Annotated in this window: 56 protein-coding genes (2 of these 56 cut by a window edge); 33 read left to right on the top strand and 23 right to left on the bottom strand. The window is 59.5% G+C overall.

The annotated features are described in order from the left end of the window. From HU743_RS10555 to HU743_RS10540, 4 genes are all read left to right on the top strand, one after another. Positions 1-736 carry the end of a methyltransferase regulatory domain-containing protein gene (locus tag HU743_RS10555; protein ID WP_186648534.1) on the top strand. 806 nt of this gene lie to the left of the window's left edge, so the window shows 736 of its 1,542 coding nt (coding positions 807-1,542); its start codon lies beyond the left edge, outside the window; it ends in the stop codon at positions 734-736. Positions 737-1,005: 269 nt separating this feature from the next. Beyond that, complete coding sequence (locus HU743_RS10550) at positions 1,006-5,094, top strand: autotransporter outer membrane beta-barrel domain-containing protein (RefSeq protein ID WP_186648532.1); 4,089 nt, start codon at positions 1,006-1,008, stop codon at positions 5,092-5,094. 304 nt (positions 5,095-5,398) lie between these two features. Then, positions 5,399-6,280 carry a manganese catalase family protein gene (locus HU743_RS10545; RefSeq protein WP_186648530.1) on the top strand — a complete coding sequence of 294 codons (882 nt, stop codon included), beginning with the start codon at positions 5,399-5,401 and terminating at the stop codon, positions 6,278-6,280. A 53-nt stretch (positions 6,281-6,333) separates the two neighbouring features. Beyond that, the gene (locus HU743_RS10540) at positions 6,334-6,549 is read left to right on the top strand and encodes a hypothetical protein (RefSeq protein ID WP_186648528.1); all 216 of its coding nucleotides are present in this window, start codon (positions 6,334-6,336) and stop codon (positions 6,547-6,549) included. Between the two features lie 43 nt (positions 6,550-6,592). On the opposite strand, the gene HU743_RS10535 is transcribed toward HU743_RS10540, so the two are convergent. After that, positions 6,593-7,024 (bottom strand): DNA methylase, encoded by a 432-nt coding sequence (locus tag HU743_RS10535; protein WP_186648526.1) that lies wholly within the window; start codon positions 7,022-7,024, stop codon positions 6,593-6,595. Positions 7,025-7,185: 161 nt separating this feature from the next. Here HU743_RS10535 and HU743_RS10530 point away from each other — a divergent pair, with 161 nt between their 5' ends. Next, on the top strand, positions 7,186-8,781 hold the full coding sequence (locus tag HU743_RS10530) for a sensor domain-containing diguanylate cyclase (RefSeq protein WP_186648524.1): 1,596 nt from the start codon (positions 7,186-7,188) through the stop codon (positions 8,779-8,781). A 9-nt stretch (positions 8,782-8,790) separates the two neighbouring features. Here the strand turns inward: HU743_RS10530 and HU743_RS10525 are convergent, their stop codons facing one another. Beyond that, on the bottom strand, positions 8,791-9,027 hold the full coding sequence (locus HU743_RS10525) for a hypothetical protein (protein ID WP_186648522.1): 237 nt from the start codon (positions 9,025-9,027) through the stop codon (positions 8,791-8,793). A gap of 164 nt (positions 9,028-9,191) precedes the next feature. Here HU743_RS10525 and HU743_RS10520 point away from each other — a divergent pair, with 164 nt between their 5' ends. The 3 genes from HU743_RS10520 (at position 9,192) to HU743_RS10510 (ending at position 12,149) form a co-directional block, all read left to right on the top strand. Continuing rightward, a complete protein-coding gene (locus tag HU743_RS10520) occupies positions 9,192-9,635 on the top strand; it encodes a TspO/MBR family protein (protein WP_186648520.1) in 444 nt (147 codons plus the stop codon). Beyond that, complete coding sequence (locus tag HU743_RS10515) at positions 9,632-10,624, top strand: alpha/beta hydrolase fold domain-containing protein (RefSeq protein WP_186648518.1); 993 nt, start codon at positions 9,632-9,634, stop codon at positions 10,622-10,624. The genes HU743_RS10520 and HU743_RS10515 overlap by 4 nt, the downstream gene beginning before the upstream one ends. A gap of 91 nt (positions 10,625-10,715) precedes the next feature. After that, positions 10,716-12,149, top strand: coding sequence for a catalase (locus HU743_RS10510; protein ID WP_186648516.1), 1,434 nt, complete (start codon positions 10,716-10,718; stop codon positions 12,147-12,149). Positions 12,150-12,251: 102 nt separating this feature from the next. Here HU743_RS10510 and HU743_RS10505 read toward each other — a convergent pair whose 3' ends face one another. After that, positions 12,252-12,827, bottom strand: coding sequence for a TetR/AcrR family transcriptional regulator (locus HU743_RS10505; RefSeq protein WP_186619113.1), 576 nt, complete (start codon positions 12,825-12,827; stop codon positions 12,252-12,254). 182 nt (positions 12,828-13,009) lie between these two features. Here HU743_RS10505 and HU743_RS10500 point away from each other — a divergent pair, with 182 nt between their 5' ends. Beyond that, on the top strand, positions 13,010-13,669 hold the full coding sequence (locus HU743_RS10500) for a glutathione S-transferase (protein ID WP_186648514.1): 660 nt from the start codon (positions 13,010-13,012) through the stop codon (positions 13,667-13,669). 39 nt (positions 13,670-13,708) lie between these two features. Here HU743_RS10500 and HU743_RS10495 read toward each other — a convergent pair whose 3' ends face one another. Next, complete coding sequence (locus HU743_RS10495) at positions 13,709-14,719, bottom strand: NAD(P)-dependent alcohol dehydrogenase (protein ID WP_186648512.1); 1,011 nt, start codon at positions 14,717-14,719, stop codon at positions 13,709-13,711. 150 nt (positions 14,720-14,869) lie between these two features. Between HU743_RS10495 and HU743_RS10490 the strand changes: the two genes are divergently transcribed. Continuing rightward, positions 14,870-15,784: a LysR family transcriptional regulator gene (locus HU743_RS10490; RefSeq protein ID WP_186648510.1), complete on the top strand. Its 915-nt coding sequence runs from the start codon at positions 14,870-14,872 to the stop codon at positions 15,782-15,784. A 28-nt stretch (positions 15,785-15,812) separates the two neighbouring features. Here the strand turns inward: HU743_RS10490 and HU743_RS10485 are convergent, their stop codons facing one another. Together HU743_RS10485 and HU743_RS10480 are read right to left on the bottom strand one after the other, a co-directional pair. After that, positions 15,813-16,163 (bottom strand): carboxymuconolactone decarboxylase family protein, encoded by a 351-nt coding sequence (locus tag HU743_RS10485; RefSeq protein ID WP_225922835.1) that lies wholly within the window; start codon positions 16,161-16,163, stop codon positions 15,813-15,815. Between the two features lie 112 nt (positions 16,164-16,275). Further along, the gene (locus tag HU743_RS10480) at positions 16,276-16,662 is read right to left on the bottom strand and encodes a MerR family transcriptional regulator (RefSeq protein WP_186636408.1); all 387 of its coding nucleotides are present in this window, start codon (positions 16,660-16,662) and stop codon (positions 16,276-16,278) included. Between the two features lie 285 nt (positions 16,663-16,947). Here HU743_RS10480 and HU743_RS10475 point away from each other — a divergent pair, with 285 nt between their 5' ends. Continuing rightward, the gene (locus tag HU743_RS10475; protein ID WP_186648508.1) at positions 16,948-17,280 is read left to right on the top strand and encodes a carboxymuconolactone decarboxylase family protein; all 333 of its coding nucleotides are present in this window, start codon (positions 16,948-16,950) and stop codon (positions 17,278-17,280) included. 33 nt (positions 17,281-17,313) lie between these two features. Beyond that, entirely contained in the window at positions 17,314-18,420 is a 1,107-nt protein-coding gene (locus HU743_RS10470; RefSeq protein WP_186648507.1) for an alkene reductase, read from the top strand. 126 nt (positions 18,421-18,546) lie between these two features. Here the strand turns inward: HU743_RS10470 and HU743_RS10465 are convergent, their stop codons facing one another. Further along, the gene (locus HU743_RS10465) at positions 18,547-19,101 is read right to left on the bottom strand and encodes an OsmC family protein (RefSeq protein ID WP_186648506.1); all 555 of its coding nucleotides are present in this window, start codon (positions 19,099-19,101) and stop codon (positions 18,547-18,549) included. 180 nt (positions 19,102-19,281) lie between these two features. Further along, the gene (locus tag HU743_RS10460) at positions 19,282-19,857 is read right to left on the bottom strand and encodes a TetR/AcrR family transcriptional regulator (RefSeq protein ID WP_186648505.1); all 576 of its coding nucleotides are present in this window, start codon (positions 19,855-19,857) and stop codon (positions 19,282-19,284) included. 350 nt (positions 19,858-20,207) lie between these two features. Here HU743_RS10460 and HU743_RS10455 point away from each other — a divergent pair, with 350 nt between their 5' ends. Continuing rightward, on the top strand, positions 20,208-21,176 hold the full coding sequence (locus HU743_RS10455) for a DMT family transporter (RefSeq protein WP_186648504.1): 969 nt from the start codon (positions 20,208-20,210) through the stop codon (positions 21,174-21,176). Positions 21,177-21,185: 9 nt separating this feature from the next. Here HU743_RS10455 and HU743_RS10450 read toward each other — a convergent pair whose 3' ends face one another. Further along, a complete protein-coding gene (locus HU743_RS10450) occupies positions 21,186-22,160 on the bottom strand; it encodes a LysR family transcriptional regulator (protein WP_186636412.1) in 975 nt (324 codons plus the stop codon). Between the two features lie 495 nt (positions 22,161-22,655). Between HU743_RS10450 and HU743_RS10445 the strand changes: the two genes are divergently transcribed. The 5 genes from HU743_RS10445 (at position 22,656) to HU743_RS10425 (ending at position 26,889) form a co-directional block, all read left to right on the top strand. Beyond that, entirely contained in the window at positions 22,656-23,306 is a 651-nt protein-coding gene (locus HU743_RS10445) for a response regulator transcription factor (RefSeq protein ID WP_186546519.1), read from the top strand. A 316-nt stretch (positions 23,307-23,622) separates the two neighbouring features. Next, positions 23,623-25,083, top strand: a complete 1,461-nt coding sequence (locus HU743_RS10440) for a PAS domain-containing sensor histidine kinase (protein ID WP_186546521.1) — start codon at positions 23,623-23,625, stop codon at positions 25,081-25,083. Positions 25,084-25,123: 40 nt separating this feature from the next. After that, positions 25,124-25,816: an AraC family transcriptional regulator gene (locus HU743_RS10435; RefSeq protein ID WP_346656518.1), complete on the top strand. Its 693-nt coding sequence runs from the start codon at positions 25,124-25,126 to the stop codon at positions 25,814-25,816. Positions 25,817-25,967: 151 nt separating this feature from the next. Next, complete coding sequence (locus tag HU743_RS10430; protein WP_186546524.1) at positions 25,968-26,489, top strand: hypothetical protein; 522 nt, start codon at positions 25,968-25,970, stop codon at positions 26,487-26,489. Positions 26,490-26,514: 25 nt separating this feature from the next. Continuing rightward, a complete protein-coding gene (locus HU743_RS10425; RefSeq protein ID WP_186619102.1) occupies positions 26,515-26,889 on the top strand; it encodes a response regulator in 375 nt (124 codons plus the stop codon). A gap of 118 nt (positions 26,890-27,007) precedes the next feature. Here HU743_RS10425 and HU743_RS10420 read toward each other — a convergent pair whose 3' ends face one another. Further along, complete coding sequence (locus HU743_RS10420) at positions 27,008-27,976, bottom strand: MBL fold metallo-hydrolase (protein WP_186546528.1); 969 nt, start codon at positions 27,974-27,976, stop codon at positions 27,008-27,010. A 388-nt stretch (positions 27,977-28,364) separates the two neighbouring features. On the opposite strand from HU743_RS10420, the gene HU743_RS10415 reads away from it, so the two are divergent. The 5 genes from HU743_RS10415 (at position 28,365) to HU743_RS10395 (ending at position 32,170) form a co-directional block, all read left to right on the top strand. After that, positions 28,365-28,754: a hypothetical protein gene (locus HU743_RS10415; protein ID WP_186546530.1), complete on the top strand. Its 390-nt coding sequence runs from the start codon at positions 28,365-28,367 to the stop codon at positions 28,752-28,754. 179 nt (positions 28,755-28,933) lie between these two features. Beyond that, entirely contained in the window at positions 28,934-29,953 is a 1,020-nt protein-coding gene (locus HU743_RS10410; protein WP_186546532.1) for a DJ-1/PfpI family protein, read from the top strand. 145 nt (positions 29,954-30,098) lie between these two features. Next, positions 30,099-30,473 (top strand): response regulator, encoded by a 375-nt coding sequence (locus HU743_RS10405; RefSeq protein ID WP_186546533.1) that lies wholly within the window; start codon positions 30,099-30,101, stop codon positions 30,471-30,473. Positions 30,474-30,702: 229 nt separating this feature from the next. Continuing rightward, complete coding sequence (locus tag HU743_RS10400; protein ID WP_186648502.1) at positions 30,703-31,905, top strand: NAD(P)/FAD-dependent oxidoreductase; 1,203 nt, start codon at positions 30,703-30,705, stop codon at positions 31,903-31,905. A gap of 19 nt (positions 31,906-31,924) precedes the next feature. Beyond that, positions 31,925-32,170: a transmembrane sensor/regulator PpyR gene (locus HU743_RS10395; RefSeq protein ID WP_186546700.1), complete on the top strand. Its 246-nt coding sequence runs from the start codon at positions 31,925-31,927 to the stop codon at positions 32,168-32,170. Between the two features lie 101 nt (positions 32,171-32,271). Here the strand turns inward: HU743_RS10395 and HU743_RS10390 are convergent, their stop codons facing one another. Beyond that, the gene (locus HU743_RS10390; RefSeq protein WP_186648597.1) at positions 32,272-37,755 is read right to left on the bottom strand and encodes an AAA family ATPase; all 5,484 of its coding nucleotides are present in this window, start codon (positions 37,753-37,755) and stop codon (positions 32,272-32,274) included. Positions 37,756-38,017: 262 nt separating this feature from the next. Further along, a complete protein-coding gene (locus HU743_RS10385; RefSeq protein WP_186648500.1) occupies positions 38,018-38,572 on the bottom strand; it encodes a TetR/AcrR family transcriptional regulator in 555 nt (184 codons plus the stop codon). Between the two features lie 126 nt (positions 38,573-38,698). Between HU743_RS10385 and HU743_RS10380 the strand changes: the two genes are divergently transcribed. Continuing rightward, on the top strand, positions 38,699-39,319 hold the full coding sequence (locus HU743_RS10380; protein ID WP_238351722.1) for a DJ-1/PfpI family protein: 621 nt from the start codon (positions 38,699-38,701) through the stop codon (positions 39,317-39,319). A 115-nt stretch (positions 39,320-39,434) separates the two neighbouring features. Beyond that, positions 39,435-39,965 (top strand): DUF2867 domain-containing protein, encoded by a 531-nt coding sequence (locus tag HU743_RS10375; RefSeq protein ID WP_186648496.1) that lies wholly within the window; start codon positions 39,435-39,437, stop codon positions 39,963-39,965. A 51-nt stretch (positions 39,966-40,016) separates the two neighbouring features. Here the strand turns inward: HU743_RS10375 and HU743_RS10370 are convergent, their stop codons facing one another. Further along, positions 40,017-41,246 (bottom strand): NADH:flavin oxidoreductase/NADH oxidase family protein, encoded by a 1,230-nt coding sequence (locus HU743_RS10370; protein WP_186648494.1) that lies wholly within the window; start codon positions 41,244-41,246, stop codon positions 40,017-40,019. Between the two features lie 234 nt (positions 41,247-41,480). On the opposite strand from HU743_RS10370, the gene HU743_RS10365 reads away from it, so the two are divergent. Continuing rightward, on the top strand, positions 41,481-42,230 hold the full coding sequence (locus tag HU743_RS10365) for a type 1 glutamine amidotransferase domain-containing protein (protein ID WP_238351721.1): 750 nt from the start codon (positions 41,481-41,483) through the stop codon (positions 42,228-42,230). A gap of 107 nt (positions 42,231-42,337) precedes the next feature. Next, complete coding sequence (locus HU743_RS10360) at positions 42,338-43,264, top strand: acetoacetate decarboxylase (ADC) (RefSeq protein WP_186648490.1); 927 nt, start codon at positions 42,338-42,340, stop codon at positions 43,262-43,264. Positions 43,265-43,280: 16 nt separating this feature from the next. On the opposite strand, the gene HU743_RS10355 is transcribed toward HU743_RS10360, so the two are convergent. Beyond that, positions 43,281-43,760 (bottom strand): MerR family transcriptional regulator, encoded by a 480-nt coding sequence (locus tag HU743_RS10355; protein ID WP_186648488.1) that lies wholly within the window; start codon positions 43,758-43,760, stop codon positions 43,281-43,283. A gap of 217 nt (positions 43,761-43,977) precedes the next feature. Between HU743_RS10355 and HU743_RS10350 the strand changes: the two genes are divergently transcribed. Beyond that, positions 43,978-44,808, top strand: a complete 831-nt coding sequence (locus HU743_RS10350; RefSeq protein WP_186636425.1) for an alpha/beta hydrolase — start codon at positions 43,978-43,980, stop codon at positions 44,806-44,808. 94 nt (positions 44,809-44,902) lie between these two features. On the opposite strand, the gene HU743_RS10345 is transcribed toward HU743_RS10350, so the two are convergent. The 6 genes from HU743_RS10345 to HU743_RS10320 form a co-directional block, all read right to left on the bottom strand. Then, the gene (locus tag HU743_RS10345; protein ID WP_273508350.1) at positions 44,903-45,661 is read right to left on the bottom strand and encodes an NAD(P)-binding domain-containing protein; all 759 of its coding nucleotides are present in this window, start codon (positions 45,659-45,661) and stop codon (positions 44,903-44,905) included. Between the two features lie 71 nt (positions 45,662-45,732). Next, positions 45,733-46,449 carry a nitroreductase gene (locus HU743_RS10340; RefSeq protein WP_186648484.1) on the bottom strand — a complete coding sequence of 239 codons (717 nt, stop codon included), beginning with the start codon at positions 46,447-46,449 and terminating at the stop codon, positions 45,733-45,735. Positions 46,450-46,480: 31 nt separating this feature from the next. Then, positions 46,481-46,912, bottom strand: a complete 432-nt coding sequence (locus HU743_RS10335; protein WP_186648482.1) for a MarR family transcriptional regulator — start codon at positions 46,910-46,912, stop codon at positions 46,481-46,483. Between the two features lie 69 nt (positions 46,913-46,981). Continuing rightward, positions 46,982-47,854, bottom strand: coding sequence for an isocitrate lyase/phosphoenolpyruvate mutase family protein (locus HU743_RS10330; protein WP_186648480.1), 873 nt, complete (start codon positions 47,852-47,854; stop codon positions 46,982-46,984). 25 nt (positions 47,855-47,879) lie between these two features. After that, entirely contained in the window at positions 47,880-49,187 is a 1,308-nt protein-coding gene (gene dctA / locus HU743_RS10325) for a C4-dicarboxylate transporter DctA (RefSeq protein WP_186648478.1), read from the bottom strand. 102 nt (positions 49,188-49,289) lie between these two features. Beyond that, complete coding sequence (locus HU743_RS10320; RefSeq protein ID WP_186648476.1) at positions 49,290-50,459, bottom strand: mandelate racemase/muconate lactonizing enzyme family protein; 1,170 nt, start codon at positions 50,457-50,459, stop codon at positions 49,290-49,292. A 98-nt stretch (positions 50,460-50,557) separates the two neighbouring features. Between HU743_RS10320 and HU743_RS10315 the strand changes: the two genes are divergently transcribed. Beyond that, positions 50,558-51,433 (top strand): LysR family transcriptional regulator, encoded by an 876-nt coding sequence (locus HU743_RS10315; protein ID WP_186546549.1) that lies wholly within the window; start codon positions 50,558-50,560, stop codon positions 51,431-51,433. A 62-nt stretch (positions 51,434-51,495) separates the two neighbouring features. On the opposite strand, the gene HU743_RS10310 is transcribed toward HU743_RS10315, so the two are convergent. Next, positions 51,496-52,386 (bottom strand): MBL fold metallo-hydrolase, encoded by an 891-nt coding sequence (locus HU743_RS10310; RefSeq protein ID WP_186648474.1) that lies wholly within the window; start codon positions 52,384-52,386, stop codon positions 51,496-51,498. A 126-nt stretch (positions 52,387-52,512) separates the two neighbouring features. Between HU743_RS10310 and HU743_RS10305 the strand changes: the two genes are divergently transcribed. Further along, positions 52,513-53,496 (top strand): helix-turn-helix domain-containing protein, encoded by a 984-nt coding sequence (locus HU743_RS10305; protein WP_186648473.1) that lies wholly within the window; start codon positions 52,513-52,515, stop codon positions 53,494-53,496. A 126-nt stretch (positions 53,497-53,622) separates the two neighbouring features. Beyond that, positions 53,623-54,075: a thiol-disulfide oxidoreductase DCC family protein gene (locus tag HU743_RS10300; RefSeq protein WP_186648471.1), complete on the top strand. Its 453-nt coding sequence runs from the start codon at positions 53,623-53,625 to the stop codon at positions 54,073-54,075. On the opposite strand, the gene HU743_RS10295 is transcribed toward HU743_RS10300, so the two are convergent. Together HU743_RS10295 and HU743_RS10290 are read right to left on the bottom strand one after the other, a co-directional pair. Further along, positions 54,058-54,555, bottom strand: coding sequence for a DUF2269 domain-containing protein (locus HU743_RS10295; protein ID WP_186648469.1), 498 nt, complete (start codon positions 54,553-54,555; stop codon positions 54,058-54,060). The two genes, HU743_RS10300 and HU743_RS10295, sit on opposite strands and share 18 nt — an antisense overlap. A 1-nt stretch (position 54,556) precedes the next feature. Further along, a complete protein-coding gene (locus tag HU743_RS10290) occupies positions 54,557-55,684 on the bottom strand; it encodes a saccharopine dehydrogenase (protein ID WP_186648467.1) in 1,128 nt (375 codons plus the stop codon). A gap of 163 nt (positions 55,685-55,847) precedes the next feature. Here HU743_RS10290 and HU743_RS10285 point away from each other — a divergent pair, with 163 nt between their 5' ends. Both HU743_RS10285 and HU743_RS10280 read left to right on the top strand, forming a co-directional pair. Continuing rightward, complete coding sequence (locus HU743_RS10285; RefSeq protein ID WP_186648465.1) at positions 55,848-56,063, top strand: PLD nuclease N-terminal domain-containing protein; 216 nt, start codon at positions 55,848-55,850, stop codon at positions 56,061-56,063. 258 nt (positions 56,064-56,321) lie between these two features. Next, a protein-coding gene (locus HU743_RS10280) for a hemerythrin domain-containing protein (RefSeq protein WP_186648463.1) crosses the window boundary here: on the top strand, positions 56,322-56,510 show its beginning. 288 nt of this gene lie beyond the right edge of the window; only the first 189 of its 477 coding nucleotides appear in the window; it begins with the start codon at positions 56,322-56,324; the stop codon falls past the right edge of the window.

Here is a 56,510-nt window from a genome sequence, read left to right as displayed (position 1 = left end):
CATGGATTTCCTGGAGACCATTGAACACCCGATCATGCGCGAACAGGCGCGTGACTATTTCGTCAATCAGCACTTCCGCCGCGATCTGTACGTGCGTGGCGCGACCCGGCTGTCCGCTGCCGAACGCCGCGCGAAGATGCTCCACACGCGTTTTGTGCTGCTGCAACCCTGGGAGACCGTAGCGGGTTCGGTCACCGGCCCTGCCGGCGAAGCGACGTTACAACCAGAGATCTACGGCCCGGTACTCGATGCTCTGGCGGCACAGGCTTATGCCGCCAAATCGATGCGCCAATTGCTGACCGAAGCTACTCCGCTGACTTACGACGACCTCGAACAAGCACTCGCCGTACTGATCGGCATGGGCGCTGTGGCGCCGTGCCAGAGCGAGGCCGCCGAGTCGCAGGTCAGCGGACGCTGCGCCGCGCTCAATCTGCAACTGTGCAAACGCTCACTCTACGCCGCCAACATCCAGACGCTGGCCAGCCCGGTCACGGGCGGTGGCGTGACCGTGAGCCGCTTCCAGCAACTGTTTCTGATCTCGATCAAGCAAGGCAAACAGCAGCCGGCCGAGTGGGCACAACTGGCGTGGAGTGTGATCAGCGAACAGGGTGAAGTGCTCGTCAGCAACGGCCAGCCGTTACTCACTGCGCAAGAAAATATCGCCGAACTGACCGCACAGGCGCAGGCGTTTGCCGAGCAATCGCTGGTGCTGCTGAGGGCTTTGAAGATCGCTTGATCCACGTATGACGCGGGCACGGTCGAAACGCTGCCCGCCCTTCAAATCGGCCGCGCGCATTGATCAAACAGCCCACCGAGCATGCGCGCGCTGACCGGTCGCTCCTTTGCATTCGCAAAGTGTCAGGAATGGTCTAGACCTATCAGGCAGATATTTGGAAACGTCCGCGCCTGAGCAGGGCGCGAGAATGGCCGTGCCTGTTCTGTCCGGGTTGAGCAGAACAACGCTCGGTGAAACGCCACCAGGTTCGACACAGGGAGTTGGTCACCATGGCGCAACCATTGAAGTCGCTTGAGTCGCCCTTTTCTGAATCCGCTATTTCGCCCTTGCCTGTCGGCGACTGCAGTCATGCTGCACACGTCACGCTGAAAATGGCTGTCGCGGTTGCCCTGACGTGTTGGTTCTCTTCCCCTGCGCACGCCGCCGGTGCCTGCCCTACCCCGGCTGTCGCCAATAACACGGAGTGCACCGTACCGCCCGTTAGTGTCGTCACGGTGACACCGGCGGGGTCGATCGGCTTGAATGCCAGCGGAGCGGCCGGGCAGATCACCGGCGACAACATCACCGTGAATCTGGCCGCTGCCTCCACAGTGGGTGCGATGGCGCTCCAAGGTGCTGAAGTCAGTTTCAACGCCAGCGTCGTCACCACAACTTCGATTGGTGCGGCTGCCACTGGCCAGATCGGACTCCAAGCGTCCGGGACCGACAGTGCCATTTCAGCATCCAATGCCACGATAGATCTGACCCCCAACTCCGGAACCACTCTGAACATGCGCGGGGCCACGGCAGATTCCGGCGGTACGGTTACGCTGAACAACACCATCGTTCAGGTCAGCGGCGGCGCAAACGGCACGGGCAACTATGGGTTGTTTTCGACCGGGTCAAGCAGCCAGATCAATGTCACCGGAGGATCGATAAGTACCAACTCGCGCGGGGCTTTCGGAGTGCTCGCTCAAGATGGGGGAGCCGTCACGCTCAATGGCACACAGGTCACTTCGGCCGGCGCAACGAACACAACTACACTCGCCGGCAGCCATACGCTCTTCGTTACGGGCGCCGACAGTCAAATCACTGCGACCAGCGTCACTGCCAGCGCTTCTGGCCTCAATTCGTCTGCAGCGCTGGCTGATGCTGGCGGTTCTCTGGATTTGATCAGCAGCACTTTCATCAATACGGGCTCCAGCAACAACGATAACTTCCCCAATGCGGGGGTCAGGGCGCTCAACGGTGGCAAGGTCGCAATGAGTGGTAGCGGCAGTTCGATTACGACGACCGGAGTCCGTGGCTATGGCCTCTCCGTTGAAGGCGCCGGCTCGCAAGCTCAGGTCGCAGACACGGCGATACAAGTGGGGGGAACGCGGGCATCCGGGATTTCCATCAAATCCGGCGGCGTGGCGCAGGTCAACAGCAGCAGCGTCTTGGTCAGCGGTGTAGCAGGCACGTTCGCCCCTGGAGTTCAAGTAGAAGGCGTGGGTTCAGCCCTGACCTTGACCAATAGCAGCGTCACCACCACAACGCCCTCCGTCAGTATCGGCCTGACCGCCAGACAGGGCGCAAACATTGTCGTGAGCGATAGCGCGATCACCACATCAGGCCCGAACTCGGCCGCGATCAGTGCCAGTGGCACCGCGGGTACGCCCGGCACGGTGACCGCCAATAACGTAACGATCACCACCACCGGCAACGATAACGCTATGGGTGCCATTGCTGACCTTGGCGGCATCGTCACGCTCAACGGCGGTAGCGTGACCACTAGCGGCAATCAGGTCAGGCAGTCTTCGTTTGCCCATGGCCTCGGCGCACGCAACCCGAACGGCACGCTGGTTGCCACCGGCACCGTGGTCGATACATCGGGACTGTCGGCCATGGGCGCATGGTCGGACGATGGCGGTACGTCGACGCTCAACAATGTGCAAATCACCACCAGCGGCGAGCGCGGTATCGGTTTGTTTGCGATTTCAGAGCAAGTGGGCGCGCAGTTCAACGCCAATACCACGGCGAACCGCACCACGGTGGTCACCACAGGGCTCAATGCCCACGGAGCCGCCGCCCAAGCGCGCAACGACCAGGCCGTTGAAACCGCGACCGTCACGGTCAACGATACCTCGATCACCACCCAAGGCATTGGAGCGGGGGGTTTGCGGGCAACCCTTGAGAATTATGGAACAACGCCTGCCGGCCGGGGTGAGGCCAACGTGGTCGCAAATCGCACCACGGTAGTGACCCATGGCATTGGCGCGCACGGTGCTTTTTCCCGCGACAATCCGACCTCGGTGACGCTTAACCAGAGTGCTATCCAGACCTCCGGTGCTCAAGCCCACGGCGCTGTCGCCGTGATCGGCGGGCGCATCGCCGGCGTCGATGCCACGGTGGCCGCCAGCGGGGCAAATGCAATGGGCCTTTATGCTCTGGGTATCCCTGGAGCGGTCTCTACCGCCGACTTCACGCGCAGCACGCTGACCAACTATAGCGGCCCGATAATCGGTGTAGCCGGAAGCGCGAACATCACACTGACTGACGCAAGCGCATCGGGTGGCAGTGAATGGTTGCGGGTAGGCACGCTCAATGACTTTCCATTGCTCGCAGCGCCGCTTGCGCCGCTGACAGGGCCCGCAGATTTCCCCGATGAGATCACCGGCGACTTACCGCCCTTGCAGTCGCCACCGATCACGGCGCCCACACCCCCCGTCAGTGCGGGACTTGCGAACGTGACTTTGTCTGGTTCGACCGTGACAGGCTCGGTTTTCACCGCGGCTGGCAGCGTGTCGAATCTGACGCTGACCAACAACAGCATCTGGCGTCTGACCGGTAATTCCAATGTGACGAATCTGGTCAATGATCCAAGCCTGATCGACTTTTCCGCTCCAGCGGGCGGGGTCTTCAAGACCCTGACGGTGAACAATTACAGCGGTGACGGTGCTATCGGGCTCAACACTTTCCTCGCCAGCGACGGCTCGCCCTCGGACAAATTGGTCATTGATGGCGGGACCGCAACGCCTCTATCGAGCGGCAACACGGCGCTGTTGATACGCAATGCCCGAGACGCCAGCGGCGCACTGGGGCGGGGGGCGCTGACCACCGGCAACGGGATCCTCGTGGTCGACGCTGTCAACGGCGGAACAACCTCTGCCAACGCTTTTCGCCTGGGGGCAAGGGCCATCGCCGGCCCGTATGAATACACCCTGCAGAGAGCCAGCGTAGATGGCAGTAACGGTGAAGCGTGGTATCTGCGCTCGACGGCTGAGCCCACGCCACCGGCACCGCCTGGTCCACCTGGTCCTCCAGCACCGACACCACCTGCTCCACCCGCCCCGCCTACTCCAGCGGTGCCGAACTTCCGGCCGGAAACCTCGCTGTACGGTGCCATACCGGCACTGGCCCTGGTTTACAGCCGCGGTCTTGTCGATACCTTGCATGAGCGAGTCGCCGAAGAGCGGCGCCTGCCCAGTGATCCACTGGTCAAGGAGCATGAGCAAACCTACGGTCCCTCCCTTGGCTGGGGCCGGATGATCTACCGCAGCGGCGAACGCGAGAGCGGCCACAGTGGCCCATTCGGCGATTCGCCTGCCTACAACTACGACATGCAAGCGTTTCAGGTGGGCCTCGACTTGTACCGTGGCGAAGACACCGATGGCAGTCATGATCAGGCGGGGCTGTCTTTGGCCATCGGCAAGATTGATGGCGGCGTCAAGCATTACAGCGGTTTCGGCGCTGGCGACAATGTGCTTCGCGCGTATAGCCTGGGCGGCTACTGGACGCACTTCGGCCCTGATGGCGGGTACGTCGACGGGGTGCTACAACTCCATCACTTTGATATCGAAGCCAAACCCAACGACATCGGCAAACTCGATTCCAAGGGCTGGGGATACACCGCATCACTTGAAACCGGATACCCGTTCCTCATCAATGAGGGTGAAGGTGAGGATCTTTACGAAAACCTGTACCTCGAACCGCAAGCTCAAGTGATCTACTCGAAAATCGATCTGGACGACAGTGACGACATCGCTGCCGACGTACGTTTCAAGGATGTTGATTCGTTGATCGGACGACTCGGCGTGAGGGCGTCCAAGGACTGGTTTCGCGAAAACGACAAAGGCGACACATTGCGCACCAACGCCTGGCTGCGTCCCAGTGTCTGGCACGAATTCAAAGGCCAACCGAAAACCGAGTTCTCCTCAGCAAATGGCGCTGTGCCGTTTGAAGCAGATATCGGCGGAACCTGGTGGGAAGCAAACCTGGGCGTCGATTACCAGGCGGACAAGAAAGTCACCTTCTTCGTTTCTGCCGGCTACCAGAAGTCGTTTGATGGCGACAACCACAGCTACGAAGGGATGCTGGGGGTGAAATACGATTTCTGAACTGGCCATGCGCATGACAAGTGCTGGCACGAACCAGATGTGCGAGCGAACTTGCTCGCGAAAGTGTTGGATCAGCCGCCAGACCCGGTGGCTGACGTAACGCCTTCACGAGCAACTCGCTCCCACCATGGTCCTGACCGAGACTCATCCAACCGTCCTGTTTCTGGAACTTTCAGCGCTCTGCCGTCCGTCCAGACCCACCCGCAATAAAGGAAATTTCTGCTTCGCCCGCACCTCCCAAACTATGCATGCGCTGACGCCAGCAAGGGTTAATGCGCGATAGCCTGGTCTGAGGAAAATCTGCATGTTCGTACATAACAAGCGACTTCAGTACACCGTACGCGTGGCCGAGCCCAACCCGGGCCTGGCGAATTTACTGCTTGAACAATTCGGCGGTGCCAATGGCGAATTGGCGGCAGCGGCCCGTTACTTCACACAAGCCCTGGCCGAGGAAGACCCGGGACGAAAAGATCTTCTGCTGGACATAGCCACCGAGGAGTTGAGTCACCTGGAAGTGGTCGGCTCGATCATCGTGATGCTCAACAAGGGTGCCAAAGGTCAGATCGCCGAGGGCGTTCAGGAAGAAGGCGAGCTCTATCGTGCACTCAACGGAGCCGGTAACGACTCGCACATCACCAGCCTGCTTTACGGTGCCGGCGCACCGCTAATCAATTCTGCAGGCGTGCCGTGGACAGCGGCGTACGTTGATTCAATCACTGAACCTACCGCCGACTTTCGCTCGAACATCGCAGCGGAAGCACGGGCAAAAATTCTCTACGAGCGTTTGATCAACATCACCGATGACCCGGGCGTGAAAGAGGCGCTGGGCTTTTTGATGACACGCGAGATTGCGCATCAGCAGTCGTTCGAGAAAGCGCTGCATGCGATCCAGCCCAACTTCCCGCAGGGCAAACTTGCCGGGATGCCTGAGTTCACTCACAAGTATTTCAACATGTCGGGCGAGCCAAACGTACGCGGGCCATGGAACAAGGGTGGCGCTTGGGAGTATGTGGAAAAACCGGAGCCAGCGGTCGATGGCGGCGATGGGCTGGCGACTGTCAGTCTCCCTGCACAGGATGCAGACGTCCTGGAAGCCATGAAGCTTCGCACGGCCTCTGATCCGCTTAGCGAGCCCGTTACCGGTGCTGACCTTGGGTCAGGTTATGTGCAAGGCAAAGATATTTGAATCCTGTCAGGCGGCCCCGCTTTCGGGGTCGCGACCTGCTTGAGGTGATCAATATGAAAAACAGCAAAGTCTCGACACTGACCTCAGACCATTTTGAACAACTGTTGGAGCAAGCGTCTGCCGGTTTTGAGCTTGACTGCAAACAGGCCTGTCGCGGACTACGGGTCAGCATGGCGGTAAACGTGTTCGGAATGGGCACCCTGCTGCCGAATAATTTTGCCGATGAGGACACCGCCAGCGAACCAACGGAAAGATTTGCTTCGATGTGAGGCTTGCGTCTGCGCCTAATAGAGATGAACCCTCACCGGACATTCAGAACAGCACGGAGGCTGCTTCTCTCATGAATATTTCAATGGTCTTTGGCCCTACCCCCTCAAACTCGGCCAGACGTTTTTCCAGCGCCCGACGGTCAGCGCTCGCTGCCACGATGTTGCTCACTTTGCCGGCATACTCGGTGTTGAGCTTGTTTGCCAACGCGCGCAATCGCGACGCCGTGCTCTCGTCGTAACGCACGTAATGCGCCTGACCCAGCATCGACACCAAATGACGGTGCGTACAGTGCGCAAGCTTTTGCGGCGTATCTTTCTGATGCTGCTCTACTATGACCTGATACGCCCTGGCAGCAATCGCGCCCTGAATTCTTTTACCCATCAGAAAACTGGCGAGCAGCCATTTGAAGAGGCCGGTTTCGCTGGCCTCCAGAAGGTCAATGTTCAAGTCACGTGCAGTGATGATTTCGCTCACAAGGTTTCCTTCAAGCAGACCCGATTACCCATGTTGACACGGCAAGGCTACGAACGATCCGCCGGCGGATCCCCGCATGCCTCGAGCGATAAATTGAATCCCCAGTGGAAAACCGCGGTCATCATCTCAGGATGAAAGCGGACACGCATAAGGACCCTCATATGCTCGGTCGCACATCGCCCGAAAAGAAGGGGCATGACGCCGCAGAAACGGCCCCGATCAAAGCGGCAAGCGATATAGCCGCCTTTCGCCTCACGGTCATCTTCATGCTGACGGTCATTTTGGCCTTTCTGGGTGTGGAGGGATGGCGGACGTGGCGTGACTATCATGCGGCCTTCTCGTCGGCGCGCGATTCGGTCACGAACCTCGCGCGGGCCACAGCGCAGCATGCCGAGGATGCCATTCGCCAGGTGGACGTATTGACCGCCGCTTTAGGCGAGCGCGTAGAAGGCGATGGATTGCAAAACATCAATGCGCCCCGCATCCACAAGCTGCTGGTCCAGCAGGCCAAATTGATGCCGCAGTTGCATGGACTGTTTATTTACGGCCCGGACGGGCAATGGATTGTCACCGACAAGGAAATCATCCCGGATCCGGCAAACAACGCCGACCGCGATTACTTCCAGTATCACCGCACCCACACCGACCGAAATGTGCGTATTGGCGAGGTTGTCAAAAGCAAGTCCACCGACGACCTGATCATCCCGATCTCGCGCCGCTTGAATAACCCGGATGGCTCCTTCGCTGGCGTGTTGCTGGGGACCATCAAAGTCAGTTATTTCGTCGACTACTACGGTGATTTCAAGATCGACGACAAGGGCGCACTGGTCCTGGCGCTGCGCAGTGGAACAATCCTGGTACGCCGTCCCTTTATCGCCTCGGTCATCGGCCAGAGCCTCGCCGACAGTGAAGTTTTCAAGAATTACCTGCCCGTTGCCAATGAAGGCATCGCCGAGGTCAGAGCCATCGTCGACGGCACGGAGCGTTTGTATGGTTACAGAGCATTGACCACGTACCCGTTGGTGGTTGAAACAGGGCTGTCGCGCGAATCCATCATCGCGCCCTGGCGCTGGGATCTGATCAAAACCGGATTTGTGTTGTTGTCGGTGATTGCTGCGTTCAGCGTATTCGGACTGATCGTCCTGCGGCAGTTGCGCCAAAGAATGGTGATGGAAAAGGATTTGCGTCGTGCACACCAGGCCATGAAAGACATGGCGTTGACCGACAGCCTCACTGGGCTGGCCAACCGGCGGCGCCTGGACACTGCTCTGGTTGACGAGATTCGTTTAGCCAGACGGCAAGGTTCGTCCATTTCGCTGATCATGATCGACGTTGATCACTTCAAGCTTTACAACGATACCTATGGGCATGCGGCGGGTGACGACTGTCTGAGCGCTGTGGGGATGGCGATTTCACAAGCAGTAAAGCGACCGGGTGATCTGGCGGTCAGGTATGGCGGGGAGGAGTTTTCCGTGTTGCTGCCCAATACCGATATCCGAGGCGCGGCGCTCGTTGCTCAGGAAATACTGGAGGCTATTCGCTCATTGCGAATCGAACACAGTGCCCATCCGCAAGGTCACGTCACGGCCAGCGCAGGTATCGCTGTTGACAGGCCTGCCGAACATGACGTCACCCCCGCCAGCCTGATCGATTCCGCTGACAAGATGCTCTATGCCGCGAAGCAGAAAGGCAGGGATCGCTATTGCAGTGGCGGGGAGCGCAGCGGCCAATCCGTGACTGGCCAGCAATGCGATTGACAGTGCGAGTCAGTCCGTCCGAACAGCCACCTCAATATCCGTCAAACCGACCCGCTGAGCCTGCTCAAGAACCTGCTCCGGCGTCGAATCCGCCGTGGGCATGACCAGGCTGTTTTCCGCATCGCCCAAATGCAGTTCCAGCAGATGCATCGCTGCAGCGTGCGCGGGCAGTTGCGCATCGTTGAGTTCGAGCAGATAAGTACGGGGTTCGCCGTTGAATCGGTAGTCGATGTGGTAGGTGTGCATGCTGGTATCCGCGTCAGTGAAAGTGGGCAGCTGATTATCCTGATGAGCCGGTTAGGTTTTAGTTCAAACAAACGGCGATTTTGCTTTTCCAGGCAAACTTTTTGCACAGCGGGGCGTCCTCTTCTTAACTCTCCATAACAGCTGATCACAGCTAAGGACTGGCAATGACGTTTTTCATATTTCTTCTGGCCTGCGCAGCAGCAGCGGCCACCGGTGTGATGTTCAAACCCGGCGCGTGGTACGAATCGCTGAACAAACCCTCCTTCACCCCACCCAACTGGGCATTTCCCGTGGCCTGGACAATCATCTACCTGTTGCTGGCCTGGGCTGGTTATCGCTTGAGCTTGATCCCCGGCAGTCAAACCGTGCTGGCCTTGTGGGCAGCGCAGATTGCGCTGAACACGTTGTGGACGCCGGTATTTTTCGGCGCGCATCAAGTGCTGGCGGCGATGGTGATTCTGCTGGTGCTGTGGCTGGTGGTCGCGGCGCTGGTGGTGTTGGCGCTGCAACTGGACGTGGTCACCGGGCTGATTTTGTTCCCGTACCTGGCGTGGCTGTGCGTCGCTGCGGCGTTGAACTTCTCGATCCTGATGAAGAATCGCACATGAGCGATTTCCCCTGGCCACACGGCGCGCGCGAATTGGCGCAGGTGCGCGCCTTCAATAAAAAACTCGCCTGGCTGCCGCGCTTCAAGATCCGCAATCGCCTCACGCCACGGTTGATTCAGGCGTTGCTGCGGGTGAGTCAGGTCGGCCGCGCAGGCCAGTTGCGTCAGCATGGACTGACGGCTGAACGCAGGACGTTTGATTCAGTGCCCGTGCGGATTATTCGCCCCAGGGGCCAGGCCAAAGGCGTGGTCGTGGATTTCCATGGCGGCGGCTGGGTGGTCGGCAATGCGCAGATGAATGACAATTTCAACATCGCCATCGTCAATGCCTGCAACGTCGTGGTGGTATCAGTGGACTATCGGCTGGCCGTGTCGACGCCGATCGAAGGATTGTTGGAAGACTGTCTGCGCGCCACACGCGGGATTTTGAGCGACGACGAATTGAGCGGATTGCCCGTCGTTGTCGTCGGCGAATCGGCGGGCGCACACCTGGCCGCAGCCACCCTGCTCGCCCTGAAAGCTTCGCCACCGCTGCTGCGACGAATCAGCGGCGCGCTGTTGTATTACGGCGTCTACGACCTGACCGGAACGCCCAGCGTGCGCACGGCGCCAGCGGACACGCTGGTGCTCGACGGCCCCGGGATGGTCGCGGCGTTGCGCCTGCTCACCCCGGACATGACGGACGAGCAGCGACGCCAGCCACCATTATCGCCGCTGTATGGCGACTTCAGCGGTTTGCCGCCAGCGCTGCTGTTTGCCGGCGAACTCGATCCGCTGCGCGATGACACCGTGCTGATTGCCGAGCGCTGGCGTCAGTCGGCGCCGGTCGCATTGCAGATGCTGCCGGAGTGTCCGCACGGGTTTATCCATTTCCCGACCGCCACTGCACAGCACGTGCTGGCTTATAGCCGGGAGTGGATTTCGGCTCGCCTCACGACTGCCTCACAGCCTGCCTATACCTTCGCATTGCCCAGTGACACCATCGTGTAATAGCTCGCCGGCGTGGCATTTGCTCTGATTGCGCGTCCTTCTCAGACACAGACGCATCAGTCATAACACCGAAAAATGCCGGGAGTCGCCCATGAACAAGTTAACGACCGCCGCTGGCGCGCCAGTGGTCGACAACAACAATACGCAAACCGCCGGCCCAGGCGGCCCGGCACTGCTGCAAGATGTCTGGCTGCTGGAAAAGCTTGCGCATTTCGATCGGGAGGTTATTCCAGAGCGGCGCATGCATGCCAAGGGCTCAGGCGCTTTTGGCACGTTTACCGTCACCCACGATATCAGCCGTTACACCAAGGCCAAGGTGTTTTCCGGCGTGGGTAAACGCACCGACATTTTTGTACGCTTCTCGACCGTCGCCGGCGAGCGTGGCGCCGCTGATGCCGAGCGCGACATTCGCGGCTTTGCCATCAAGTTCTATACCGAGCAAGGCAATTGGGATCTGGTGGGCAACAACACTCCGGTATTCTTCTTGCGCGACCCGTTGAAGTTTCCTGACCTCAATCACGCGGTCAAACGCGACCCTCGCACCAACCTGCGCAGCGCCAGGAACAACTGGGATTTCTGGACGCTACTGCCCGAGGCGCTGCATCAAGTCACGATCGTCATGAGTGATCGTGGCCTGCCGCAGTCCTACCGCCACATGCACGGGTTCGGCAGCCACACCTACAGCTTCATTTCCCCGGTCAACGAACGCTTCTGGGTCAAGTTCACCTGGAAGACTCAGCAGGGAATCGCGAACCTGACCGATCAACAAGCCGCGACCCTCGTGGGCACTGATCGCGAAAGCGCCCAGCGGGACTTGTACACCAGCATCGAGCAAGGCCAGTTTCCACAATGGAAGCTATTTATACAGGTCATGCCGGAGGCCGATGCTGCCACCTATCCAATCAATCCATTCGATTTGACCAAAGTCTGGCCGCACCAGGATTACCCGTTGCTCGAAGTCGGCCTGCTTGAACTCAACCGCAACCCGGACAATTACTTTGCCGATGTTGAACAGGCGGCGTTCAACCCGGCCAACGTCGTGCCCGGCATCAGTTTTTCGCCGGATAAAATGCTCCAGGCGCGTTTGTTTTCCTACGGTGATGCACAGCGCTATCGCGTCGGCGTCAATCACCACCAGATTGCGGTGAATGCGCCCCGCTGCCCGGTCAACAGTTTTCACCGCGACGGCCAGATGCGCACCGACGCCAACGCTGCCAGTACCCTCGGCTATGAGCCCAACAGCTATGGCGAATGGGTCGAGCAACCTGACTTTCGCGAGCCACCGCTGGCCCTGCACGGCAGCGCCGGGCATTGGGACCATCGCGAAGACACCGACTACTTTTCGCAACCGGGGGCACTGTTCCGCCTGATGAGTTCCGAGCAGCAAAACGCGCTATTCGACAACACCGCACGTGCGATCAAGGGCGCCTCGGCGCAGTCGATACAGCGCCATATCGAACACTGTACGCAGGCCGATCCGGCCTATGGCGCCGGTGTTGCCCTGGCAATTGAACGCTTGAGTTGAGCCCCCGCGTTAAGCGCAAGCAAAGCGAGAGGCGCGGCGCGGGGCCAGATTCCGAGGCCGCGGCTTTGATGGCTGACAGCGCTGATCAGGCTTGCGGGTCTGTCATGCAGACAGGTCCATTGAAATCAGCCCCGCCGCCGCATAGCTGCCGATCAATTCATCGAACAGCGCAATATCGCCTCGGCTCCGGGCGACCAACTGCGCGCCGGCCACCGCGGCGTAAATCGCCCGGGCGCGCGCCTTGCAGCGTTCTTCACTGGCCGACCCGGCCGCGGCCAGCACCTGCGTCAGCCATTCGATGTTGATTTCTGCGAACTTTTTCACCTGGTCTTTGACAGGCTCCGGCAGATCTTCGTACTCGGCGGCCATGAAGCTGACGAGGCACAGCCGATTACCGTTCTCCAGCGAGGTGCGAAAGATTGACGGGTACATCGCCAGGCAGCGTTGCGGCTCGGGATTGGCCTCTCGAATGTCGTGCAAAACCTTGGCCGCGTCCTGCCAGTAACGTTCGGCAACCGCCGCGCCGAGGTCGGCTTTGCTGCGAAAATGGTAGTAGATGCTGGCGTTCTTGATACCGACCACTGCGCCGATACTGCGAAAGTTGATGCCGTTGTAACCGTGAGTCTGCGCCGCTGTTTTCGCGGCATCGAGAATCGCTTCCCGAGCGTTCTGGCTCATGTCTATGTCCTTGGTGATCCTCAATCAATGGGCGAAGTGTACCTTGCAAACGCAAACCTGCCAATTGACAGGCAGGGGCTTGACACGATGCGAATCCGGTCGCAATCTTCGCCTACCAAATGACAGGCAGGTGAACCGAAATGACCGCTACTGCTTCGCAAAACAGTGTTCAATCCCCTTCAATGTTGAAAATTTATGATTGGTACAACGGCCCCTACCCGGCCCGCGTGCGGATCGCTCTGGCAGAAAAATCGCTGTTGTCGCGCACCGAATTCGTTTCGGTGAATCTGTGGAGGGGTGAGCACAAAAAGCCGGAATTCTTGCGCTTGAATTACTCCGGTACGCTGCCAGTGCTGGAGCTGCAGGACGGCACGCTGATCGCCGAATGCACCGCCATCACCCAATACCTGGACGCACTCGATGGCAGCCCGACCCTCACTGGCCGCACGCCCGTGGAGAAGGGTCTGATCCAGATGATGACCAAGCGTGCGGAAATCGAGTTTCTTGATGCAGTGAGTGTGTACTTCCATCACGCAACGCCAGGGCTCGGCCCAGAGGTCGAGCTGTACCAGAACGCCGAATGGGGCAATCGCATGCGCGACAAGGCTGTGCGGGGCATGCGCTATTTCGACGAGGTGTTGCGACGCCAGCCCTTCGTGGCCGGCGACAGCTTCTCGATGGCGGACATTGCCGTGTTGGGCGGGATGATTTTTTCGGCGTTGGTGGAATTACCCGTGCCTGAAGAATGCTCGGCCCTGCGCGAGTGGCATGCGCGCATGCAAGAGCGGCCGAGTGTGCAGCAATGGCGGGCGATGGTAGAGCGCGGCGAGCCGCAAAACTGACAAACAAGAAAGGCGCCTTCATCGGCGCCTTTTTCATGGTTAGCCCACCTTGATCACAATCTTGCCAAACGCTCCCTTCGCCAGATGCTCATAAGCTTCCCGAGCCTGCTCGAACGGATAGACCCGATCAATAACGGGACTGATGTTGTGTTCGGCAAGGAAGCGGTTCATCCGGTCGAACGAGGAGCGCGGCGCGACGGCGATGCCGCGTATCGTGGTCTGGCGGAAGATCAGCGGCATCAGATTGAGCTCAACCGTCTGCCCGGTCAGAAAACCGATCTGCGCGATGCGTCCGGACGCTTTGGTCGCCGCCACCGACTGATTGATGCCGTTGCCCCCGGCCACATCGAGCAGCAGATCCACACCCTTGCCCTCAGTGAGTTTCAGCACCTCGTCCGCCCAGTTTGGCGTGGTCCTGTAGTTAATCCCGGCGACCGCCCCCAGCTGTTTTACGGCACGCAGATTGTCATCGCTGCTCGACGTTGCGATGACTTTTGCACCCAGCGCCGTAGCGATCTGCACGGCAAAAATCGATACGCCGCCGGTGCCCTGAACAAGCACGGTCTGGCCCGGTTGCACCGCGCCGAAATCGACCAGCGAGTACCACGCGGTGAGCGCGGCGATCGGCAGCGTGGCCGCCTCTTCATCGCTCATGTTGGCAGGCGCGCCGACGGCGCTGTCCTCATGAATGATCATGTACTCGGCCAGGCCGCCGGGCAGTGGCGAGCCGAAGCAGTAATCCGGCTCGTCCGGCCCCGGCTCGCCATCCAGCCAGCGCGAGTACAGATGCGAATTGACGCGATCGCCGATCTTTAAACGGCTGACGCCCTCGCCGATCGCAACCACCGTGCCGGCAGCATCACTCACCGGAATCAGCGGTTTGGGAACCATGTGCGGTTCATAAATGCCGTCGACGATCGCCTTGTCGCGAAAATTCAGCGAGACAGCGCCCACCTTCACCAGCAACTCGCCAGCCTTGGGCTGCGGGGTCGCTGCTTCTCCCAGTTGCAGATTGTCGAGTCCGAAATCTTTCAGTAACCACGCTTTCATGGCGAATCTCCAAATGCACGTCAATGGCCGCAAACCACAGGGGGTTTGCCTTGAGGCACATGGTTCGCTTTTGCAGACGGGCAATAAATGCCGAGAAAAAGACAGGATTGTTCTATCCTGAGGCAACAAACCTGCACACCGGATCACCTCATGGAATTACTCCAGTCAATGCGCCTGTTCGCCAGGCTGGCTGAGCTGGGCAGCTTTACCAAAGCCGCCGAGTCGCTTGACATCGGCCGCCCGCAAGTCACCCGCTACATCAAGGAGCTGGAAACGTCCCTGGGCGTGCGGCTGTTTCAGCGCACCACGAGAAAAGTCGCCCTCACCGCTGAAGGCGAACAGTTCTACCAACGGGTACAAGAGATTCTCGCGGACATCACGGCGGCGACGTCCATGTTCGATCGCACCGGGGCAACGCTGACGGGGCGTCTTCGCATCGATATCCCCACGGCGTTCGCCCAGATGGATTTCATCAGCAGCCTGCGAACATTTACCGACAGCTACCCGGGCGTCAGCCTGGTGTTAGGCGTGACAGACCGGACGGTTGATCTGGTCGGCGAAGGCGTCGACTGTGCGCTGCGCATCGGTGAGCTGCCGGACTCGACCCTGATCGCCCGCCCGATCGCCATGGCCACCATGGTGACCTGCGCAGCGCCCGACTATCTGCGCGAACACGGCACGCCAGAGACCCTCGAAGATCTCGCCAGCCATCGCGGTGTTAATTTTCTGTCTGGCCAAAGCAACCGCACATTGCCCTGGCAGTTCTCGGTTGAGGGTCAGCAGCGAACGTTCGTCAGTCACACTGCAATCACTGTCACCGAGTCGAACGCCTACGTTCAGTGCGGCGTGTCGGGCTTTGGCATTATCCAGGCCCCGGGTATCGCAGTTGCCGAGCATCTGGCCAGCGGCGCCCTTGTGGAAATTCTCCAGCCCTTGCGACCGGCACCGCGCCCGGTATCGCTGCTGTACCCCAGCCGCGCTCACTTGCCTGCGCAGGTGCAAGTGTTTATCGAATGGCTGCAGGTGCGATTTGCGCAGTTATACGCTGCGTGGGTGGTGGTTTAGATCTGGCTTTGCACCATGACCTGCACGCTTACGGCTTGACGCTGATCCCTCGAGCCGCGAAGACCTCACGGGCAGCGGCGATGCCGTTCAAGGCGCTGGGGAATCCCGCATAGACCGTCATTTGCAAGATCACATCAATCACCGCCTCGGGTTTGCACCCGACATTCAGCGCGCCGCCAATATGCACTTTGAGTTGTGGCTGCGCATTGCCCAGCGCGGTCAATGCCGCGACGGTCGCCAGCTCGCGAGTGCAGTAGTCGAGTCCGGGACGGGCGAACACATCGCCATAGGCAAAGCTCAGTATCCAGTCGGCCAGCTCTGGCGCGGTGTCCTTCAACGAGTCCACCACGGCCTGACCGGGTCCGCCGGTAATCTGCATCAACGCGGCCTCTCCGCGCGCTCGACGATCAGTTGTCTCGATGGGCGCCGCGACGCTGGTAACGCTTGCGCCAATCAGGGTGGCGGACAGTAGTTGGAGGAAACGCGGAAGCTTACGGATCATGGTGGTGCCCCTTTTGCTCGAGTTGGTGGTAGATCTGAATCTTGTTATCCAAAACGTCGAGGGACTGGCTCAACTCGCGGATCTGCGCTTCCACGTCGCGGCGATGCCGTTCCAGCAGCGCTCGTCGTTGTGCCAGGGTCGCGTCACCCAACCGGCGCAGCTCGGCGTAACAGAGCATTTGCTGGATCGGCATTCCCGTGGCTTTCAGCCGCAGCAGAAACTCGGCCCAAAGCACGTCCTTCTCGGCATAGACCCTATGGCCATTCCCTGCGCGAACAACCGCGTCGAACAGCCCGATCCGTTCGTAGTACCTGATCGTGTGCGGGCTTAAATCAAGGCGCCTGGACAATTGCGAAATGGTCAGATTTGGATTCATTGGGATCACCGTAAATGTTTGAGTGCACTCTAAGTCAAGCGAATGTGTAGAGGCTGATAAGCCTTTTTTTCGGGTCCCCTCTCTCGGTAGCCACGGTCACCAGTATGCGCCTCTAGCTTGGCGTTAACGCTCCAAGACAACTTGCCCAGCACAATCCGGATCGCCATCAGACAGCTTTGAAAAATCTCACTGATAGTTAATATCGACAAAACAACATTGAACGCCTACCAACTGGATGGTAGCGTTGTTTCCTGTTTTGACCCTAACCGCTACAGTGAGAACCTTATGCAAGACTGGAAACAAACCCGCAAAGATATCAATGCTCGCCTCATGGAACTTAACGGCTTGTCCCCTGACACCCTGAAAGGCATGGCCGCTCTGGGTGCCGCCGGCGCCAAGACCAACCATCTGGATGCGAAGACGCGCGAACTGATTTCCCTGGCGGTCGCAGTCACCACCCGCTGCGATGGCTGCATCGCCTTTCATGCCGCCGAAGCCAAGAAGATCGGCGTCACCAGCGAGGAAGTGGCTGAAGCCTTGGGCGTGGCGATCAACATGAATGCCGGAGCCGCACTGGTGTACAGCACCCATGTGCTGGACGCGTTCGATAGATCGTAAATCTGCTCCCCCTCCTCCAGTTCGAGATCAACCATGAACAATTTGTTTACCCCTTATGATCTGGCCGGCATCAGGTTGAAAAACCGTGTGGTCATGGCGCCCATGACACGCACCCGCACTTTGAATAACGTCGCAAACGAGTTCACCGCCGAGTACTACGCACAACGGGCTAGCGCGGGCCTTCTGATCACCGAAGGCTTGCCGATTTCCGACGAGGCCCGTGGCTACCTTTACACCCCAGGCATTTACGCTGATGAACACGTCAATGGCTGGCGTCAGGTCACCGACGCGGTGCATGCCAAAGGCGGAAAGATCTTTGCGCAGTTGTGGCACGTTGGCCGTATGTCACATGTGTCGGTGCATGGTTTGGTGCCGGTTTCTTCCGGCACGCAACCGGCCGTCGACACCACCGTTTACGCGTGGGTTTCGCCGAACGAGGCCGGCCCCGTGCAACCCCGCGTCCCTCGAGCATTGCGCACGGAAGAGATCAACCGCGTAATCGCTGACTTCGTGAAGTCCGCACGCATGGCGATGGATGCCGGATTTGACGGTATCGAGATCATGGCGGCCAACGGTTTTCTGTTTGATCAGTTCCTCAGCAGCGCTTTGAACACCCGCACCGATCAGTACGGAGGCTCTATCGCCAATCGCCAGCGTTTTCTGCTTGAAACCATTGACGCCATTGCCGATGAAATCGGTGGCGCCCGCATTGGCGTGCGGTTCTCGCCATTTGGCCGCCTCTATGACTTTGGTGTGTATGAGGGCGAGGCAGAAACCTGGATGAGCATGGCGGCGGCGCTCAACGAGCGTGAACTGGCCTATGTTCACCTCAACTACCAACCGACCCTTCTCGCCGCTCAGACCCCGCCGGGTTTTGGCGCGGCTTTGCGTGCAGCCTACAAAGGCACCCTGATGGCCGCCGGCGGCTTTACCCAGGCGCTCGCTGAAGCGGAACTGGCCAAGGGCGAACTTGACCTGATTGCCTTCGGCACGGCCTATATCGCCAACCCTGATCTGGTCGAGCGTATGCAGAACGGCTGGCCGTTGGCAGAAAGCGATCGCGCGACCTATTACGGCGTGGGTGACCGTATCGCCAAGGGCTACACCGACTACCCGACATTCCTCCCGCCTAACACCTGACGGCCCAGTAGCTCAGCTAAAAAAACGCCCTGTTCGATAGGCATTTCAATACCGATCGAACAGGGCGTTTCGCGTTTCCAGCGAATCAATGGCGACTGATGCACGCGGAACGTGCAAACAGGCAAATCAGCTTTCACGCACCTCCAGGGTCGGCACCATACGGATTGCCCGGGAGAAGTTGGCGTAATTGACCGACGTTTTGAGCACGGCGCTGTGCAGTTCTTCAACGCGCGCGCGCGGGGCGTCAGTGTGTAAGCGAATCGCCACGCTCACTTCGTCGTAACCCGGGTTGACGTTCTCGTCGAGGCCCAGAAAGCCGCGCAGATCGAGAGTGCCGTTGGTCTCGATTTCCAGGCTGTGAATCGTAATCCCCATCATCGCGGCATTGGCGGCGTAACCGACGGACATGCACGCATTAAGCGCAGCCATCAGCAGTTCTTGAGGGTTTGGCGCGGAGTTCTGGCCCAGCAATTCATTTGGCTCATCGGCGGCAATTTCAAAATCACGCGAGTACGTTTCACCGGCTAGGCTGTACCGATTGACTTTCGCCACTGTGCGAGTCTGACCTTGCCACTCGGTCCTGACATTAAAACTCGCGTGGCGCTTGGTCGAATCCTCGGCAATCCCTTGCGCGAACTGCTGGAGTGCGGCGACGTCAATACCGTTCAGGTTGTTGTTCATTTGCGGGTTCCTCTTGGGATGGACCGGACGCTTCCGGAAAGAGAAACAACTCTACCAAGTAGCAGGTAGCCGTTCAACGGATAAAATCTCCTTTCAATCAAGAGATTTCTGACGCAAAAAAAAACGCCTCGTCAATACGAGGCATTCAATGAAGTAGAGTGCGTTGTAGCGTGGCAAGTCCTAGTGACGCTGGGGCGCCACACGCAGTCCATCCAGAAGGAGATCGAACCCGGACGACTGCGCATAAGCATCGCTCAGCGCCCAGGAAACGAAGCTGTTCCCTTCCAGCGAATTGAGAATCAGCCGGGCGATAAGTAACGCGCTGTGTTCGGCCTTGAGTTCGCCGAGGGATTGACCCAAGGCGATATTGGCCTGCAGCCACTCGAGGTGAATCTGGAAAAAGTCTCGGGTCAGTGCCTGCAGACTGTCGGGTAATGCCAGCAACTCGGCGGCCAAGGCTCCGCACAATGGCAGCATGCCGCTGGTACTGCTCTGGGCGAACATGTGCGCAAACGCCTTCAGACGTTCAATCACGCCGGCATTGTCGGTATTGATCTGCTCCAGTTGATTCCTGAAACGGAACAAATAGCTCTCGACGATGGCAATTGCCATGCCTTCCTTGGTAGGAAAGTGGTGATGAATACTCGCCTTCCTGATGCCGATTTCCGTCGCGAGGTCAGCATAGCTGAACGCTGCATAACCTTTGGTACGCAACAGGATTTCCGCGCTGGAGAGAAGGTCGGAACGTGTACTCATGAAACAGCATCCAGAGGTTGGCAGGCCGCAATCATAAAGGAGTCATACCGCAGAAGACAGCCTACGCCCGACTGCTCCGCTATCGCGCACTCGGTTTGTTGTCCCAGAAAGTCAACGTTTGCGTGCGCATACGCCATCCGGTCAATCTTGGCTTCCCAGAGGCAGTCATACGATCTCTAGTCTTTAAACCCAAGTATGAATAACTGCCCTTGAATCCCAAGCTACGCATGTTCCTCTGCGAGCGCTCTTGCCCGATGTAACCGTATACGGTACAAAACGACCAAGTTGTACGATGACATAATAAAAATTCCTGCGCCGCCAGAACGGCGTAGCACTGTTCGAGACCTGCCATGTCCAGCCCTGCCCCTGCTCACACCCTAGCGTCGCCCTTCCCCCGCCATCTCGCCGTGATCATTCTGTTGTGCATGGGCTGTGCGTTCGCCGGCAACCATGTGGCGGCACGGGTCGCTTTTGATGATGGTGCCGGCGTGTTGCTGGCGATTCTGATGCGCTCTGGCGGCACGTTGCTGGTGCTCGCCGGCCTGGTGCTGTGGCAAAGACAAAGTCTGCGTCTGCCTGCCGGAGCCTGGCGCTGGCAGCTACTGCTGGGCCTGTTGATTACCGCGCAGAGCCTGTGCCTGTACTCGGCCGTCGCACGGGTCCCCGTGGCGCTGGCGCTGCTGGTTGCCAATGTGTTTCCTATCTTGCTGGCACTGCTGACCTGGGCACTGGGTGGACCGCGGCCGACCGCACGCACCGCCATGTTGATGGGGCTGATTCTGGTGGGGCTGGTGTTTGTGCTCGATGTCCCCGGGCGCCTTGCGACCACAACCCACGTCGGTCCGCAGTGGTGGCTGGGCGTCGCACTTGCCTTCTGCGCCGCCAGCGTGTTCGCTTGCGCGCTGTGGATCACCGATCACAAGTTGTCTCAGGTGCGCGGCTCGGCGCGCAGTCTGCTGACGATTTTTATAGTCTTCACCAGCGTCAATCTGGCGGGACTGACCGGCGCCCTCCCCGGCGGACTGAACCTGCCTGCCACCTCAACCGGATGGCTGGCCCTCGCCACGCTGGTGGTGCTGTACGGCACCGGTTTTATCGTGCTGTTCATTTCAGTGCCGCGACTGGACATGCCCCGCAACGCACCGGTCATGAACATCGAGCCGCTGGCGACGTTGGTGATGGGCTGGATCGTGCTGGATCAAATGCTTGGCACGGTGCAGATTCTCGGCGGGCTGATTGTGGTTACCGGGATTGTTTTGCTGACGTATCGCAAATCGGCGATCAAGGCTGATGATCTCGCTCAGCAACGAAAAAACTAGTCCGGCAACCTACCGCGCTGCCCACAACGATTGAGTGCCGTGCAGTGCCGGTGACGATTTCGGCACCACCTGTAGCTCGATCGGCGTACCGAGAAACGCCTGACAACGCGAACGCAACCAGCGCTGGCCGGCATCGTTGTGTGCCGTCCCGCGCCAGGCCATGGACAGGTTCTGCGTCGGCAGCGGCAAGGGGACGGCCTCGGCCCGGATGCCCTGGGCCAACGCCATCGCTCTGGCAACATAGTCGGGAACGATGGCGAGCATTTCGCTCTGCGCCAAGAGCCTCGGCAGCGCGCTGAACTGCGGTACCGCCAACACCACTTTGCGCCGCCGCCCCAACAGACTTAACGCCTGATCGGTATCGTCAGCGGCATTGCCCATCGGGGACACAACGATATGCGGACGTGTACAGAACTCCTCCAACGTTACCGAGCCGGCGCAATTATCGGCACGCAAAAGCATCGGCCGGACGACACGCAGACTCTTGCGCCGCGCACTCGCCGGCAGGTCGAGCATATGACTGATGCCGAGGGAAATTTCCCCATTGAACAGGCGTTGCGACATTTGCTGCTGATCGACGCGCAGCACCACCAGTGAGATGTTCGGCGCCTCTTCCCGCAGGTGCCGGAGCAAGCGCGGCAACAACGCGTATTCGACGTCATCAGACAGCCCCACCTGAAACGTCGCCTCGCTGGCGCCCGGTTCAAATGATTGGCAACGGCTCACTGCCGCGGCAATGCCGTCCAGCGCCGGGGTCAGATTGATGAATATTTCCTCCGCCCGCGCCGTCGGCTCCATGACTCTGCCGGCACGAATGAACAACGGATCATCGAACAACTGGCGCAAGCGTCCCAGCGCGGCGCTGATCGCCGGTTGGCCAAGGAACAGCTTTTCGCCGACGCGGCCAACATGACGCTCGTGCATCATCGTTTCAAATACCACCAGCAGATGAATGTCGACGCGACGCAGATCATTTCTGTTCATGGACTTCACCACCCGGCACGCAGCCTTTGAGTTCAACAGACAGCAGCACCTAGATTACGGCCCCGGTTGCCAAGCGTCTTTGGTACATCGGGACAGGGCGATCATGCGTTAGGTGAAGGCTTCTATACGTGAGTATGAAGTCGAAAAAAACGCGTGTGGACCCGCTAGCGAACTCGTTCATGCGTTGTATCGGCATGCGTCAATGGCGGTTTTTCCGGGTTTTTTGTCCTAGCCGATGACCTCGTCGGGCAACTAGGATGCTGAACCGATTATTGGCTCCCGAACGAACAACACCCATCCGCCCGCATGATTGCACCCCGACGATCGCTTGCTCTGCCCTGCCCGTTCGCTGGCGGTCGACAGGGCGCGCGCCAGCGCCTTTGGTCAGGGGCCAACTGGCCCGTTGCGGGATCAGCGCTAGAATCGAGCTGGCGATTTTTGCTGTCGATTCGGTATTGCCAGGCCCGGTCAGTCAAAACCTTGGGAACAACAGCAATGAACAATCATCCCGTGCATAACAGCAATCCAGGCGAGCCCGTGGTTTTCATTGTCGACGACGATGCCGGGCTGCGCGAATCCCTTGGCAGCCTGTTGCGCTCGATCGGCCTGCGGGTCGAGCTCTTCGCTTCAGTCGCTGAATTCATGAATCACCCGCGCCCCGATACCGTCAGTTGCCTGGTGCTCGATGTGCGCCTGCAAGGCAGCAGTGGCCTGGATTTCCAGAGTGAGCTGGCGGCCGCCGGCATCAATGTACCGATTGTGTTCATCACCGGACATGGCGATATAGCCATGACGGTGCGCGCGATGAAGGCCGGTGCCGTGGACTTTCTGACCAAACCGTTTCGCGAGCAAGATCTGATCGACGCCGTGTGCGCCGCGCATACCCGGGACAAGCAACGGCGCGAGTCCGGGCGACATGCCGAGGAGCTACGTGCGCGCCATGCCACGTTGACGCCCCGCGAGCAGACGGTCATGGCGCTGGCGGCTTCGGGCTTGATGAACAAGCAGATCGCCGGGGAGATCGGCCTCAGTGAGATCACGGTGAAAATCCACCGCGGCCAGGCCATGCGCAAGATGGGCGCGCGCTCCTTTGCCGATCTGGTGCGCATGGCGGAGGCCATCGCCGCGCAGTCGGCCAATCGCTGACCGCGCCGGCCCGGGCGGTGTGGCGAGGTCGCACCGCCCGCGGCTAATACCTGGGTATAGCCCCGTTATACCTAGTCATACGCGCGTTGACCCAATGTAGCGGTGCCCGACTTCAAGGCGTTGCCCTACCATCATTACCCATAACAAAAGCGGCCCAGGTGGGGCTTATGCATCATTACGCAAGTGGCAATACAGCCGCCTCCCGAGAGCAGCGCTACACATTTACTTCTGCGTCATTCTGCCCGTCACCCAAGTTTGCCCGGCATCCGCCACAGGTTGCGCGATGCCGTCCGATAGCAAAAAACCGGAATAACAAATGTCTATCTTCAAACGTCGCGCACAGTTTTTTTGTTCAGACGCCGTTGCCTGGCTGGCGGCCATTGCCGTGGGCAGCATGATTTTCACCACCAACTCATACCTCGACCTCGATGTCGCGCCGACGCTGTTCTACATCACCCTGGTCTTCATGTCGGCGAATTTCTTTCCGGTGCCGTTGTTTATCGCTGTGGCCGTAGGGTGCGTCATCATTCTGACCGCCAGTTTCATTGCTGACGCAGGCTACCGCGACCACCGCTTGATCGCCGCTTTTGTCCGGTGCCTGATCGCCCTGACCACCATTAGTCTGCTGGCGCTGCGCAGCAAACGGGCCACTGAAACGCTACGCCGCAAAGAGGCATTTTTCATGGGTGCACAGAAGCTCAGTCATACCGGCAGCGTGGTTTTCACCGTCGGCGCCGAGCGCAAATTCAACGTGTCGTGGTCGGACGAATCGTCTCGCATCTTCGAATACCCGCCCCTGCTTACGCCCACGCTTGCGTTGATCAAGGCCAGGACTCACCCCGATGACCTGGCGCTCATCGACGGTGTCCTGCGGCAGGCGGCGGAACACCGGGAGCTGATCGAGCTCGAGCATCGACTGGTGATGCCCGACGGCCGGATCAAGCACGTACAAATGATTGCCAGTCCGTTGATCAAACAGGGTGGCCGTAGCGAATACGTCGGCGCCTTGATGGATGTCACGGCCGCCAGGCAAGCCGAAGAAGCGCTGTTCCATTCCCAGGCAACCCTGGCCCATGTCACACGGTTGAGTTCCATGGGCGAGTTGGCCGCCTCGATCGCTCATGAAATCAATCAGCCGCTGGCCGCCGTGATCACCAGCGGCGAGTCGTGCAAACGCTGGATCAACCGGCCCGAGCCTAACCTGGAAGAAGCGCGGCGCTCGCTGGACCGGGTCATCCAGAACTCTGCGCGCGTGTCCGACGTGATCACTTGCATCCGCGCCTTGTCGCGGCACAGCGAAGTACAACGCAATGTCGAACGCTTCGACGACATCGTCAAAGACTCGTTGACGCTCATGCAGCATGACATCGCCCTGCACGAGGTGCGCCCACACGCACAACTCGAAGCACCCGGCGCATTGATAAAAGGCGATCGGGTACAGCTGCAACAAGTGATCATCAATCTGATCATCAATGCCTGCCAGGCCATGGCCAATGTGCACGACCGACCGCGTATGTTGCGCATCAGCACCTCGCTGCAACACAACGAAACCGTGCTGGAAATCGCCGACTCCGGCAGCGGCATCGCCGAAGATATTCTTCCTTCGTTGTTCGACCCCTTCTTCACCACCAAACCCAAGGGCCTGGGCATGGGCTTGTCGATCTGTCGTTCAATCATCGAGTTCCACGGTGGGCGTATCTGGGTGGAGAGCACCGAAGGGGTCGGCACGCAGTTTCGCTTCGCGATACCCACGCATGGCCTGCGACACGAGCAATGAATATTTCTACTTCGCCAGGCGAATACGAGGGCTTCGAGCTGTGACTACCTCATACAACCCATCACAGGCAGTACCGGGCAAACCGCGCAGCGTCATTTTTGTCGCCTATGCGCAGATGGGCCTGCTTGACCTGACCGGCGCCCAGACCGTTTTCTGGGCCGCAACCCGCAGCCTGGCTGACCTCGGCCTGCCCGGTTACACCTTGCATACCGCCAGCCTGCAAGGGGGGCCGGTACGCACCGCGGAAGGTCTGGTGGTGCAAACGGTGCGCCTGGATGATCTGGCGCGGGGGCCGATGCATACGCTGATCGTTCCTGGCTCGCCGCACATTCGCCAGGCATTGGTCGACAGTTCGCCGCTGGTGGAATGGCTGCGCAAGGCTTCTTCTCTCGCCAGTCGCACCACCTCCGTCTGCAGCGGTGCGTTTTTCCTTGCCCGGGCCGGTTTGCTGGACGGCCTGCGCGCAGCGACTCACTGGGCCATGGCAGATCAGTTCGAGCGCCTGTTCCCGCGCGTCGAGCTGGATCGCGAAGCCATCTTCGTCGAGCAGGACCCGCTATGGACTTCGGCTGGCGTCAGCGCGGGAATCGATCTGTCCCTGGCCTTGGTCGAGGCGGACAACGGCCGCGAGGTGGCCATGCAGGTGGCGCGGCGCATGGTGGTGTACTACCGACGCCCGGACAATCAGGAGCAATGGAGCCCGTTGTTGCAATCGCAGTATTGGACACAATAACTGCGCGCCCATACTCGGGTATGACGGGCCTGACCCCATGTGCTACCCCACCGTCTTCAGGTACGAATGTCATCGACGGTGCCTCGACTTAAGCTGGTCATCTCTTACGAAGCCACGTATCGCGCCTGCGCGCCAGCCTGAGACGGTTGCCATGAACGCTACTCAAACGCTCTATAAAGTCAGTCATCCGTTACGCATCAGCCGCTACGGTGCGCATACCTCCTTATCCACTGTCGAGCGCATTGAGGCCATTGATGCGCTCATGCAAATGCTCGGTACGACGCTGAGCATCCAGGCGCAGCTCGATTACCTGGAGCAAACACTTCGCAACGTCAGTTTCCTGCCAATACGGCAGCTGTTTCGCCGGCTGGCCCGCACCACGGCTGACTACGCGGGGTTCCTCGCCACCGGCATCGCTGACTTGGGCGGCTACGCTGAACCCGCAAGCCTCTACCGCCTCAACGATGTCGCACAGAGCCTGGGGTTTGCCGATTGCCTGATTGGCATTCATGACGGCATGCGTCGGCTACGGACAGCCGATGCCGTTTTACGTGAATATCAAGAAAGTGCGGACGCCAACAAAGACTCTGCCAGTAAACGGTTCTTTGAAGAGTGCTTGCGGCGCAATGCGCAACTGCTCTGGCAGATCAACAATAACTTGCCCCATGAATAATCAGGGTAAAAACGCCAGGTTTCCCATGTTTGATTCGGCCATTATTTCTGTCGTTGATGACGACGAGCTTATTCTTGTATCACTGAAAAGCTTATTGCGTTCTTGTGGTTATACGGTGAAAACCTATAACAGCGCGCTGGCGTTTTTGCGGTCCGATGATCCGCAGAACAGCGATTTCCTGGTATCGGATATTCAAATGCCCGGCATGTGCGGAGTGGAGTTATACGAGGCACTGGCGGCCAGGAATATCCATATCCCTACGCTGTTCATCACGGGCAAACCCGGGCTGCCACCACAGTTCAGTGTCAAGGTCAGAAAGCCGGAAGGGTATTTTTCCAAACCGTTCGATACCCAGGCACTTCTGACGTGTATCGAACGAGCGTTGCAGCGTCGGCGCTGACCGCGCAGACCCGTTCTTTGCCCGACAGCTGCGACACACTGCATGCATTTGACTTGCCTTGAGCAACGATCAAAATTTTGCAGTGTGCCGCAGCCGCTACAGCATGTGCAGGGGCAAATCAGTAATCCCAGAACGCCGCGATCCAGCGGAACGCCTCGCCATCGACGGCCACGCGGCCCACCGAGGGGAACGGCAGGTGGGTGGCGACAAACCATTCGCCGCTGGCGGCCGCCTCGCGCATCAGGCGCATGCGGACACGGACCGATTCCTCAGGATCATGCTCAAAGCCGTTGTGCCAGTCGGGATGTTCGAAGGCCACTGGAAACAGCGCATCGCCGGCGAAGGTCAAACGCTCGCCACCAGAGTTCACGTAGACCACACTATGCCCGGGTGTATGGCCACCGGTGAGTTTCACCACCACGCCCGGTGCCACCTGATACTCGTCGTCAAATGTGCGCACCTTGCTGCGGTAGGTATCGATGAACTGCCTGGCGGTGGCGCGCAATACGTCAGGCACGGGCGATGGCATGACTGTCTGGGTGAAATCCGGCGTCTCCCAAAACGCCACTTCAGTGGCTGAAACGTGAATGCGCACGTCTGCACGCAGGCGGTTTTTTACTTCATCGACGAGCAATCCGCCGACATGATCCATGTGCATGTGAGTGACCACCACGTCCGTCACCGATCCAAGATCAATGCCGGCCGCTTCCAGGCGCTTGGGCAATTGCCCGGCCCGGGGAAAGCCTGGGAACTGCCCGCCCAGACCGGCGTCGACGAGGATGATCTGCTCGCCACTGCGCACCACCAGGACATTCAGGGCCCAGTCGAATGCGTCGGGGCCCAGGTACATATCCTTGAACCAGGCGGCGCGGGCCGCCGGGTCGGCGTTGGTGGACATGGTCGACGTGGGCAGCGGCAGCACGCCGTCGCTGATCACCACCACGTCGATGTCGCCCACCCGCAGTGCATAGCGTGAAGGCACCAGTTCCTGCACACCGCCGAAGGTAGATGCCGTTGGCTGGCGAGACGCGGCCTGTTGCTCACTGCCTTGCTGATAGGCAACGGAATGGTTCAGATACGTTGACATGGTCGCACTCCTTTGTACTGATACGGAAAACCATCGGGCCAATGCCTGTCTGGAGAGAGCGTTTATCAACGCTCCTTGCCGAAGAGTGTGCGCCGCGACCACACCCGCAAAAATCATACGCGGGTATAAGAATAAAGCCTGTTTAGTGGATTGAACCGATATCGAGGCGGCGGCGAACCATACCAATGTATAAGTGCCACTCCCTGCACTCACCGCAGTGAGAAACCTGGCCGCTACGTCGGACCGTTACTGTGACTTTATACTTGAGCATAGGTCCTTAACACCTATGAACGCCCTGCCCACCCCATTGCATAAGCGCCTGAAGTTGTCAGCACTATAAAATTGCAAGTGCTGTTGAACATCACCATTTCACAGGATGGGTAAATCAATGAAACTTGCAAACTTACTGTTCAGTTGCGCCTTAATGACCGCCATCGGTGCTCAGCCATCGTTCACCTACGCCGCCGAAGTGCGCAGCGGCGGTCGCGCAGAAGGCGACCGAGACGCGTCGGCGCCATTGCTTCAAAACACGCTTCACAAGGCCCGAGAACAGAGCATCGCCGCCGACGGGTCTGATCGAACCCCGCAGAACCGGGTCGCCGAAGGGGGTGCCGATCGCCTGCACGAACGCCAACTGGCCGCCGACGGTGCGGATCATCTCAAGCAGAACCGGATTGCTGAAGGGGGCTCGGATCGCTTGCTGGAAAGACGTGTAGCGGACAACGGCAACAGCACTGCCTATCGGGCCGTGCCTGGTTTCTGCATGGCCTGTCGTTGAAGGCCCGCCCTCTCCCTGACGCTCGCTGCGTATTTGCATCGTCAGGATGAGGGCGCTCTTACCGCCGCGGCTGCGGCTGGCGCACAGGGAACTTATGACTTATAACCGTCAATCCGGCAAACCCACGCACCCGTGCCCTTGTTCGCCAGCCGTGACGACAACAGAGCCCTGACGCCGCCATGAATTCGATGCTGCCCGACACTCCCTCGCTCAACGCTCTGCGCACGCAACCGCGCACCTTGTTGTTTCTGGCGTATCCGCGAATGGGTCTGCTGGACCTGACCGGTGCACAGACTGTGTTCTGGTCTGCCTCCAAAGCCCTGGCGCTGCGCGGTCTGCCGGGATACAGCATGCACACGGCCAGTGTGCAGGGCGGATTGATCGCCACCGCCGAAGGCCTGTCGGTCCAGACCACCTCATTGAGCCAGCTCAACGATGTGAGCATTGATACGTTGCTCGTGCCCGGCGCGCCGGATATTCGTCAGGCGTTGATAGACAATCGCGCGCTGGTTGGCTGGTTGCGTCAGGCAGCGCCCAAGGCCAAGCGCGTCGCCTCGGTTTGCAGCGGTACGTTTCTGCTGGCTGAGGCCGGCTTGCTCAACGGTTTGCGGGCGACCACACACTGGGCAATGTGCGACACGCTCAAGAGCGGTTTCCCGACGGTCAATGTCGACCTCGACGCGATCTTCATCCAGCAAGGCACGCTGTGGACATCGGCAGGCGTGACCACCGGCATCGACATGGCACTGGCGCTGGTCGAAGCCGATTGCGGCCGCGACATTGCCCTGGAAGTTGCGCGTGAGCTGGTGGTATTTCTCAAACGGCCCGGCGGTCAGGCGCAATTCAGCCAGTTGCTGCAATCGCAGACCGACGACCGTGGCGGCTTCGACGACTTGCACCTGTGGCTGAGCGACAACCTCGGCGACAGCCGCCTGACAGTCGAAGCGATGGCCCGCCAGGCGCAAATGAGCACCCGCAACTTCGCCCGCGTCTACAAGCACAAGGTCGGTCGGACACCCGCGAAAGCCCTGGAACTGTTTCGCCTTGAAGCGGCGCGACGCTTGCTCGAAGACTCGCAGCGCAACATCGATCAGATCGCGCAGCTGTGCGGCTTCGGGGATGAAGACCGCATGCGCTATGCCTTCCAGCGTCACCTCTCGATCACGCCGCGCGAATACCGCAGTCGATTCTCACGCTGACGACTTGCCGCCCGCCACGGGTACTTGGTTAAAGCTCAAACGAATTTCTATACACACGTATAAGTACGCCGCCCGCGTGAGCGGCGTATCTTGCCGACATGGCGGGCGTCCTTGCTGGGCTACCCGCAAGAGCCCAGGGAAAGAAATGGCCCACACTGCTGTTGTTTCGGTTGTCGATGACGACGAGTCCGTGCGCCTGGCACTAGACAGTCTGCTGCGGTCCAACGGCTACACCGTGCAACTGTTCGCCACAGCCGAAGCGTTTCTGGCGTGCCCCGCCGCGCACAACACCCGCTGCCTGATCTCGGACATCCAGATGCCGGGTCTGTCCGGAATAGAAATGCATGACCTGCTCTGCGCTCAAGGAGCGCGCATTCCGATCATATTCATTACCGGCTACCAAGGATCTCCTCCCCAGGTCAGCGCGCAATCAACTGCACCGGTGGCCTACTTTCCCAAGCCCTTCCCCTGCGGCGAACTGCTGAAGTGCATCGACGCCATCGTCAACCGGCCCGACTGACTCGCGCCAAGGGTTGCGCCTATACCCACGTATACCCGCCTCACACTTAGGCATGTCGCCGCTGACCCTATGTAGAAGTGTCGCTCGCGTCCTTCCCCGATAGCATCATCTGCAGCGAATCGAACCGCCATGGTTGATTGCAGCCAGGACATCACACGGGGCCGCACGACGGTCCGGCGCGAACCGACAGCCCCCATAAACGATTCATTTTTTGTTCAGGAGTCATCCGATGAAACAGCACATTCTGGTTATTGGCGCAGGGTTTGGTGGCGTCTGGAGCGCCCTGGGCGCCGCCCGTCTGTTGGACCAGCATGACCGTAACGACGTGCAGATCAGCGTCCTCGCCCCCCAGGCAGAACTGCGCATCCGTCCGCGTTTCTACGAGCCGGATGTGCACACCATGACGGCGCCGCTGGGTGATCTGTTCGAGGCAGTCGGGGTGAAATTCGTCAAAGGCGTTGCGGACAGCATCGACACCGAGAACAAGCGCGTCACCTACAGCGACACCTTCGGTTCGCAGGGTACGCTGAATTACGACCGTCTGGTGCTGGCTGCCGGCAGCCGCGTTATCCGGCCAGCGCTGGAAGGCGTGATCGAACACGCTTTCGATGTCGATCAGATTGAAGAAGCCGCGCGACTGGAAGCCCATATCAAGTCGTTGAAGAATGTGCCACCGAGTGCAGCGCGCAACACCGTCGTGGTCGCCGGCGGCGGGTTTACCGGGATCGAAACCGCGACTGAAATGCCGGCCCGCTTGCGCGCTGCATTGGGCGCCGACGCCGATATTCGGGTGATCGTGGTGGATCGCGCACCGCAGATCGCTGCATCCCTGGGCGATGGCATCCGCCCTGCTATTGTCGAAGCGTCGAAAGCACTGGGCGTGGAATGGATCGCCAACGCATCGGTCGCGTCGGTCGATGCCGGTGGCGTGACCCTCGCCGATGGTCAGCGCATCGAGGCCAGCACAGTGATCTGGACCGTCGGTTTCCGTGCCAGCCCGCTCACTGAACAAGTGGCCGGAACGCGCGACCTGCAAGGCCGGCTGCATGTTGACGGCAACCTGAGAGTGCGGGGACATGACCATGTCTTCGCAGCGGGCGATACCGCCTACGCCGCGACCGACACCCTCGGCAATTACGCGGCGATGTCCTGTCAGCACGCGATCAGCCTGGGCCGTTATGCCGGCAACAACGTCGCGGCCGACTTGCTGGGTGTCGAACCGATGACCTACAGCCAGCCCAAGTACGTGACCTGCCTTGACTTGGGGGCATGGGGCGCTGTGTACACCGAGGGTTGGGATCGCCAGTTGAAACTGATCGGGCCAGAAGCGAAGGAGCTCAAGACCCAGATCAATACGGTGTGGATCTACCCGCCCGCCGCTGATCGCGCTGCCGCGCTGGCTGCCGCCGACCCATCGATTCCCGTGGCATGAGCCGTTGGCAATGATCGACGTGTACGGCTTTTTCGACAATGCGCAGCGGGTGTTGAAGCTGTCGCATGTGTTGTTGATCGGCGGGCTGGTCATGCTGATCGTCGGGATTGTCTTCGCCTATTGGCTCGACGCGCATCTGCGCCTTGCGCAATTGGTGGGCGCGCATGCACTGACGATCCTCGGGCCGACGGCAATCAAAATCGGCTACGTCATGCGCTTGTTGAGCTGTAATCGGCTGCGCCTGGCAACCGGCTCCGCTGCCTGATCCGAAAGTTTCGTCCCTGACCGGTACAGCGCTCTCCTTGTTGTGCCGGCACTTCCCAGACGCCCGCCATTGATGTTTTTGGCGGGCGTTTTTTTTGCCTGTCAGAGTGGCTCTTCAGCGGGCAGCACGAACTGCACCACGGCGCCGCAAGGCCGGTTAGCGCAAGCCCAGAGCTGGCCGCCATGCACCTCGATGGTCGAACGGCAAATCGCCAGGCCCATGCCCAGCCCACTGGGTTTGGTGGTGTAGAACGGCGTAAACAGGTGCTCGCTGGACTGTGAGCCGAAACCCGGTCCGGAGTCGCTGACACTCACCCACACCTGCCCCGCCTCGTCGCGTTGCGTGCAGATGAGTAACTCGCGAGGGCCGCCCACCGTAGCGCTCATGGCTTCCAGTGCGTTCATTATGAGGTTGAGCACGACTTGCTGCAGTTCGACCCGGTCGCCATTGACCGCCGGCAGTTCGGCTAACATGTCGACGCGGATCGCGACCGCGGCCTTTTCGGCCTGACCGCGAATGATTTCGATGACTTCACCAATCACTTCATTGAGGTTCACCGACTCCCTGGGCTGTGGCGCCTTGCGAATGAGTCCGCGGATGCGCGCCAGCACTTCGCTGCCTCGATTGGCATCTTTGACGATGCGCTCCAGACACAGGCGTACCTCCTCGACATTCGCCGGCTGCGCCGTCAACCAGCGCACGGCCGCCTGTGCACTGGCCAACGTCGAGGCCAGCGGCTGGCTGACTTCATGGGCGATCGACGCGGCGAGCTGACCCATTGTGGCTACGCGACAGGCATGCGCCAGTTCTGCCTGAATCTCGCGATAACGCTGCTCGCTGTCGTGGTGTTGTGCTTCAGCCTGCTTGCGCTCGGTCAGGTCGAGGACGAACGCCACGCCTTTTAGTTGATCGCTTTCAAGCAAAGCAAGGCCGACAAGCACCGGCAAGCGACTGCCATCCTTACGCAAATATTGCTTTTCGAACGGCGCCGCGCGGCCCGTGGCAAACGCTTGCGCGAGCGCGCGCTCACTGACAGGCAAAAATTCCGGCGGGGTCATATCCCGCCAGCGCACCCGACCGCACAGCAAATCCTCGCGCTCGTAGCCAACCATGCGCAGAAACGCATCATTGGCTTCCACCACCTCACCCTGAGCCGACCAGAACAGAATACCGATGATATCGGCGTCGACGAGCCGACGGATCTTGGCCTCACGCAGCTGGACATCGCGGTACAGACGCGCGTTGACCAACGAAATCGCAGCCTGGGAAGCGACCAGCTTGAGCGCGGCGATTCGCGAGGTGCTGAACACCCGCGTGCTCAGGTTGTTTTCCAGGTACAGCGCCCCCATCAACTGCGCCTGATGCAGCAACGGCAGGCACAGCACCGACCGTGCGCGATGTTCGCGAACGTAAGGGTCGTCGGCGAACGGCGGTTCGCTCAAAGCATCATCGAGGAACAGGTTTTCCCGGGTCCGCAGCACATGAAAGAGGATTGACTGAGGCACCATGGCGGCGCTGACCGGCCCCTCGCGCAGGGACACTTGTGTAGTGTCATCATGGACCATTGCCTCGGCCGTGATACGTTGCTCGCCTGCCTCCAGCAGAATCAGTAAACCGCGCTCCGCGCCGGCCTGTTCGAGCGCGGTGCGCATGACCATTTCGATCAATTTCTCCAGCACGATTTCACTGGACGCCGCTTGCGATACCTTCAGCACCGTGGCCAGATCAAGACGTTCGACGGGTGTGGCAATCGTACTGGTAGGACCGGGCAACGTTTTTTCCGCACGCAGAAACGCATGGCTGGCCTCCAACTGCTCAACCTTGCCGTCGGCGCCCCAGCGCTGATAGGCATAACGAGCGTCTTGCAGGTACATCCGGGCGATCCTGGTCAGGCCACGCTCCGTATAAAAGCGTGACGCCAGTTCGTTGGCCAACGCTTCGATGTGCACAAAACCGCTGGCCTGCGCCAGATGGATGGCCTGTTCATAATGCTGTTCGGCCTCCAGCGCGCGCCCTTCGAGGCGAGCCATTTCTCCCTCCAGGAGTGTGGCGTGGCTGGCGTAGTTCTGCTCGCACAGATCGGCCCATGTTCGCAGTTGTCGATAATGAGCCGCCACCCGTTCAAGTTCGGCTCTCGACTCGCCGGCAGGCGCGCTGTTGCACTGAGCGGCCAGGGTCAGGGCGCTGTAGAACGCGTATTCAGCCTCTTCGATAAACAGGTGCGAGGCATGCAACAGTTGCTGCGCGGCTTGCCCTGCCCGCGCCGCGGCTTCGTAGTCGCCAGCAAGATAACGCGCCTGCAACGTGCGAATCGAGCGCCAGCAGGCCGAGACCAGCGACGTCGCGGTGCGGCGATGCCGTTTGCTGGGCGCCGTCGATCGTCCAGGTTCCAGGCTGCCGAAAAGTCGCGTCTGGCCACGCAGCATCTGAATAAACGCCAACTGCGTTTCGATGAAGTCGACACCTACGGCGAAGCCGATTTTGCGGGCGTAAACCAAGGCCTTTTCGGCCTCTGCCTGCACATCGGCCAAGGGCTCGCCAGTGGCCAGCATATTGGATACCAGACTGTTGCCGGCAAAGGCACCTACCGGTAGATCACCGGTCCGGGTGGCAACTTCGAACACCTGACGTAGCGGCTCGACACAGGTACGCACCGGCTGCATCCAGCGCTGGGCAAACAACAGGAAAGCCAGTTGAGTGCGCGCCTGATAGCGCTCGAGTCCGCGCCGCTCCACCAGTCGACAGCCCAGCTCGGCAAATGCCTGCCCGGCCGGATAGTCGGCAAAACGTCGACCGGCAATTCGTGACACGTTGGCATAGGCCACACACGACGCATCACTATTACCGAACTCGATGCTCAGGTTGATCGCCCTGCACATCGCCAACCCCGGCAGGTTGCCGTCCATATGCAACGCCGCCACGATCAGTTTGGTCAAGGCTTCCAGCGCCGCCAGGGCAATGGCGTCCTGCATGGGTGGCAGGTCGATCAAAGATTCGATGCTGCGGCTACCCAGTTGTCGGCTTATTCGCAGGAATTCGTCGCGCACCTCCTCGTCCGAGGGATGGGGCGACCATTCGATGCCCAGATGGCGCAGAAACGCCAGACACACCGTCACCGCGTTCTGGCTCTGATCCATAATCAGGTAGAGATCGACTTGCAGGCATGCCACCTGTGTTCGTTCCTCCACTGTCACGACGCGTTCGCACAGACGCTGCAGACGGGCTTCGGCGGCCAGCAGTTGCCGGGTCAGGAATTCGCACCAGGCCCGACCAAACTCAAGGGCGAAGATCAGCCCCCGATGCCGGCCCCAACAGGTTTCGTCGAGCAGATCAGCACCCTGGGTAAAGTACCTGAGCGCCGAGGCATACGCCGTCGAGGCTCTGGCGCGCTGGCCCGCCAGCAGGTTCAATTGCGCCAGTTGCTCGCGCTCCGACTGGCGAGCCATCAGCGGCGCACCGCGATTGAGCTGCCCGACAATCTCGAAAATCGTGTCGATGCATTCGTCCTTTGGCGCCTGATCAAGGAGTAAACGGCCGATCCGCAAATGCTTTTGCGCTCGCGCGTCCGGCGCGATCAACAGATAAGCCGCCTCCTGGATACGGTCGTGGGCAAAACCGTAGGAGTGGTCCTGGCGCGTGATCAATTCGTCACGGATAGCGGGCCAAAGTACCAGGTGAACCTGCGGCGCAGGCATCGCAAGCACGCACGACAAGGTGTCGACGTCCGCAGCGTCGCCCAGACATGCCAATTGCTGCAACGCTTGCTGCGTGCGCAGTGGCAGTTGCACCAACTTGCCCACCATCAGGTCGACAATGTTGTCGGTGTAGCCTTGAGCGTGAATAAGATCGGCATCCCAGCGCCAGCGTCTGCTCTCCTGGTCGAACGTGAGCAGACTTTCATCAACGAGGGTCTTGAGAAAGCGGATGACGAAAAACGGATTGCCGGCGGTTCTGTCCAGAATCAGCTGTGCAAGTGCCGCGACATACGCCCGGTCCGCTTGCATCGCATCGACGAGCAACGTCTCGACGTGTGCAATGGCCAGCGGTGCCAGACAAATTTCATGCACTGTGCCGCCCGCGGATTTGATCGACTGCAGCCTGGATATCAAGGGGTGCGAGGCGTCGACTTCATTGCTGCGATAGGCACCGATCAGCAAAAGATGATTCATCTTCGAACGAATCAACATTTCCTCGAGCAGATTGAGCGTTGCGGCATCCAGCCACTGCAGATCGTCGAGAAACAGTGCCAGCGGATGTTCCGCTCGGGCAAACACACCGATAAATCTGCTGAACACTTTCAGAAACCGTCGTTGCGCCAGGGCGGGCTCCAGATCGGCCAGCGCCGGGGGCTCACCAATGATCAATTTCAAATCCGGAATCAGGTCCGACATCAGCCGCGCATCGGCACCGAGCGCCGCCCGCAAAGCATCGCGCCAACCCACCATTTGCGCATCGCTCTTGCTCAGCAAGGTGCGCACCAGGCTCTGGAAGGCTTGTACCAATGTTGCGTAAGGCACGTCGCGTTTGTACTGATCGAACTTGCCGCTGGCAAACAGCCCCCTTGCCGGCACCAGCGCGCGATGCAATTCGTTGACCACAGAGGATTTGCCGATCCCTGAATATCCGCAGACCAACGCCAGTTCGGGCCGTCCATTGCCGGCCATGCGTGCGAACGCATTGACGAGACTCTCGACCTCTGACTCGCGTCCGTAGAGTTTCTCGGGAATCAACAAACGGCCGAATGTGCCTCGTTCATCCAGGGGAAATGCTTCGATGTGCTGTTGCCGTTGCCAGTGCGTCAAGCAGCGGCGCAGATCCTGTTCGACCCCCATCGCGGACTGGTAACGTTCTTCCGCGGTCTTGGCCAGCAACTTCATCACGATCTGCGAAAGCACTTGCGGCACGGTGGCGACCCGCGCGCTCGGCGACAGGGGTGTCCGGGCGATATGGCAATGCACCCATTCCATGGGATCAGCGGCGCTGAACGGCAGGGATCCGGTGAGCATTTGGTAGAGCGTGACCCCAAAGGCATAGAGGTCACTGCGCGAATCGACCGAGCGATTCATCCGCCCCGTCTGCTCCGGCGCCATGTACGCCAGAGTCCCGGCCAGGGTTTCAGGCGATTGCGCGACCTGCCGTTCGCGTGGCAAGCGCGAGGCCAGGCCGAAGCCGGTCAGACGCGCGTGGCCATCGACGCAATCGACGAGAATATGCGCAGGTTTGATGTCTTTGTGGATCAGGCCGCAGCCGTGCATCCTGGCCAGCGCCTCGGCAATGCTGATCGAGGCGCGCAGAAACGTCTCGACATCCATCGGGGCGCTGAGCAATTCGGCGAGCAACACGCCGCCGGGATCTTCGAACACCAGATGCACCCGGCCATTGTCGTGCAGCAATTCCACAGGACGGATCGCCCATTGACTATCGAGTTCATCTTTCAATGAATACTCATGAGCCAGACGGTCCAGGCTTGAGCGACCAGGCTGTTCTGCCGCGGTTGACGCCACGAGAACCGCAACAGAACCATTCCCCGCCGCACGTCTGCCACGGCAGAGTACCCGCTCGGCGTCGTCCCATAGAATCTGCATGCCTTCGTTCATAGCGTTCGCAGCCATTGGTAAACGTTTGATCATCAGGCCCCGACAAGTGCCTGCCACTCGCCGACATTGCTAAACGTAGTCGAGAGAAACACAAAGAAGAAAATCGACTGAGAATCCTTGCAGTAAAACCGATGCGCGGCAATCAACCATAGGTGTTAGCGCAGGCACGCAATGCAAAGCGTAGAGGCATTTTGATCAGTGAGCCGTTATCGCATGGAGTCGTGGCAATCTATGGAACGTGGGACATGATTCAAATCCGCCACCCTGAACGCGCCGCTTCGAACAGTGACAAGGCTCGACTCAAAAAACCGTTAAAGCGCGCAGCATCCCGCCGCAGCCCTGTCTGTTGTCCCCCAATCAGGCACAGATGAGCCATCTGCCCGACCAATTCTGCTTCACCTGGCAGATGGACGAAGCGGCGGCACGTCTGAATGGCGAAGTCCAATCGCCTTGCGTCGACGCGCTGCTGAAACTCGCTGACCAACGGATCGTGCAGCGACCAGGCGCGGATGGAAATTTCCCGCCCGGGTTGTTTCTCGGCGGCGATACTCAAGTAGCGTTTCAAGGTCTCGCCCGCGCTACGGCCCTGCGCTGCATAAGCGAGCATGCGCTGCGTGTAGTCTTCTTCCCAGGCGGTCAGCAAACTGCGGACAAAGTCTTCGCGATTGCGGAAATGGTGATAGAACGATCCGCGGGTGACATTCAATCGGCGCGCCAGACTTTCGGCAGAAACGCCCATGTGCCCTACGTGATCGAGGGCCTCAAAACCCGCCGCGATCCAATGACTGCGCGTCAGTTTTTCCATCAGTCAGTGCGCTCCATGTTTAGCGCCATACAGGCTGTGTATGGCGGACAACCGATTGATACGCTGCGAACACCTGCAGAAATGGCCGTTGCGTTGTGCACGCCAGCACGTTTCATGGAGTTCGCCTTGAAGAAAATCGTTCTGGTTGCTTTCGACCAATTCACCGATATCGACCTGTTCCTGATGTGGGACATCTTAGGCCGCAACACGCAAGACTGGCACGTGCGGATATTAGCGGCCAGCGCGACCGTGCGATCAGCGCACGGCCTGCCGGTTTCAGTGCACGGTCCGCTTTGCGAGGCCAACAGTGCCGATGCGGTATTGTTCATCAGCGGCAAGGAAGGCATACCCGCGGCCCTGGTCGCCGCAGATTTCCTGCCCGCCTTTGCACTTGACCCCAGCCGCCAGCGCATCGGCGCCGTCTGCGCCGGAGCTTTCATTCTCGAGCGGCTTGGGCTGCTCAGCGGACAAGCGACGACTCACCCGCAGGCACGATCGGGTTTGCAAGCGCTGGGACTTGAGTGTCTGGATCAGCCGCTTGTCTCTCAGGGGAACGTTGCGACCGCCGGCGGCTGTCTTGCGGCACTCTATCTGGTGGGATGGCTGGTGGAATCCTGGTTCGGTGTCGACAAGCGCCGCGCAACATTGCGTCCTGTTCTGCCAGCCGGGCAGCAAGAGCTCTATGATGCACTGATCGGGCTCAGTATCCGCCAGGCAGAAATTGGCGTCTCGGCAGCATCCAGTTGATCCCTCCCCGCTCAGCGAGGCTATGGACCTCATCGATGCGTGGGCATTCGTATGCGCACGACCGCCACATCGCATGCCTTTTCATTAGCAGGTAGAAACTCAGGAGAGATACCCGATGCCCCAGGAATTTGAGCCCGTTATGGCTGTGCCAGTCCCTTCAGGGTCCAGCGTCGCCCACTTTTACACGTCAATGAATCTGGCGGACGCTTTCGCGATTCGGCTCCCTGCGGGCACCTGCGACGATGCGGATTTACTGGCCCGATTCATTCTTTCCAACCAGCCATCCTGGGTCGGATGGCTCATGCAAGTGCGAGACACCCTCGTGCGCTGTTTCGGTCTCAAGACAGCCAGGCAATTGGCAGCGCTGGCTGATCGGGTGGCTATCTTCAAGGTATACAGCACCAACCAGACTGAGATCGTATTGGGAGAGGACGACAAGCACCTCGATTTCCGGATATCCATCCTGTGTTCTGCAGAGGCAGAGCCTGACGGCAGTCGCCGACTGGTTTTTTCAACGGTGGTCCAGTGTCACAACCGTCTGGGCCGGGCTTACATTTTCGTCATTGCCCCGTTTCACCGCTTGGTTGTCAGGGCCAGCCTGCGTCGTGCCGCGCGCCTCGGCTGGCCTCTGGCGACCTCTAGCTGAATGCAAGTGTGCATGCCCGCCGACGTTCTCGGACGCGGGCAAGTCGCCAACTCAAGAACGCCTCTGAATCCAGTGCCTGTATTGCCGAGTGCGACAGGCTGCCGCGAGCTGTTGCAGAATCAGCGCACGTAACGGCGATACTTTCGGATCGGGCTGTTTATTTCGACTCAGCCTGGTCAGTTGAAACTTGACGACCGCCATGTTTGCCAGCGAAGCGATGACTTTGTTTTTCCAGGTGATCGGCGGTAATTGCGGAGCGGTATTCTTGCCCGCCAGCCAGTCACGCGGCAGGTCAGGATCAATCGCCAGCGCCGTTCCGATGCCCACCATGTCGACGCCGCTGTGCACAACCTGTTCGGCGATCGCACGTCGACGTATGCCGCCGGTGACCATAACCGGCATTGTCGCGACGGTACGGATGTCACGGGCAAACTCGACGAAATAAGCCTCGCGAGCCAGAGTTCGGCCATCACGCGCCTCGCCCTGCATGGCGGGCGCTTCGTAACTGCCGCCGGATAATTCGACCAGATCAACCCCCAGATTGTTGAGCAGCACCACCACTTGTCTGGCGTCGTCGGCGGTGAATCCGCCTCGTTGAAAATCGGCAGAGTTGAGTTTGACGGCTACCGCAAATTCTCTCGAAACCACAGCCCTGACCGCTTTGACAATCTCGATCAGCAGACGCGCGCGGTTGTCCAGCGAGCCGCCCCACTCGTCGGTTCTGCGATTGGTCAGTGGCGACAGGAACTGGCTCAGCAAATAGCCATGAGCCGCATGAATTTCCACACCGGTGAATCCGGCTTGTTCGCCCAGGCGAGCGGTGTTGGCAAAACGCTGAATCACCTCTGCGATCACGCTTGCAGTCATCACCTGAGGCGTGGCGAAACGCTTGGACAGGTTGCCCAGCTCCAGCGCCACCGCCGACGGCGCCCAGGCCTGCTGACCAAGATTGGCTTGCATCTGCCGTCCCGGGTGATTGATCTGCAACCAGAATTGCCCACCGCCGGATCGGCCAATCCGCGCCCAGCGCTTGAACTTGTCCAGTTGCCGATCGTCCTCCAGCACCACGCCACCCGGCCCGGTCATGGCACGCCCATCGACCATCACGTTGCCGGTAATAAGCAGGCCAGCCCCACCGTCGGCCCAGGCTTGATACAGGCGCATCAGTTGTGCCGAAGGCGCTTGCTCGGCGTCCGCCATGTTCTCTTCCATGGCGGCTTTGGCGATGCGGTTCTTGAGGGTCGAACCGTTGGGCAGTAGCAGCGTGTCGAACACATTCATGGGGCAGTCCTCAGTTGACGTCGGGGCAGCTTAAGATTGAAGTCAACTTTAAGGTCAATGGCTGTTTTTCCGTGGCCGTGCGCTTTCCATATCCCGGAAAAAATCTGCAATCGCAGGGATTGACCTTAAAGCGAGGTTTAAGGTGAGCATGCACGGACAGCAGGTTTTTATGGATTCCAGACGATGCTCAAAACCCTTGTTTCCTTTGCGTTGGTACTAATAGGCGGTGCTTTCATGACAGTTGCAAAGGCTGAGTCAATTGCTTCCCCGGCAGGTGCCACGGATCGCCAGATTCTGGTGATCATGACCAACCACTCGCGCTATCCCTCACGCAGCGATTCCACCGGGCTGTGGCTGACCGAGCTGACCCACTTCACCGAGACCGTGGAAGCGGCCGGCTATACCACGGTGTTTGCGAGCCCCAAAGGCGGCGCGGTGCCGCTGGACGAACGCAGCCTCGGCTGGTTGTACATGGACAAGTCGGCGCGTGAACATTTGCGGTCCCCGGCCTTTCGCGCTCGCCTGCAAAACACCCTGCCGGTCGCCGATGTCGATCCGTCCCGTTTCGGTGCCATTTATTTCACCGGGGGCCATGGGGTGATGTGGGATTTCCCCCATAACCCGGACCTGCGTCGTGTCGCCGAAACCATTTACAACCAGGGCGGTGTGGTCTCGGCCGTCTGCCATGGCGTCGCGGGCCTGCTGGACCTCAGAGATGCGCAAGGCCAATTGCTTATCAAGGGCAAAAACATCACCGGTTTCTCGGACCGCGAGGAATCGTTATCGGGAATGAAACGCCAGGTGCCGTTCTTCCTCGAGGACCGACTGGTCAGCCAGGGCGCGCGTTACCGCAAGGGCTGGCTGCCGTTCACTTCTTTTGCCATCACCGACGGGCGCCTGGTCACCGGCCAGAACCCGCAGTCGCCCAAAGCCGTGGCTGAAGCGGTACTGGCCGTACTTTCTGCCGACAACGCAACTCGCTGAACCCTCAAACCGCCCCTGGAGAAAACCGATTGAAACCGACAAGCGCCGCTTTAACCGGATTGTTGTTTTGCACCGCTGCCCACGCTGCGTTGGCGCAGACGCCTGCAATGACCAGTCCGACCGACACTCACACCATCGATATCGCCGGTCACCAGGTGCCGGTGGTCAAGGGCGGTCTGTACGACCGCTACCGCTCCAACCCGCCGCTGTCGGTGATTGCCGCCCAAGCCCCCGGCGTTGATTTGAGCTGGTTCAAAGGGCTGGCAAAGAGCAAGGTCGACATGGGCTTTGAGTCGTATTCGCCAAATTTCTACTACCAGAACAGCCGCGTCACGGCCGTCTATACGGCAGATTTGCAGCGGCTGCGGGCATTGATGCCGCCTGAAGTGCTGGCGGCCGTACAGCCGCTGCAAATCTGGCCGGGTCGCGGATTGATCGCAGTGACCGCGTACACCTACGAGCATTGCGATAACGACGCGTACAACGAGATCGCCGTGTCGATCATCACCAGTCAGCCGGGCAAGGCCAATCTGGGTCCGCTCACGCTGGTGGGCCAGTCGATGTCGCAGGACTTCTGGGGGTATGTGCTCAAACTCCCGGTCAATACCGAGCTAGCGAGGGTGCGCGGTGTGGTCGGTTACAACCTGCCGAAATGGCTCACCGGCATTGACCGCAAAGAAGATGCGCAATCGGTGGTGTATGAGATTGCCGACAGCCAGACCGGCAAGCTGGACGTGTCCTTCAAAGCGAGGAAGCTTGACGAACTGTCCCGCGATGTCGATCTGGTCACCAGCAGTTTCACCAATCTCGATCACCAAGGCCAATTAGCCTATGGCTACGCGGTTTCCCGGCAGCTGAGCCATGGCACCAGCCGCGATGCAGAGGCGGTCACACTGACATTGGGCGACGGCAGCTTGTCGAATTACCTGCGCTCGCTCGATCTGGGGAAAATGATGAAGTACGAATACGTGCCCGAGTTCCAGAGCGCGCTCTATGCGCCGAAACCGCTTGCGAGCCTGACTGACTCGCACTGAAACCGGTAAATGCCCGTCAGGCTCTGGACGCCTGGCGGGTGCTTTTCTTTCTGGACGATGTGGCGCCACGCTGAGCAGACGCAGTGCCCAGCCCCTCTTCGCGCAAACGATTGATCACCAACTGCGCATTGTCCGCACAGGCCATGCCTTCTGGCTTGTCCTCAATCCCCTTGATCACCTGCAGAAGCTGAGCCTTGTTCTCGGCCAAGCGCTTTTGCAGCACTTCGATTTCACTGACCTTGTGCTTGAGACCAGTGAGCAACTCGTCGTGCTGCCAACCCCCGGCGTTGACTGGCATTAGCTGACGGATTTCCTCAAGGGAAAATCCCGCAGCCTGCGCGCCGGTGATGATCTGCAAAACCCATTCGGTTTCCGGTGCATAGTCCCGGTAGCCGTTAGCTTTGCGCGCGACAGAGCGAATCAGGCCACTGGCCTCATAGAAGCGAATGCGTGACGGAGCCAATCCGCTGATTTTTGCCAGTTCGCCTATTCTCATCATCCACCCGAAGAAACTGTTGACCTTGAAGTTGACTTTAAACCTAAAGTCATCGGGCGGCCAAGCGGCGCTCTTGCAGGGTTTGCTTGACGTCTGGAACCCGTGGGGGCGATCCCTCTCCCGCAACAGCTTGGCGGATGGGTTGCACGTTGTTCTCAAGGGCCATGATCAGCACACGCTCCGGTCACGGCCTTCACTTCATTCAGGAGAAGCGAACATGGCGTACGTCACGACGCAAGACGGTGTTGAAATCTTTTACAAAGACTGGGGCCCACGGGATGCCGAGGTCATCTTTTTCCACCACGGATGGCCACTGAGTGCGGACGATTGGGACGCACAGATGCTGTTTTTCCTGGCGAACGGTTACCGGGTCGTCGCACACGACCGGCGGGGTCACGGCCGCTCCAGTCAGGTCTGGGACGGACACGACATGGATCACTACGCCGACGATGTGGCGGCCGTGGTCGACCACCTCGGCGCGCAAGGGGCAGTGCATGTCGGGCATTCCACTGGCGGTGGCGAGGTCGTGCATTACATCGCCCGCCACGGTGAAGACCGGGTCAAGAAGGCAGCGATCATCAGCGCCGTGCCACCGCTGATGGTGCAGACCCCGGACAATCCTGGCGGCTTGCCCAAATCCGTGTTTGACGATTTTCAAGCTCAAGTGCAGGCCAACCGCGCGCAGTTCTACCAAGACGTCCCGGCAGGCCCGTTCTACGGCTACAACCGTCCCGGTGCGACAGCCTCCGAAGGCATCATCCGCAACTGGTGGCGCCAGGGCATGATGGGCAGCGCGAAGGCGCACTATGACGGTATCGTGGCGTTCTCCCAAACCGACTTCAGCGAAGACCTCAAGCGCATCAAGATCCCCGTCCTGGTGATGCATGGCGACGATGATCAGATAGTGCCTTACGAAAATGCCGGGGTGCTGTCAGCCAAACTCCTGCAAAACGCTACGCTGAAAATCTACCCGGGCTTCCCGCATGGGATGCCCACCACCCACGCCGAAACAATCAATGCCGATCTGCTGGAGTTTGTGCGTAGCTAGCCCGACCGGGGCGGGGAAAGCCCGCCCCTTCTATCGGTAAACCATTGCGTTTGTTGCTACGGTGACCAGTCGCCGTCCCCGCCAGCCCTTGCGATCACGCCGTCATTTCGCGATTGGTGGCGACAATCTGCTCATGGGTGAACTCGCTGCCGGGCGTCATGAAACGAGTCATCAACGCATCCCGGTTCAGCGGCGATCGAGCCTTGTCCGCCGCATCGAGCGCCAGCCTCAGGGTCGGCAACGTCAGCTCGGTGCAGTACGCTGGGGTGCCGGGTTGCTGACGCCACGAGTCGTGGAGAGTGCCCGCAACCAACGCGGTAAAGCCCGTATCCGCCACAAGACTTTGCACGAGGGTCAGAGCGCCAGGATCATCCCCGGCGACCGGTAAGGCAATACGCACCGCAGCGCCGTCAGGTTGGCCCTTTTCAGCCAGCGTGGCGGCGAGCGCGGCGTTCCAGGCTTTGATGACCGGGCGGCCGATCTGCTCGCTGACCCAGACGCTCTCGGGCTTGCCGTCATCGACATCCTTGATCGCCCCGTCACGCTGCGGATAGTAATTGGAGGTGTCGATGACAACGACCGATGCAGGCACCTGACTCAGTGTCTGCTTGAGATCCGGGTATTTTGCGAAGGGGATCGAGAGAATGATGACGTCCACCCCGACCACCGCCTGCTCTTTGCTCACCGCGTGTGCGCCGATGGCGTCAGCAAGATCCTGAATACTGTGCGGGTCCTTCGAATTCGCCAGTTTGATGTGATGGCCGCACGCAGCCAGCTTGCGTGCCAGCGTCGCGCCGATGTTACCGGCGCCGATAATGCCGATGTTCATTTCACTTACCTCTTTTGGGTACAAGCAATAATTGGCTTGGCGTCGGAGCGCGGATCAGCACGCCTCCACTGATCCGGCTCAAGACGTCAGGAATCTCAAGAATGAAAGGTCACGCTGTCGCTGAGGGACACACGATCCATGTGCATGCGGTTGCCGGGAGCATGCTCGTCGGGGTAGCCAAACGAGATGCCAAACAGCATTTTCAGATCGTCAGAGATGCCTAGCGCTTCGCGAATTGTGCCGGCATGGAAACCCAGTGAGGTTTGCGGGATGCCACCCAGCCCTCGGGACGCCAGCGACAGCAGGAAAGTCTGTCCGTACATGCCGATGTCACCGGCGGTTCTGACGCTGTCGCCAAACACCGGCATGAAGAGAAAAACCGCTTGCGGCGCGTTGAAGAAAGACAGGTTCAAAGCAGCCGCGCGTTGCCGCCCTTCCTTATCTCCGCGCATTACGTTCATGGCTTCGTAATAAGCCTTGCCCTGAGCGTTCTTGCGTTCGCCATAGGGGCCGTAAAAAGCCCCCATATCGAAGGAAAAGTCCGAGGTAAACTCGCCTGCATCATTTTTTTCGTGAAGGCGTTGCGAAAGCTCTTTGAGTTTCTGACCGCGCACGATGTGCACGTCCCATGGCTGGGTGTTGCAATTGGACGGAGCGCACTGCGCATCTTTCAGCACCTCCCGGATCAGCTCATCGGGAACAGCTTTGTCCAGGAATCCACGAAAAGATCGCCGCGTACGCGCCGTCTGCTGGAACGTCAGGGTTTCATCCTTCGCGGTATCAGTGTCAAATCTCGCCAGTTGCATGGTCATGATGTCCTCTTTGGGCACGTGTACGAAACGCTCAATCGGCAGCCGGATGAGCAAGCGCATCCAGTGTCAGACGCAGCTCTTCAATCCCCTGTTCATCGAGTTGGCAGGCAGATTTGATTTTGCTGGTGATGGCTCTGATGTCCGCTTCCAACCTACGGCTTTGCGGTGTCAGGTCGATCAGCACGCGGCGCTCGTCAGCCGGATCCCGCCTACGCGTGACCAGCCCGGCAGCTTCAAGCCGTTTGAGCAACGGCGTGATGGTCCCGGCGTCCATCGCCAGGTAAGTCCCGAGTGCGCCCACAGACAATGGCGAGCCGTTCAAAAGCTGCAGGATCACCAGATACTGCGGAAAGGTTAAGCCCAGCGGCTCCAGATACGGTTTGTGCAAGCGCACCACCCGGTTGGCTGCGGCGTACAGTGAAAACGACAGCTGCGTTCCCACCTGATTCAGCTTCTCGCTCATTTCATAGCTCGCTATTGTATAGTGCACTATATATTTCATTGTAACGACTGAGGTGTCAACCCGGCCTAGTCAGTTCGAGTCGCGCCCGGACTGCAGATACTCCTTGCTCCACTCGCGGTAGGCGCCTGAAAGTGTGTATTTCGAAAGCAGTTCAGGCACCGACAGATCGCTGGCCTGCAGACCGCTTTGTTCACGCAGCGCCTCATACGTCGCCTTGAGCGTGGACAGATAAGGTGAATGCCCATTGACCACGACACGTACACCAGCGGCGCTCAGCTTGCCGACATCGCTCAACGCTGGATTGGCATAGTTGATCAGCATGATGGGCACGCGAAGATGCGAGGTGAGTGCGTGCAAATGCTCCAAATTCTGCACGCCGACAAGGCAGATCGCATCGGCGCCGGCCCGTTCATAAGCATGCGTGCGCGCGATGCAATCTTCAGTGCTGGTCACGGCTGCGTTCGTGCGGGCAATGATGCTGAGCGCCTGATCCGAACGGGCGAAGCGCGCAGCGTAAATCTTGCTGGCGGCCTCTTGCGTCGCGACCAGACCCTGCGCCGGCGCGCCGTAACGAGCCGGCAGGGGGATATCCTCCAGCGTCAGTGCGGCGACTCCGGCTTTCTGCAACTCTGTCACGGTACGCATCACATTCAGTGCATTGCCATAGCCGTGATCGGCATCGGCAATCACCGGAATCTGGCTGACCCGCCCTACCCGGCCAACCTGTTCGACATACTCATCCAGAGTGAGCAAAGCAATGTCCGGCGCGCCGAGCACTTGCAGCGACGCAACGGAGCCGCCCTGTATGGCCACCTCAAACCCCAGGTCGGCGGCCATTCGCGCCGACATGGGATCGAACACCGAAGCAGCAAACTTGCAGACGGAGCCGTTAAGCAACTCGGCAAACGCCTTGCGCAAGTCATGATGGGATCGCTCGATCATTTTTCGTTCCCCCGGCATTCGCCGATTACTTCTGCGCCAACAGGGCTTTTCTCGCCGCCTTGTCGTGCTTCATCGCCGCAATCTCACGTTCGCACGCCTCGACATCAAACGAGTTGTCCCACTTGGCAATGGCAATGGTGCCGATGCCGTTGCCGATCAGGTTGGTCACCGCTCGCGCCTCGTTGAGGAAGCGGTCGATGCCCAGCAGCAACACCAGTCCGACCAAGGGAATCGAATGGATGGTGGTCAACGTTGCCGCCAGCGTCACAAATCCCGCCCCCGCTACACCGGCCGAGCCTTTGGACGTCAACAGGAACACGCCGAGCAGAATCATCTGATCCATGAACGTCAGAGGCGTGTTGGTCGCCTGGGCGATAAAGATCGCGGCCATGGTCAGATAGATGCAGGTGCCGTCCGCATTGAACGTGTAGCCGGTGGGCAAGACCATGCCGACCACGGATTTCTTGCAGCCGAGCTTTTCCAGTTTGACCATCATTCGCGGCAGCACCGCTTCGGTCGAACAGGTGCCCAGGGTGATGAGGATTTCATCTTTGAAGTAACGCAAGAACTGCATCAGCGGCATGCCCGACCATCGCGCTACCGCGCCCAGCACCACAACAATGAAAATCAGCGTGGTGATGTACAGCGCCATCAGCAACTGCCCCAGCGACAGCAAGGTGCCGATGCCATATTTACCAATGGTGAACGCCATACCGGCACCGGCACCCAGCGGCGCCAGACGCATGACCATCGCGACGATCTTGAACAAGCCTTGCAGGAACAGGTCGATGGTATTGATCAGCGGCTTGCTGGTTTCGCCCATTTGCACCAGAGCAACCCCCATCAACACAGACAGCAGAATCACCTGCAGCATGACGCCATTGGAGAACGCACCGAGAAAGGTATGCGGAATGATATTGAGGAAGAACTCGACGAGGCCGCCCTGCTCGCTCGCCGCCTGACTGTATTTGTTGACAGCGCTGCCATCGAGGGTGCCGGCGTTGATATTCATGCCGGCGCCAGGCTTGACCACGTTGACCACAATCAGGCCGACCACCAGGGCGATGGTGGAAAGAATCTCGAAGTAGATCAGCGCTTTCACACCGATCCGTCCGACCTCCTTGATGTTGCCCATCTTGGCGATACCAACTACCACCGTGCCGAAAATAATCGGCGCCAGGAGCATTTTGATCAGCTTGATGAAACCGTCGGCAAACGGCTGCAGTTTGGCGCCGATATCCGGCACGAAGTAACCAATGGCGGCACCGATCACGATACCGATCAGCACCTGCACATAGAGCTGGCTGTACCAGCGCGATTTTGAAGTTTCCACGAGAGCACCTCATTTTATTGTTGTGATGGGCGTGTGGCGTTGGCGTCGAGGATGACACCTGAAGTGGCGGCCTCATTCATCGAGGCCGCAGATGAAACGGAATCAGCCCTCGCCCAGTTCACGCATCACGGCGTACAGCGCGGACTTGGCTTCGAAGCCGACCCCCGGGATATCCGGCAGGCCGACATAGCCGTTTTCGACGCGGATGCCGTCGGCGAAGCCGCCGAAAGGCTGGAACACGTCCGGGTACGATTCGTTGCCGCCCAGGTGCAGACCCGCGGCGATGTTCAGCGACATCTGGTGGCCGCCATGGGGCACGACGCGGCGTGAAGACCAGCCCATTTCTTCCATCACTTTCAGGGTGCGCATGTATTCGACGAGGCCGTAGGACAGCGCGCAATCGAACTGCAGATAGTCGCGATCAGGGCGCATGCCTCCGTGGCGCAACAGGTTGCGCGCGTCCTGATGGGAGAACAGGTTTTCGCCGGTGGCCATCGGCAGTTCGTAGTGATTGGCCAGCTCGGCCTGAAGCGCGTAATCCAGCGGATCGCCGACTTCTTCGTACCAGAACAGGTTGTACTTTTTGATCGCTTCGGCGTAAGCGATACCAGTCTGCAGATCGAAGCGCCCGTTGGCGTCGACCGCCAGGCGTTGGCCGTCGCCGACCACTTCCAGCACCGCTTCGATGCGACGGATGTCTTCGTCCAGCGGCACCGCGCCAATCTTCATCTTGACCACGTCGTAGCCACGATCCAGATAACTCTGCATTTCCGCCTTGAGCTTGGTCTGGTCTTTGCCCGGGTAGTAATAACCACCCGCCGCGTAGACCCAGACTTTGTCATCGGCCACGCCGTTGCGGTAACGGTCGGCGAGCAGTCGATACAGCGGTTTGCCTTCGATTTTCGCGACCGCATCCCACACCGCCATATCGAGGGTGCCGACCGCCACCGAACGTTCGCCGTGGCCACCCGGCTTTTCGTTGGTCATCAGGGCTTTCCAGATGGCGAACGGATCGAGGTTATTGTTCTCGTGATCGATCAGCGTTTCCGGGTCGGCTTCAGTGATCCGCGCCAGAAAGCGATCGCGCATCAACGCGCCCTGGCCGTAGCGACCGTTGGAGTTGAAGCCGTAACCAATGACCGGTTTACCGTCGCGAATCACGTCCGTGACAACCGCGACGACCGAGCAGGTCATCTTCGAAAAATCGATGTAGGCATTGGCAATGGGCGACGCAATAGAGACGGTTTTTTCACGGATATCGACGATACGCATGACGGGTTCCTCTTGTTGTGGTGGCCCCACGTTATGCTTTGCGATGACACCCGCCCAATGCTATTAATGCCGCGCCCTATGCACAGGAGGCATTGCCCTTGGAACTGGTTTGGCTTGAGGATTTTTCCGCGCTGGCCGAGTACGGCAGCTTTGTCCGGGCCGCTGAAGCGCGGCACGTTACGCAGCCGGCGTTCAGTCGCCGCGTGCGTTCGCTGGAGAATTGGATGGGCGTCGACCTGTTTGTGCGCACCCCGCAGGGCGCGACGTTGACCGAGGCCGGCAGACAGATTTTGCCCAGCGCCCAGGAAGCGGCCCGGCGTCTATATCGACTGCGCTCTGAGGCGCAGGAAGTCGCCGGCATGGCGGCCAAGCAGCTGCAATTTGCGGCCACTCATTCGCTGTCCTTCACGTTCTTTCCGCGCTGGTTGCGAAGTGCAGAAAATGGCGCGCCGATCGATGCGGTACAGCTGCATTCCGACAGCATGGCCGTGTGCGAGCAGATGCTGATTCATGGCCAGGTGCAATTTCTGTTGTGCCATCGTCACCCCGACGTTCCGCCGTTGCTGGCACCCGATCAGTTCATTGGAAAAAAGGTCGGCGAAGATGTACTCGTGCCGCTGGCAAGTCCTTCCGCGCAGTGCGGAACCGCCCCTGAAACCCTGCCCTATCTGGCCTACACCCACGAATCCGGTCTGGGCCGAATCGTTGCGCACAGGCTTCACGGCAAGGCCGATTATCTACACCTCAAGCCCTTGTTCAGCAGCCACCTGGCCGCGGTGCTGATGTCCATGGCACTGGAAAGCAAGGGTGTGGCGTGGCTACCGAAAAGCCTGACGGAACAGGAAATGGCTGACGGTCGTCTGGTCAGGGCACTGGATGAAAGCTGGGACATTCCCCTGGAGATTCACCTGACGCGCCCGACCGCGCCGATCAGTCCTTCAGCCGAAGAGTTCTGGGCGAAACTGGGCGAGTGATGTGCCAATCGTCCGCGTAAACCCGGGCGCGTCGGCGACACGCCCGGGCAGAGGTGAATCAATTAGAACTGCTGCGACGCACCGTCCGCCGGGATGTCCACGCGGCTCTCAATGCCGTGCTTTTGCACATAGCTGCGCAATTGGTCGCGGGTCAGGGACATGTGGTTGATCGCGTCCATGTGCACGGCAACGATTTTCGCGTCTTTCGCTACCTGCGTCGCTCGCAGAACGTCTTCCTCGCCCATGATGATCGAGCCTTCGTAACCGCTCATTTTCGCTTTGCCAGCGTTGAGAACGATCACTTGCGGGTGAAACTTCTCAATGGCCTGATCGACTTCCTTGCGCCAAACGGTATCGCCGGCGAGGTAAAGCGTTTTATAACCCGGGGCCTGGAACACCACGCCCATGGCCTCCCCCAACGGTTTGGCCAGAGCCGGCACGGCGTACATTTCGTCGGTGCCGTGCTGTCCGCCGGTCTTGGTAATTTTAACGCCACCGAACTCGGCTTCACTCGTCAGCACATGTACATTCTTGAAGCCTTGCGAGCGGATCAGCTGCGCATCTTCTTCATGCTGGGCGAACAGAGGGATGTCTTTTGGCAGCGCTTTCTGCGCGGCGTCATCCCAATGATCAAGGTGCGTGTGCGTAACGATGACGGCATCGACGCCTGCAATTACTTGCTCAGGGGACTCGGTCAGGTCAACCAGCGGGTTACGCAGGTTGCTGCGGTAGGTGTTTTCGAACCCTGGATACGTGCCCTTTTTGGCGAGCATGGGATCGATCAGAAAAGTCGTGTCGCCGTAGGTGATTTTCACCGTGGCGTTACGTACTTGTTGCAGATTCAGCTTGTGTGCGGCTTCAGGCTTCGACCGCGTTTCGGTCTCTGCGAACGCTGGTGCAGTCACCGTGGCGCAAGCAATGCTCAGGGCAAATGGAAGCGTTTTGAGTGTCATGGAAATCATCCTGTTCGTTAATGAATGCGGCCATTTTTGCTGAAATCTGCCGTAGCCAACAGTGGCCTGAATGACACTCATCGATATAATCGGGCCAACTCGACACAATGAAACCGAGACTTCCTTATGCCCCCCATCCGTGTTGCCGTACTGGCGTTCGACGGCGTCAGCCTTTTCCACTTGTCGGTGCCGGGCATTGTCCTGGCGACGGCCAATCCGGCATCCACCGAGCCCCGTTACGAGATCAGCTACTGCGCGCAAGCGCCGGGCATGATCAGCAGTGACCAAGGCATTGGCCTGGCGATCGGTCATGGGCTGGAATTGATGGCGGTGTCCGACGTCATCATCATTCCGGCATGGGGCGATCAAGCGATGACGCCTTCGGCAGCGCTCGTGCAGGCCCTGCAACTGGCCCATGCCGAAGGCAAGTTGATCGTCGGTTTATGCCTCGGCGCCTTCGTGCTGGGCGATGCTGGCTTGCTCGATGGCAAGGAGGCGACAACGCACTGGGCGGCACGCGACGAGTTCGCGCAACGTTTCCCCAAGGTTCGGTTTCGCCCAGAGGTGCTGTATGTCACCGACGACAACCTGTTGACCTCGGCGGGTACCGTGGCGGCCATCGACTGCTGTTTGCACCTGATACGCCAGCGCTTCGGTGCGGATGTAGCCAATCACACGGCGAAAATGCTGGTCACGCCACCGCACCGCCAAGGCGGCCAGGCGCAATATGTCGAGCACCCGGTGCCACAGCTGTCGAGCGAAACGCATTTTTCTGAAGTTCTGGCCTGGGCCCGCATGAACTTGGGGGCGAACCTGTCGCTGGACCTGTTGGCGGAAAAAGCCAGGATGAGTCGACGCACCTTCACCCGTCGATTCAAGGAAACCACCGGCACGACGGTGTCCAAATGGCTCAACGCTGAGCGCGTGATCAGAGCGCAGGCGTTACTGGAAACCACGGATTTGCCGGTTGAATGCATTGCAGAAGAAGCCGGGTTTGGCACACCTTTGTCGTTACGGCAGCAGTTTGCGGCTCATTTGGGGACGTCGCCGTCGGACTATCGAAAGATGTTTTGTCTAGGGGTGAAGCGCGACAGCGGTGCACAGGCGTGATGAGCCGGGCGGCTTGTTTTGTCCGGGTTCGCATTGATTACAGCGGCGCGGCAGCCTCTCACTGTCGAACCTGCGCCTGTTGATCGAGGTTATCATCGCGACAACTGCTGCCAAGGACATCCGCCCATGCCGTCCACGAAAACCCGCCCCATCCCCGCACCGCTGCTGCAGCCCGGCGAAACCGTGGTGCTGTTTGATGGCGTGTGCAAACTGTGCAACGGCTGGGCACGGTTTCTGATTCGGCATGATCGCCAGCGCCGTGTGCGCCTGGCCGCGGTGCAGTCGCCCGAGGGCCAAGTGTTGCTGGCATGGGCCGGTTTGCCGTTGGATGAGTTCGACACGATGGCAGTGATTCGTGACCGGCAGTACTGGGAGCGTTCGGATGCGTTTCTGGAAGTGGTCGGTCAACTGCCTGGGCGCTGGCAACCGCTGAAGCTGCTGCGCGTTTTTCCGCGTCGCCTGCGCGACTGGGCTTACGACCGCATTGCGCTGAATCGCTATCGGCTGTTCGGCAAATACGACACTTGCCTGCTGCCAACAGCAGATCATGAAAAGCGTTTTCTAAAAGCCCAGGGTTAGGCCGATCAGTTGCAGCGGCGTCATCTTCGTCACCATCATCAACACGATAACAAACATCCCGGCGAACCCGCAAACGCCCATCCAGAACCACCATCGATACACGCTGGCGTAGCGACTCTCCAAGGGCTGGCCGCTCGCCTCGGCGCCCACAGCCATTGCATGCAGGCGTTTTTGCAACAACAGCACCGGCAGCCACAGTGCGCCCACGCAAACGAAGATGACCAGCGAGGTCAGCAGCCAACCGGTACTCATGGGCAATCCTGAAAGGCGCATCAGCAGATAGCCAGTGATGATCTGCACGAAGCCTGTGGGCGTGGTGATCCATGCATCAAAGCGCACGACCATCCGCGCCACATGCGCAATCACTTGCGGGTTGCCCGTGCGGCTGGCGGCGATCAGGTAAAGATACGAGCCCATGCCGAATCCGAACAGGAAAACTGCGGCAATCACATGCAGATATTTGATGCACAGATACAGCATCTCAACGCTGCCCTTGCGAGAACTGCACCGACAGGCTCAGATTGGCCGGATCGTTGATTGCCGCCAGGTATTCGGCGACGCTGATTTCACCCACGCAAGGCCGTGCGCCGGATTGAGGCACATAGCCCGAGGCCATTTTCACGGCCAGGGCCACGGCGGCGCAGCTGGGAATTTCCGGGCCTTTGTCATTCAACGCGGTGAGTTGAGCGGTCATGGTCAGCGGCTTGCCATCAAGGCCAATGCCACGGACATCGATGTACATCGCGCTCTTGCCATCGCCGAAACGTTCGAACCGCATGCCCAGACGATGCAGCCTTGCTGCCCAGCGGGCATGATCACGCACCAGGCCGAACCGCAGGGCTTGCGCCAGCAACGCGTTGGCCACGCCGCCGAGCTTCAGGCCGGCGCCCGCCTTGAAACTCAGGGTCTGCGCGCCGTAGCGACGGGCGAAAATATCCATATCCGGCACATCGACATTGGCGAGTAGTCGCGTGCCCAACTGCGGCATCTTGCGCAGGGAAAGGTCGAGCCAGCCCAGCACTTCATGCACCTGGCCGTGCCTGAGTTGCCTGATCGGTTTGCCGGCGTAGGCCAGCACGCCTTCCACCGTGGACAGCCCCGGCATCTTCGCCGAGGAAGAAATGCCATGCTCGATCGAATCAATGCATGAGAAACGATGGCGCTGCTCGTCGATGATGGCTGAGGACAGCGTCGGCACCGAACTGCAACCGCTGAGGATCGCCACGCCCGCCTGTCTGGCGCTGGCATCGAGCGCACCGATGCCGTTGACGAAGGTGCGGCAATCGGACAGGTCGCAGTAGTTCACGCCGGCACCGATGCAACTTTCGGCGACCGCGTAGGACTGCCCTTGAAACGGCCCGCCGGTATGCACCACCAGTTGAATGTTCAGTGTACTCAACGCGGCTTGAAATCCAGCGCCCATCGCGTCACCGCACCAGCCTTCGCAGGCACGGCCCGACTGCACTTGCAGCTCATCAATCTTGAGTTGCAACTTGCGCGCATCGCGCCCCGACAGCACCAGCTCAACCTGCGGCATCACCGCCAGATGCCGACAAACGATGCTGCCGAAATTGCCGTAACCACCGACGACCATGACCCTGAACGCCATCTCACTGTCCCTGTTCTATCTATCGTGGTTTGGAGGATATAGGGCGCAGCGGCGATCAGAAATGAAATTTGAAACCGGATATGGCAACAGCCGCTGCCGTCTAAAAAGAATGAACCCGGCGCCGCTTGCACCACCTAACCCATAGACCATCAGGAGGTAGCCTATGCAAATCGAAACCGTGTGGATCGTATTGGCGGTCATTCTCGTGCTGATCGAGCTTTGGGCCATCAACCGGGTGCGTAAAAGCGAGGGGAAATCGAGTAACAAAGGCGTATGGATTGTGTTGATCGTGTTCGTGCCGTTGTTCGGCTTGATCGCCTGGGCGTTGGCGGGGCCCAAGCATGTCGGTCACGGATCGGCTTCCCAAGCGAACCAATGAGGCAGCGGGTGCACGCCCGGTCCATTCGTTGCAACAAAACCAGCCCGGCACTCGCCGGGCTTGTTATCTGCAATGCCTGATCGAGGGCATTCATGCAGGCTGCACGAAAGCGCAAGAGCTTAACCGCGCCAAAGCCTTGTAATACCGGGGTTGGCGCTAAACGAAACGTTGGCACGACTCCTGCGAAAGCTTCAGGGAATACACAGCAGCGCCAATCAGACGCTGTGTTCTATCCGTGAAAAGCAGAGGCCTAAAATAATGAATGCCATCGACCTTCTCCAAGCCGACCATGAAAAAGTAAAAGCCATTCTCAGCCAGTTGAGCGAATCAACCGACCGGGCGCTGAAAAAGCGCGTCGAGTTGCTGGGCAAACTGGAAATGGAAATCACCATCCATACCCGCCTTGAAGAAGAAATTCTTTATCCCGCCTTCAAAGAGGCCGGCAGC

It is taken from the genome of Pseudomonas sp. SWRI99, from assembly GCF_014270125.1.
GTDB classification, from domain to species: domain Bacteria; phylum Pseudomonadota; class Gammaproteobacteria; order Pseudomonadales; family Pseudomonadaceae; genus Aquipseudomonas; species Aquipseudomonas hamedanensis.
The sequence above is the reverse complement of the archived record's forward strand: the minus strand, read 5'-3'. Positions and strand labels throughout refer to the sequence as shown.

What these genes read in the sequence shown, in the direction of transcription:
- HU743_RS10550 (WP_186648532.1), top strand. Translation starts at nt 1,006, where the DNA reads ATGGCGCAACCATTGAAGTCGCTTGAGTCGCCCTTTTCTGAATCCGCT.
- HU743_RS10545 (WP_186648530.1), top strand. Translation starts at nt 5,399, where the DNA reads ATGTTCGTACATAACAAGCGACTTCAGTACACCGTACGCGTGGCCGAG.
- HU743_RS10540 (WP_186648528.1), top strand. Translation starts at nt 6,334, where the DNA reads ATGAAAAACAGCAAAGTCTCGACACTGACCTCAGACCATTTTGAACAA.
- HU743_RS10530 (WP_186648524.1), top strand. Translation starts at nt 7,186, where the DNA reads ATGCTCGGTCGCACATCGCCCGAAAAGAAGGGGCATGACGCCGCAGAA.
- HU743_RS10525 (WP_186648522.1), bottom strand. Translation starts at nt 9,027, where the DNA reads ATGCACACCTACCACATCGACTACCGATTCAACGGCGAACCCCGTACT.
- HU743_RS10520 (WP_186648520.1), top strand. Translation starts at nt 9,192, where the DNA reads ATGACGTTTTTCATATTTCTTCTGGCCTGCGCAGCAGCAGCGGCCACC.
- HU743_RS10515 (WP_186648518.1), top strand. Translation starts at nt 9,632, where the DNA reads ATGAGCGATTTCCCCTGGCCACACGGCGCGCGCGAATTGGCGCAGGTG.
- HU743_RS10510 (WP_186648516.1), top strand. Translation starts at nt 10,716, where the DNA reads ATGAACAAGTTAACGACCGCCGCTGGCGCGCCAGTGGTCGACAACAAC.
- HU743_RS10505 (WP_186619113.1), bottom strand. Translation starts at nt 12,827, where the DNA reads ATGAGCCAGAACGCTCGGGAAGCGATTCTCGATGCCGCGAAAACAGCG.
- HU743_RS10500 (WP_186648514.1), top strand. Translation starts at nt 13,010, where the DNA reads ATGTTGAAAATTTATGATTGGTACAACGGCCCCTACCCGGCCCGCGTG.
- HU743_RS10495 (WP_186648512.1), bottom strand. Translation starts at nt 14,719, where the DNA reads ATGAAAGCGTGGTTACTGAAAGATTTCGGACTCGACAATCTGCAACTG.
- HU743_RS10490 (WP_186648510.1), top strand. Translation starts at nt 14,870, where the DNA reads ATGGAATTACTCCAGTCAATGCGCCTGTTCGCCAGGCTGGCTGAGCTG.
- HU743_RS10485 (WP_225922835.1), bottom strand. Translation starts at nt 16,163, where the DNA reads ATGCAGATTACCGGCGGACCCGGTCAGGCCGTGGTGGACTCGTTGAAG.
- HU743_RS10480 (WP_186636408.1), bottom strand. Translation starts at nt 16,662, where the DNA reads ATGAATCCAAATCTGACCATTTCGCAATTGTCCAGGCGCCTTGATTTA.
- HU743_RS10475 (WP_186648508.1), top strand. Translation starts at nt 16,948, where the DNA reads ATGCAAGACTGGAAACAAACCCGCAAAGATATCAATGCTCGCCTCATG.
- HU743_RS10470 (WP_186648507.1), top strand. Translation starts at nt 17,314, where the DNA reads ATGAACAATTTGTTTACCCCTTATGATCTGGCCGGCATCAGGTTGAAA.
- HU743_RS10465 (WP_186648506.1), bottom strand. Translation starts at nt 19,101, where the DNA reads ATGAACAACAACCTGAACGGTATTGACGTCGCCGCACTCCAGCAGTTC.
- HU743_RS10460 (WP_186648505.1), bottom strand. Translation starts at nt 19,857, where the DNA reads ATGAGTACACGTTCCGACCTTCTCTCCAGCGCGGAAATCCTGTTGCGT.
- HU743_RS10455 (WP_186648504.1), top strand. Translation starts at nt 20,208, where the DNA reads ATGTCCAGCCCTGCCCCTGCTCACACCCTAGCGTCGCCCTTCCCCCGC.
- HU743_RS10450 (WP_186636412.1), bottom strand. Translation starts at nt 22,160, where the DNA reads ATGAACAGAAATGATCTGCGTCGCGTCGACATTCATCTGCTGGTGGTA.
- HU743_RS10445 (WP_186546519.1), top strand. Translation starts at nt 22,656, where the DNA reads ATGAACAATCATCCCGTGCATAACAGCAATCCAGGCGAGCCCGTGGTT.
- HU743_RS10440 (WP_186546521.1), top strand. Translation starts at nt 23,623, where the DNA reads ATGTCTATCTTCAAACGTCGCGCACAGTTTTTTTGTTCAGACGCCGTT.
- HU743_RS10430 (WP_186546524.1), top strand. Translation starts at nt 25,968, where the DNA reads ATGAACGCTACTCAAACGCTCTATAAAGTCAGTCATCCGTTACGCATC.
- HU743_RS10425 (WP_186619102.1), top strand. Translation starts at nt 26,515, where the DNA reads ATGTTTGATTCGGCCATTATTTCTGTCGTTGATGACGACGAGCTTATT.
- HU743_RS10420 (WP_186546528.1), bottom strand. Translation starts at nt 27,976, where the DNA reads ATGTCAACGTATCTGAACCATTCCGTTGCCTATCAGCAAGGCAGTGAG.
- HU743_RS10415 (WP_186546530.1), top strand. Translation starts at nt 28,365, where the DNA reads ATGAAACTTGCAAACTTACTGTTCAGTTGCGCCTTAATGACCGCCATC.
- HU743_RS10410 (WP_186546532.1), top strand. Translation starts at nt 28,934, where the DNA reads ATGAATTCGATGCTGCCCGACACTCCCTCGCTCAACGCTCTGCGCACG.
- HU743_RS10405 (WP_186546533.1), top strand. Translation starts at nt 30,099, where the DNA reads ATGGCCCACACTGCTGTTGTTTCGGTTGTCGATGACGACGAGTCCGTG.
- HU743_RS10400 (WP_186648502.1), top strand. Translation starts at nt 30,703, where the DNA reads ATGAAACAGCACATTCTGGTTATTGGCGCAGGGTTTGGTGGCGTCTGG.
- HU743_RS10390 (WP_186648597.1), bottom strand. Translation starts at nt 37,755, where the DNA reads ATGCAGATTCTATGGGACGACGCCGAGCGGGTACTCTGCCGTGGCAGA.
- HU743_RS10385 (WP_186648500.1), bottom strand. Translation starts at nt 38,572, where the DNA reads ATGGAAAAACTGACGCGCAGTCATTGGATCGCGGCGGGTTTTGAGGCC.
- HU743_RS10375 (WP_186648496.1), top strand. Translation starts at nt 39,435, where the DNA reads ATGCCCCAGGAATTTGAGCCCGTTATGGCTGTGCCAGTCCCTTCAGGG.
- HU743_RS10370 (WP_186648494.1), bottom strand. Translation starts at nt 41,246, where the DNA reads ATGAATGTGTTCGACACGCTGCTACTGCCCAACGGTTCGACCCTCAAG.
- HU743_RS10365 (WP_238351721.1), top strand. Translation starts at nt 41,481, where the DNA reads ATGACAGTTGCAAAGGCTGAGTCAATTGCTTCCCCGGCAGGTGCCACG.
- HU743_RS10360 (WP_186648490.1), top strand. Translation starts at nt 42,338, where the DNA reads ATGACCAGTCCGACCGACACTCACACCATCGATATCGCCGGTCACCAG.
- HU743_RS10355 (WP_186648488.1), bottom strand. Translation starts at nt 43,760, where the DNA reads ATGAGAATAGGCGAACTGGCAAAAATCAGCGGATTGGCTCCGTCACGC.
- HU743_RS10350 (WP_186636425.1), top strand. Translation starts at nt 43,978, where the DNA reads ATGGCGTACGTCACGACGCAAGACGGTGTTGAAATCTTTTACAAAGAC.
- HU743_RS10340 (WP_186648484.1), bottom strand. Translation starts at nt 46,449, where the DNA reads ATGACCATGCAACTGGCGAGATTTGACACTGATACCGCGAAGGATGAA.
- HU743_RS10335 (WP_186648482.1), bottom strand. Translation starts at nt 46,912, where the DNA reads ATGAGCGAGAAGCTGAATCAGGTGGGAACGCAGCTGTCGTTTTCACTG.
- HU743_RS10330 (WP_186648480.1), bottom strand. Translation starts at nt 47,854, where the DNA reads ATGATCGAGCGATCCCATCATGACTTGCGCAAGGCGTTTGCCGAGTTG.
- HU743_RS10320 (WP_186648476.1), bottom strand. Translation starts at nt 50,459, where the DNA reads ATGCGTATCGTCGATATCCGTGAAAAAACCGTCTCTATTGCGTCGCCC.
- HU743_RS10310 (WP_186648474.1), bottom strand. Translation starts at nt 52,386, where the DNA reads ATGACACTCAAAACGCTTCCATTTGCCCTGAGCATTGCTTGCGCCACG.
- HU743_RS10305 (WP_186648473.1), top strand. Translation starts at nt 52,513, where the DNA reads ATGCCCCCCATCCGTGTTGCCGTACTGGCGTTCGACGGCGTCAGCCTT.
- HU743_RS10300 (WP_186648471.1), top strand. Translation starts at nt 53,623, where the DNA reads ATGCCGTCCACGAAAACCCGCCCCATCCCCGCACCGCTGCTGCAGCCC.
- HU743_RS10295 (WP_186648469.1), bottom strand. Translation starts at nt 54,555, where the DNA reads ATGCTGTATCTGTGCATCAAATATCTGCATGTGATTGCCGCAGTTTTC.
- HU743_RS10290 (WP_186648467.1), bottom strand. Translation starts at nt 55,684, where the DNA reads ATGGCGTTCAGGGTCATGGTCGTCGGTGGTTACGGCAATTTCGGCAGC.
- HU743_RS10285 (WP_186648465.1), top strand. Translation starts at nt 55,848, where the DNA reads ATGCAAATCGAAACCGTGTGGATCGTATTGGCGGTCATTCTCGTGCTG.